At 66.8% G+C, this 52,521-nt stretch carries 57 protein-coding genes, 1 tRNA gene and 1 pseudogene; 21 read left to right on the forward strand and 38 right to left on the reverse strand.

Annotated features, from left to right (window positions below; translation table 11 throughout):
- Both ACFQ4E_RS15165 and tldD read right to left on the reverse strand, forming a co-directional pair.
- On the reverse strand, window positions 1-494 hold a 494-nt coding region (locus ACFQ4E_RS15165; protein ID WP_386805007.1), incomplete at its 3' end, for a DNA-processing protein DprA.
- A 128-nt stretch (window positions 495-622) separates the two neighbouring features.
- On the reverse strand, window positions 623-2,047 hold the full coding sequence (tldD, locus tag ACFQ4E_RS15170) for a metalloprotease TldD (protein ID WP_386805009.1): 1,425 nt from the start codon (window positions 2,045-2,047) through the stop codon (window positions 623-625).
- A gap of 193 nt (window positions 2,048-2,240) precedes the next feature.
- Here tldD and coxB point away from each other — a divergent pair, with 193 nt between their 5' ends.
- From coxB to ACFQ4E_RS15195, 5 genes are all read left to right on the forward strand, one after another.
- Entirely contained in the window at window positions 2,241-3,089 is an 849-nt protein-coding gene (coxB, locus tag ACFQ4E_RS15175; protein ID WP_386805011.1) for a cytochrome c oxidase subunit II, read from the forward strand.
- Window positions 3,090-3,182: 93 nt separating this feature from the next.
- Entirely contained in the window at window positions 3,183-4,118 is a 936-nt protein-coding gene (gene cyoE / locus ACFQ4E_RS15180; protein WP_386805013.1) for a heme o synthase, read from the forward strand.
- Window positions 4,115-4,288 carry a hypothetical protein gene (locus ACFQ4E_RS15185; protein WP_386805014.1) on the forward strand — a complete coding sequence of 58 codons (174 nt, stop codon included), beginning with the start codon at window positions 4,115-4,117 and terminating at the stop codon, window positions 4,286-4,288. The genes cyoE and ACFQ4E_RS15185 overlap by 4 nt, the downstream gene beginning before the upstream one ends.
- Entirely contained in the window at window positions 4,288-4,875 is a 588-nt protein-coding gene (locus ACFQ4E_RS15190; protein WP_386805016.1) for a cytochrome c oxidase assembly protein, read from the forward strand. Before ACFQ4E_RS15185 ends, ACFQ4E_RS15190 begins: the two co-directional genes overlap by 1 nt.
- A 28-nt stretch (window positions 4,876-4,903) precedes the next feature.
- Entirely contained in the window at window positions 4,904-5,704 is an 801-nt protein-coding gene (locus ACFQ4E_RS15195) for a cytochrome c oxidase subunit 3 (RefSeq protein WP_386805018.1), read from the forward strand.
- Between the two features lie 79 nt (window positions 5,705-5,783).
- On the opposite strand, the gene ACFQ4E_RS15200 is transcribed toward ACFQ4E_RS15195, so the two are convergent.
- A complete protein-coding gene (locus ACFQ4E_RS15200; protein ID WP_386805020.1) occupies window positions 5,784-6,680 on the reverse strand; it encodes a LysR family transcriptional regulator in 897 nt (298 codons plus the stop codon).
- A 108-nt stretch (window positions 6,681-6,788) separates the two neighbouring features.
- Between ACFQ4E_RS15200 and ACFQ4E_RS15205 the strand changes: the two genes are divergently transcribed.
- From ACFQ4E_RS15205 to ACFQ4E_RS15225, 5 genes are all read left to right on the forward strand, one after another.
- Window positions 6,789-7,286, forward strand: a complete 498-nt coding sequence (locus tag ACFQ4E_RS15205; RefSeq protein WP_386805022.1) for a lactoylglutathione lyase family protein — start codon at window positions 6,789-6,791, stop codon at window positions 7,284-7,286.
- 215 nt (window positions 7,287-7,501) lie between these two features.
- The gene (locus ACFQ4E_RS15210; RefSeq protein WP_386805023.1) at window positions 7,502-8,197 is read left to right on the forward strand and encodes an SURF1 family protein; all 696 of its coding nucleotides are present in this window, start codon (window positions 7,502-7,504) and stop codon (window positions 8,195-8,197) included.
- Window positions 8,194-9,582, forward strand: coding sequence for a threonine synthase (gene thrC, locus ACFQ4E_RS15215; protein WP_386805025.1), 1,389 nt, complete (start codon window positions 8,194-8,196; stop codon window positions 9,580-9,582). The genes ACFQ4E_RS15210 and thrC overlap by 4 nt, the downstream gene beginning before the upstream one ends.
- On the forward strand, window positions 9,579-10,841 hold the full coding sequence (locus ACFQ4E_RS15220) for a M16 family metallopeptidase (RefSeq protein ID WP_386805027.1): 1,263 nt from the start codon (window positions 9,579-9,581) through the stop codon (window positions 10,839-10,841). The genes thrC and ACFQ4E_RS15220 overlap by 4 nt, the downstream gene beginning before the upstream one ends.
- Entirely contained in the window at window positions 10,841-11,425 is a 585-nt protein-coding gene (locus ACFQ4E_RS15225; RefSeq protein ID WP_386805106.1) for a GNAT family N-acetyltransferase, read from the forward strand. Before ACFQ4E_RS15220 ends, ACFQ4E_RS15225 begins: the two co-directional genes overlap by 1 nt.
- 68 nt (window positions 11,426-11,493) lie before the next feature.
- Here ACFQ4E_RS15225 and murD read toward each other — a convergent pair whose 3' ends face one another.
- From murD to ACFQ4E_RS15275, 10 genes are all read right to left on the reverse strand, one after another.
- Window positions 11,494-12,894: a UDP-N-acetylmuramoyl-L-alanine--D-glutamate ligase gene (murD, locus tag ACFQ4E_RS15230; protein WP_386805029.1), complete on the reverse strand. Its 1,401-nt coding sequence runs from the start codon at window positions 12,892-12,894 to the stop codon at window positions 11,494-11,496.
- A gap of 89 nt (window positions 12,895-12,983) precedes the next feature.
- Complete coding sequence (locus ACFQ4E_RS15235) at window positions 12,984-13,568, reverse strand: GNAT family N-acetyltransferase (protein WP_386805031.1); 585 nt, start codon at window positions 13,566-13,568, stop codon at window positions 12,984-12,986.
- A gap of 1 nt (window position 13,569) precedes the next feature.
- Window positions 13,570-14,217, reverse strand: a complete 648-nt coding sequence (locus ACFQ4E_RS15240; RefSeq protein WP_386805033.1) for a hypothetical protein — start codon at window positions 14,215-14,217, stop codon at window positions 13,570-13,572.
- Window positions 14,214-14,609, reverse strand: a complete 396-nt coding sequence (locus tag ACFQ4E_RS15245; RefSeq protein WP_386805035.1) for a ketosteroid isomerase-related protein — start codon at window positions 14,607-14,609, stop codon at window positions 14,214-14,216. The genes ACFQ4E_RS15240 and ACFQ4E_RS15245 overlap by 4 nt, the downstream gene beginning before the upstream one ends.
- A complete protein-coding gene (locus ACFQ4E_RS15250) occupies window positions 14,610-15,056 on the reverse strand; it encodes an arsenate-mycothiol transferase ArsC (protein WP_386805037.1) in 447 nt (148 codons plus the stop codon).
- 2 nt (window positions 15,057-15,058) lie between these two features.
- The gene (locus ACFQ4E_RS15255) at window positions 15,059-15,538 is read right to left on the reverse strand and encodes a UPF0262 family protein (protein ID WP_386805039.1); all 480 of its coding nucleotides are present in this window, start codon (window positions 15,536-15,538) and stop codon (window positions 15,059-15,061) included.
- A gap of 154 nt (window positions 15,539-15,692) precedes the next feature.
- On the reverse strand, window positions 15,693-16,994 hold the full coding sequence (gene hisD / locus ACFQ4E_RS15260; RefSeq protein WP_386805041.1) for a histidinol dehydrogenase: 1,302 nt from the start codon (window positions 16,992-16,994) through the stop codon (window positions 15,693-15,695).
- Window positions 16,995-17,118: 124 nt separating this feature from the next.
- Window positions 17,119-17,583 (reverse strand): DUF2948 family protein, encoded by a 465-nt coding sequence (locus tag ACFQ4E_RS15265; RefSeq protein WP_386805042.1) that lies wholly within the window; start codon window positions 17,581-17,583, stop codon window positions 17,119-17,121.
- Window positions 17,580-18,848 (reverse strand): UDP-N-acetylglucosamine 1-carboxyvinyltransferase, encoded by a 1,269-nt coding sequence (gene murA, locus ACFQ4E_RS15270; RefSeq protein WP_386805044.1) that lies wholly within the window; start codon window positions 18,846-18,848, stop codon window positions 17,580-17,582. Before murA ends, ACFQ4E_RS15265 begins: the two co-directional genes overlap by 4 nt.
- 3 nt (window positions 18,849-18,851) lie before the next feature.
- A complete protein-coding gene (locus ACFQ4E_RS15275) occupies window positions 18,852-19,013 on the reverse strand; it encodes a hypothetical protein (RefSeq protein WP_386805046.1) in 162 nt (53 codons plus the stop codon).
- Between the two features lie 97 nt (window positions 19,014-19,110).
- On the opposite strand from ACFQ4E_RS15275, the gene ACFQ4E_RS15280 reads away from it, so the two are divergent.
- The 8 genes from ACFQ4E_RS15280 (at window position 19,111) to ptsP (ending at window position 26,589) form a co-directional block, all read left to right on the forward strand.
- Window positions 19,111-19,185 (forward strand) — tRNA-Thr (locus tag ACFQ4E_RS15280).
- 177 nt (window positions 19,186-19,362) lie between these two features.
- Entirely contained in the window at window positions 19,363-19,794 is a 432-nt protein-coding gene (locus tag ACFQ4E_RS15285) for a DUF302 domain-containing protein (RefSeq protein WP_386805048.1), read from the forward strand.
- Between the two features lie 82 nt (window positions 19,795-19,876).
- Window positions 19,877-21,076 (forward strand): 3-deoxy-D-manno-octulosonic acid transferase, encoded by a 1,200-nt coding sequence (locus ACFQ4E_RS15290; RefSeq protein ID WP_386805049.1) that lies wholly within the window; start codon window positions 19,877-19,879, stop codon window positions 21,074-21,076.
- Between the two features lie 78 nt (window positions 21,077-21,154).
- Window positions 21,155-21,580, forward strand: a complete 426-nt coding sequence (locus ACFQ4E_RS15295) for a DUF1178 family protein (protein ID WP_386805051.1) — start codon at window positions 21,155-21,157, stop codon at window positions 21,578-21,580.
- 59 nt (window positions 21,581-21,639) lie between these two features.
- Window positions 21,640-22,284, forward strand: coding sequence for an SDR family oxidoreductase (locus tag ACFQ4E_RS15300; RefSeq protein WP_386805052.1), 645 nt, complete (start codon window positions 21,640-21,642; stop codon window positions 22,282-22,284).
- Window positions 22,285-22,287: 3 nt separating this feature from the next.
- Complete coding sequence (locus ACFQ4E_RS15305; RefSeq protein WP_386805054.1) at window positions 22,288-22,740, forward strand: SgcJ/EcaC family oxidoreductase; 453 nt, start codon at window positions 22,288-22,290, stop codon at window positions 22,738-22,740.
- A gap of 67 nt (window positions 22,741-22,807) precedes the next feature.
- Window positions 22,808-24,064, forward strand: coding sequence for an aspartate kinase (locus tag ACFQ4E_RS15310; protein ID WP_386805056.1), 1,257 nt, complete (start codon window positions 22,808-22,810; stop codon window positions 24,062-24,064).
- Window positions 24,065-24,351: 287 nt separating this feature from the next.
- Window positions 24,352-26,589 (forward strand): phosphoenolpyruvate--protein phosphotransferase, encoded by a 2,238-nt coding sequence (ptsP, locus tag ACFQ4E_RS15315; protein WP_386805058.1) that lies wholly within the window; start codon window positions 24,352-24,354, stop codon window positions 26,587-26,589.
- Between the two features lie 153 nt (window positions 26,590-26,742).
- On the opposite strand, the gene ACFQ4E_RS15320 is transcribed toward ptsP, so the two are convergent.
- On the reverse strand, window positions 26,743-28,203 hold the full coding sequence (locus tag ACFQ4E_RS15320; RefSeq protein ID WP_386805060.1) for a GntP family permease: 1,461 nt from the start codon (window positions 28,201-28,203) through the stop codon (window positions 26,743-26,745).
- A 55-nt stretch (window positions 28,204-28,258) separates the two neighbouring features.
- Between ACFQ4E_RS15320 and ACFQ4E_RS15325 the strand changes: the two genes are divergently transcribed.
- From ACFQ4E_RS15325 to ACFQ4E_RS15335, 3 genes are all read left to right on the forward strand, one after another.
- Window positions 28,259-30,043 (forward strand): glycosyltransferase family 2 protein, encoded by a 1,785-nt coding sequence (locus ACFQ4E_RS15325; protein ID WP_386805061.1) that lies wholly within the window; start codon window positions 28,259-28,261, stop codon window positions 30,041-30,043.
- The gene (locus ACFQ4E_RS15330; RefSeq protein ID WP_386805063.1) at window positions 30,040-30,993 is read left to right on the forward strand and encodes a glycosyltransferase family 2 protein; all 954 of its coding nucleotides are present in this window, start codon (window positions 30,040-30,042) and stop codon (window positions 30,991-30,993) included. Before ACFQ4E_RS15325 ends, ACFQ4E_RS15330 begins: the two co-directional genes overlap by 4 nt.
- Before the next feature lie 141 nt (window positions 30,994-31,134).
- Window positions 31,135-32,574 (forward strand): DEAD/DEAH box helicase, encoded by a 1,440-nt coding sequence (locus ACFQ4E_RS15335; RefSeq protein WP_386805064.1) that lies wholly within the window; start codon window positions 31,135-31,137, stop codon window positions 32,572-32,574.
- 97 nt (window positions 32,575-32,671) lie between these two features.
- On the opposite strand, the gene ACFQ4E_RS15340 is transcribed toward ACFQ4E_RS15335, so the two are convergent.
- The 24 genes and pseudogenes from ACFQ4E_RS15340 to ACFQ4E_RS15455 all read right to left on the reverse strand — a co-directional run.
- Window positions 32,672-34,339, reverse strand: coding sequence for a ribonuclease J (locus tag ACFQ4E_RS15340; protein ID WP_386805066.1), 1,668 nt, complete (start codon window positions 34,337-34,339; stop codon window positions 32,672-32,674).
- Window positions 34,329-35,120, reverse strand: coding sequence for a type III pantothenate kinase (locus ACFQ4E_RS15345; protein WP_386805067.1), 792 nt, complete (start codon window positions 35,118-35,120; stop codon window positions 34,329-34,331). The genes ACFQ4E_RS15340 and ACFQ4E_RS15345 overlap by 11 nt, the downstream gene beginning before the upstream one ends.
- Before the next feature lie 16 nt (window positions 35,121-35,136).
- Window positions 35,137-35,871: a biotin--[acetyl-CoA-carboxylase] ligase gene (locus tag ACFQ4E_RS15350; RefSeq protein WP_386805069.1), complete on the reverse strand. Its 735-nt coding sequence runs from the start codon at window positions 35,869-35,871 to the stop codon at window positions 35,137-35,139.
- A 90-nt stretch (window positions 35,872-35,961) separates the two neighbouring features.
- Entirely contained in the window at window positions 35,962-37,401 is a 1,440-nt protein-coding gene (gene nuoN, locus ACFQ4E_RS15355; protein WP_386805071.1) for an NADH-quinone oxidoreductase subunit NuoN, read from the reverse strand.
- 16 nt (window positions 37,402-37,417) lie between these two features.
- Window positions 37,418-38,965, reverse strand: coding sequence for an NADH-quinone oxidoreductase subunit M (locus ACFQ4E_RS15360; RefSeq protein ID WP_386805072.1), 1,548 nt, complete (start codon window positions 38,963-38,965; stop codon window positions 37,418-37,420).
- 5 nt (window positions 38,966-38,970) lie between these two features.
- The gene (gene nuoL / locus ACFQ4E_RS15365) at window positions 38,971-41,157 is read right to left on the reverse strand and encodes an NADH-quinone oxidoreductase subunit L (protein ID WP_386805074.1); all 2,187 of its coding nucleotides are present in this window, start codon (window positions 41,155-41,157) and stop codon (window positions 38,971-38,973) included.
- A gap of 4 nt (window positions 41,158-41,161) precedes the next feature.
- The gene (nuoK, locus tag ACFQ4E_RS15370; protein WP_386805076.1) at window positions 41,162-41,467 is read right to left on the reverse strand and encodes an NADH-quinone oxidoreductase subunit NuoK; all 306 of its coding nucleotides are present in this window, start codon (window positions 41,465-41,467) and stop codon (window positions 41,162-41,164) included.
- Window positions 41,468-41,549: 82 nt separating this feature from the next.
- Complete coding sequence (locus ACFQ4E_RS15375; protein ID WP_386805077.1) at window positions 41,550-41,732, reverse strand: hypothetical protein; 183 nt, start codon at window positions 41,730-41,732, stop codon at window positions 41,550-41,552.
- A 4-nt stretch (window positions 41,733-41,736) separates the two neighbouring features.
- On the reverse strand, window positions 41,737-42,339 hold the full coding sequence (locus tag ACFQ4E_RS15380; protein WP_386805079.1) for an NADH-quinone oxidoreductase subunit J: 603 nt from the start codon (window positions 42,337-42,339) through the stop codon (window positions 41,737-41,739).
- Window positions 42,336-42,743 carry a carboxymuconolactone decarboxylase family protein gene (locus ACFQ4E_RS15385; protein WP_386805081.1) on the reverse strand — a complete coding sequence of 136 codons (408 nt, stop codon included), beginning with the start codon at window positions 42,741-42,743 and terminating at the stop codon, window positions 42,336-42,338. The genes ACFQ4E_RS15380 and ACFQ4E_RS15385 overlap by 4 nt, the downstream gene beginning before the upstream one ends.
- Window positions 42,740-43,156 (reverse strand): hypothetical protein, encoded by a 417-nt coding sequence (locus ACFQ4E_RS15390; RefSeq protein WP_386805083.1) that lies wholly within the window; start codon window positions 43,154-43,156, stop codon window positions 42,740-42,742. The genes ACFQ4E_RS15385 and ACFQ4E_RS15390 overlap by 4 nt, the downstream gene beginning before the upstream one ends.
- A gap of 26 nt (window positions 43,157-43,182) precedes the next feature.
- Complete coding sequence (gene nuoI, locus ACFQ4E_RS15395; RefSeq protein WP_386805084.1) at window positions 43,183-43,677, reverse strand: NADH-quinone oxidoreductase subunit NuoI; 495 nt, start codon at window positions 43,675-43,677, stop codon at window positions 43,183-43,185.
- Window positions 43,677-44,000, reverse strand: coding sequence for a hypothetical protein (locus tag ACFQ4E_RS15400; protein WP_386805086.1), 324 nt, complete (start codon window positions 43,998-44,000; stop codon window positions 43,677-43,679). The genes nuoI and ACFQ4E_RS15400 overlap by 1 nt, the downstream gene beginning before the upstream one ends.
- Entirely contained in the window at window positions 43,993-45,030 is a 1,038-nt protein-coding gene (nuoH, locus tag ACFQ4E_RS15405; protein ID WP_386805088.1) for an NADH-quinone oxidoreductase subunit NuoH, read from the reverse strand. The genes ACFQ4E_RS15400 and nuoH overlap by 8 nt, the downstream gene beginning before the upstream one ends.
- A 7-nt stretch (window positions 45,031-45,037) precedes the next feature.
- Complete coding sequence (locus ACFQ4E_RS15410) at window positions 45,038-45,433, reverse strand: hypothetical protein (RefSeq protein ID WP_386805090.1); 396 nt, start codon at window positions 45,431-45,433, stop codon at window positions 45,038-45,040.
- Between the two features lie 5 nt (window positions 45,434-45,438).
- Window positions 45,439-47,463, reverse strand: coding sequence for an NADH-quinone oxidoreductase subunit NuoG (gene nuoG, locus ACFQ4E_RS15415; RefSeq protein ID WP_386805092.1), 2,025 nt, complete (start codon window positions 47,461-47,463; stop codon window positions 45,439-45,441).
- Window positions 47,464-47,473: 10 nt separating this feature from the next.
- Window positions 47,474-47,869: a DUF5333 domain-containing protein gene (locus ACFQ4E_RS15420; protein ID WP_386805094.1), complete on the reverse strand. Its 396-nt coding sequence runs from the start codon at window positions 47,867-47,869 to the stop codon at window positions 47,474-47,476.
- A gap of 126 nt (window positions 47,870-47,995) precedes the next feature.
- Entirely contained in the window at window positions 47,996-48,316 is a 321-nt protein-coding gene (locus ACFQ4E_RS15425) for a hypothetical protein (protein WP_386805095.1), read from the reverse strand.
- Complete coding sequence (locus ACFQ4E_RS15430) at window positions 48,313-49,023, reverse strand: class I SAM-dependent methyltransferase (RefSeq protein WP_386805097.1); 711 nt, start codon at window positions 49,021-49,023, stop codon at window positions 48,313-48,315. Before ACFQ4E_RS15430 ends, ACFQ4E_RS15425 begins: the two co-directional genes overlap by 4 nt.
- The gene (locus ACFQ4E_RS15435) at window positions 49,020-49,472 is read right to left on the reverse strand and encodes a DUF3291 domain-containing protein (protein WP_386805099.1); all 453 of its coding nucleotides are present in this window, start codon (window positions 49,470-49,472) and stop codon (window positions 49,020-49,022) included. Before ACFQ4E_RS15435 ends, ACFQ4E_RS15430 begins: the two co-directional genes overlap by 4 nt.
- Window positions 49,469-50,182 (reverse strand): class I SAM-dependent methyltransferase, encoded by a 714-nt coding sequence (locus ACFQ4E_RS15440; protein ID WP_386805101.1) that lies wholly within the window; start codon window positions 50,180-50,182, stop codon window positions 49,469-49,471. The genes ACFQ4E_RS15435 and ACFQ4E_RS15440 overlap by 4 nt, the downstream gene beginning before the upstream one ends.
- Before the next feature lie 261 nt (window positions 50,183-50,443).
- Window positions 50,444-51,730 (reverse strand): NADH-quinone oxidoreductase subunit NuoF, encoded by a 1,287-nt coding sequence (gene nuoF / locus ACFQ4E_RS15445; protein WP_386805103.1) that lies wholly within the window; start codon window positions 51,728-51,730, stop codon window positions 50,444-50,446.
- Window positions 51,731-51,737: 7 nt separating this feature from the next.
- Entirely contained in the window at window positions 51,738-51,956 is a 219-nt protein-coding gene (locus ACFQ4E_RS15450; RefSeq protein ID WP_386805104.1) for a DUF5337 domain-containing protein, read from the reverse strand.
- 18 nt (window positions 51,957-51,974) lie between these two features.
- Window positions 51,975-52,521, reverse strand: a pseudogene (locus ACFQ4E_RS15455) (fused NADH-quinone oxidoreductase subunit E/endonuclease); the annotation flags it as partial.

Here is a 52,521-nt window from a genome sequence, read left to right on the forward strand (position 1 = left end):
GCGTCGATGCCGCGCGCGAGCCCCGAGACCACGACGACGCCCGCCTCACCAAGGCCGCGCGCGATGGCGCGCGCCATCCTGAGGCCCAGGGACGAGGCGTTTCGTGCGCCGACAAGCGCGACCGCGGGCCGCGACAGAAGCGCGGGCGCGCCGATCATCCAGAGCATGGGCGGGGCGTCCGCCAGATCGTCGAGCCGAGCGGGATAGTCGGGATCGCCGCGACAGATGAGCCGCGCCCGTGCGGCACGGCCCGCGGCCAGTTCGGCCCGGACCACGCCTTCGGGACAGGTGGTGTAATCCTCGATCCCGGCGGCCCTGGCGAGCGCGGGAAGCGCCGCCAGCGCGGGTTCGGCCGCACCATGTTCGGCCATCAGCCGGTAGAAGGTGGAGATCCCCACCCGGCGCGAGCGCAAGAGACGGAGCCAGGCGATGCGGGACTCTTCCGAGGTGGGTGGGAGTAGGGGGTGAGTGGAAGAAAATGCGTCCCCGGTCATGCTGCCCTGCGGCCCCGTCTGCTTGCAGAACAAGGTTTACGGTAGACGAGGTTAAGGCCCGGTAAATCGGTGCAAAAAACTGTCCGACGACGCGAAACGCCCGTGAAAAGGCCCGAAGGCGCGCCCGGTCACCCGGTCTGCGCGCCCCCCACCGTCAACCCGCCGATCAGAACGGTCGGCTGGCCGACGCCGACCGGCACCCATTGCCCCTGCTTGCCGCAATTGCCCATGCCGGGATCAAGCGCCATGTCCGAGGCCAGACCGCGAATCTGCTGAAGCGCGGTCGCCCCGTCGCCAATCAGGGTCGCGCCCTTGACCGGCGCACCGATGCGGCCGTTCTTCACGCGATAGGCCTCGGTGCAGGAGAAGACGAACTTGCCGTTGGTGATGTCGACCTGCCCGCCTCCGAAGCCCACGGCGTAAAGCCCGTCCTTCAACTCGCCCACAAGCTCCACGCGGGTGGCGGTGCCGCCCAGCATGTAGGTGTTGGTCATGCGCGGCATCGGCGCGTGCTGGAAGCTCTCTCGGCGGCCGTTGCCGGTGGGCGTCACGCCCATCAGCCGGGCGTTCTGGCGGTCCTGCATGTAGCCCACGAGAATGCCGTCCTCGATCAGCACGTTCTTGCCCGAGGGCGTGCCCTCGTCATCGACGGTGATCGAGCCGCGGCGATCCGGGATGGTGCCGTCGTCGAGAACCGTGACCCCGGGCGACGCCACCCGCTGGCCCATCAAGCCCGCGAAGGCCGAAGTTCCCTTGCGGTTGAAGTCGCCCTCGAGCCCGTGGCCCACCGCTTCGTGGAGAAGGATGCCGGGCCAGCCGGGCCCGAGGACGATGTCCATGACGCCCGCCGGGGCAGCCTCGGCCCGCAGGTTCACGAGCGCGATCCGGAGCGCCTCGCGCGCCTTGTCCTCCCAGGCGTCGCGCTCGAGGAGCCCGTCGAGCGCGTAGCGCCCCCCGCCCCCGGCAGAGCCGCTTTCGCGGCGGCCGTCCTCTTCGACGATAACGCTGACATTGACGCGGGTCATCGGCCGGATGTCGGTGACAAGCTCGCCATCGGCGCGCAGGATCGCGACCTCCTGCAGGCTCGCCGCGATCGAGGCGGTGACCTGAACCACCCGCGAATCGAGCTCGCGCAGGAACGAATCGATCTCGCGCAGGGTCTCGACCTTGACCCCGAACGGGGTGCCCGCGATCGGATCGGCATCAGTGTAGAGCGTGCGGTTGGTCCGCCCCGGCGCGGGCGCCATCGTGCCGCCGCCATCGCCGACGGCGAGGCGCGCGGTCTCGACCGCGCGCTTGAGCGCGGCTTCCGAGATCTCGGTGGCATGCGCGTAGCCCGTGACCTCGCCGCGCACGGCGCGCAGGCCGAATCCCTCGGCAGCGTCATAACTGGCGGTTTTCACGCGGCCATCGTCGAAGAGCAGCCCTTCGGAGCGTTTTCGCTCGAAGAAGAGCTCGCCATCCTCGGCTCCGGCGAGCGCGGTGCGCAGAAGGCCGGTGGCCTGATCGCGGTCGAGATGGGTCTCGAATGGGCGGAAGGGCGCGTCTGTCATGGGGTCTCCTTGGCCTTTGGCCTTTTGTCGGTCTTCCGCAAAGCGTCTCTTTGCCGCAAGTATCCAGCTTTATCTGGCTGCGAGAATATGGTTTTAAGCAGCCGCAACAACACCGGCGGGGTCTGAAAGCTTGCGTTCCCCCGCCCCCGCACGCGACAACAGTGACACGTTCAAGAACCGATCAGGGTGAGACATGCGACTTAAAACGATGCTGATGGCGCTCTCCGCCGCCTTCTTTGCCGCTCCGGCCTTCGCGCAGGACGCGCTTGAGGTGATCGGCCAGCCCAAAGACGGTGCCTTCGGCTTCCAACCGGCAGCCACCAGCCTCGCCGAGGATATTCACTGGCTCGACGGCATGGTGACGATCATCATCACGGTGATCACGCTCTTCGTCATGGCCCTGCTGGCGATCTGCATCTTCCGCTACAACCAGAAATCCAACCCGACCCCGGCGAAGTTTACCCACAACACCCCGGTCGAGATCGCGTGGACCATCGTCCCGGTCATCATCCTGGTGTTCATCGGTGCCTTCTCGCTGCCGGTCCTGTTCAACCAGCAGGAAATCCCCGAGGGCGACATCCACATCAAGGCGACGGGTTACCAGTGGTACTGGGGCTACGAATACAGCGACGACGAGTTCGCCTATGACAGCTACATGATCGGCTCGCCCGCGACCGGCGGCGACAACTCCTACAACGAGGATGTCGAAGCGCAGCTGATCGAGGCCGGCTACGAGCCCGAGCACTTCCTTCTGGCCACCGACACCCCCGTCGTGGTGCCCGTCGGCAAGACCGTGGTCCTGACCGTGACCGGCGGCGACGTGATCCACTCCTGGACCATCCCGGCCTTCGGTGTGAAGCAGGACGGCGTTCCCGGACGCCTCGCGCATCTGTGGTTCACGCCCGAGCGCGAAGGCATCTATTTCGGCCAGTGCTCCGAGCTCTGCGGCATCGCGCATGCCTACATGCCGATCACCGTGAAGGTCGTCTCGGAAGAGGAATACGCGACCTGGATCGCACAGATGAAGGAAGAGTGGGGCTGATCCCGCGCCTTCTCTGACCTATCTCGTCAGGGGCGCGACCGTCGCGCCCCTGACCGTTCCGACAAGTTTTGAAAGCGGCATCTGCGAGCGACGATGAGCGACACGAGCGTCAATACCGGGCCCTATGAGAGCGAAGCGCAATTCGGCGACTTCTTCGCGCTTCTGAAGCCGCGCGTGATGACGCTGGTGGTGTTCACCGCCTTCGTCGGCCTCCTGGCCGCTCCGGTCTCGCTGCACCCCTTCGTGGGCTTCTGCGCGATCCTCTTCATCGCCGTGGGCGGCGGTGCTTCGGGCGCGCTCAACATGTGGTGGGACCGCGACATCGACGCGGTGATGCGCCGCACCCAGAAGCGCCCGATCCCCTCGGGCCGAGTGACCTCGGACGAGGCGCTGGCCATCGGGCTCTTTCTGTCGGTGCTGTCGGTGGTCTTCCTCGGGCTGGCCACGAACTGGGTGGCCGCGGGGCTTCTGGCCTTCACGATCTTCTTCTACGTCGTGGTCTACACGATGTGGCTCAAGCGCTGGACACCGCAGAACATCGTTATCGGCGGCGCGGCGGGCGCTTTCCCTCCGATGATCGGCTGGGCTGCGGCCACGGGCGGCATCTCGGTCGAATCCGTGCTGATGTTCTGCCTGACCTTCATGTGGACGCCGCCGCATTTTTGGGCGCTCGCGCTCTTCATGCGCAAGGATTACGACAACGCGGGCGTGCCGATGCTCACGGTCACCCATGGCCGCCCGGCGACCCGTCGTCACATCCTGATCTACACCGTTCTTCTGGCGGTTCTCGCCATCGCCACCGGCTTCACCACTCTGGGCGGTCCGGTCTACATGGCCACCGCGCTCGTGCTGAACGCGCTCTTCCTCAAGGGGGCCGTCGACATCTGGCGCCGTGACGAGGACATGGCCGAGGCGGACAACTACGCCGTCGAGAAGAGCTTCTTCAAACTCTCGCTGCTCTACCTCTTCGCCCATTTCGGCGCGATCCTGGTCGATGCCGCCCTCGTCCGGCTGGGGGTCTGGGCATGAGCCTGTCCAAGCAGCACGAGATCCACACGCGCCGCTTCGGGCGCAATCTGGGCGTCGGCCTGGTTCTCGCCGGGTTCATCGCCGTCATCTTCGGCCTGACCGTGGTCAAGGTGTCGCGCGGCGATTACGAGCCGGCCCGCGCCACCACTGTCGGAACGGAGACGAACTGATGGCACTCTCGGCAAATTCCCGCGTCGTGACCCGGCTCGTTGGCGTCGTGCTCTTCATGGGCGCGATGGCCTGGGCGTCGGTGCCGCTCTATTCCTGGTTCTGCGCGGTCACGGGCTATGGCGGCGCGACCAGCACCGCCAAGGCGTCCTCGGACACGGTGCTCGAGCGCGAGATCACGGTGCGCTTCGACGCCAATACCGAGCGCGGCATGCCGTGGGAGTTCAAGCCGGTGGAGAAATCCATGCGGCTCAAGATCGGCGAGCAGGGTCTGGCCTTCTACGAGGCCTACAACCCGACCGACCGCCCCGTCGCCGGTCAGGCAAGCTACAACGTCGCCCCGTTCATCGCGGGCAGCTATTTCGACAAGATCGAGTGCTTCTGCTTCACCGAACAGGTGCTGCAGCCCGGCGAGCGGGTGCAGATGCCGGTGAGCTTCTTCGTCGATCCGGCGCTCGTCGAGGATGGCGACGCGAAATACGTGAAAGAGATCACGCTTTCCTATACCTTCTACGAGATCGATCTGCCTGAAGACGCGCAGGCCGCTCTCGATACCGGTGCCGAGACACCGGACACGACAGTCAACTAACGGCTTCCAACGCGGGACAGAGGACCACATGGCGCACGCGAAGAACCACGATTACCACATCCTGAACCCCTCCATCTGGCCCTTCGTGGGCGCGGTTTCGGGCTTCATCATGCTGTTCGGAGCCGTGCTGTGGTTCCATGACCACGGCCCCTGGGCCTTCATCATCGGCCTCATCGGCGTGCTCTACGTCATGTATGCCTGGTGGGGCGAGGTTGTCACCGAGAGCATCGTCGGCGATCACACCCCGGTGGTGCGGATCGGCCTGAAATACGGCTTCATCCTCTTCATCATGTCCGAGGTGATGTTCTTCTTCGCCTGGTTCTGGTCGTTCTTCAAACACGCCATGTACCCGATGGGCCCGCAGAGCCCCGCGGTCGACGGCGTCTGGCCGCCGGCCGGGATCGAGACCTTCGACCCCTGGCACCTGCCGCTGATCAACACGCTGATCCTGCTCTGCTCCGGTGCGGCCGCGACCTGGGCTCACCACGCCCTGGTGCACGAGAACAACCGCAAGGACATGAAATGGGGCCTGATCATCGCGATCGCGCTCGGCGTGCTCTTCACGGTCTTCCAGATCTATGAATACAGCCACGCCGCCTTCGGCTTCTCCGGCAACATCTACGGCGCCAACTTCTTCATGGCGACGGGCTTCCACGGCGCGCATGTGGTCATCGGCACGATCTTCCTGTTCATCTGCCTCCTGCGGCTGATGCGCGGGCATTTCACCCAGGAGAAGCATGTCGGCTTCGAGGCCGCCGCCTGGTACTGGCACTTCGTGGACGTGGTCTGGCTCTTCCTCTTTGCCGCCGTCTACATCTGGGGCGGCTGAGCCACCCCTCGTCCCGAGATGACCTAACGCGCCCGCCCCTCCCGGCGGGCGCGTTTTCGTTTGGGGACCGGTACTCGCCTCAGCTCGCGTCCACGCGCTTCGCGGTGTCGCGGATCAGACCCGCGAGCTTTTCGAGCCGCGCGCTCAAGGGCCGCCCACGCCGCCAGACGAGCCAGAGCTCGCGGTAGCAACGCTCGGCCAGCGCCGGACAGGCGAGCCTTCCGGCATCGGACGCCGCTTCGACGCCGCTGCGTGGCAGGACGGTGTAGCCGATACCGCGCGCCACAGGTGCCGTGATCTGGCCGATCTGGTTGACCGATCCGCGGAGCCGCAACCGGTCGACCCCACGATAGGCCGCGCCGAAATTCGCGCCGAAGAGCGCATCGGCGTAGCCCTCGGCATCGGGATGCCCGATCAGCCCGCGCGCATCGAGCGCTGCTAGCGTGATCTCGTCGGGAACATCGCCTTGCGGCAGGACGAGACAGGTCTCTTCGCGGCCCAGAAGCTCGGTATCGAGCCGCGGCCCCTCCGGCGCGCCCTCGACGATGCCGAAATCCGAGGTGCCCTCGCCCACGCGGGTCATAACGCTCGAGCGCGGCGCCGCGACCAGATGCACAACGAGCCCCGGCCGCGAGGCCATGAGGTCGAGGATCTGCGGATAGAGCAGCGTCGCGAAGGAGCCCGAGCAGGCGATCGACGCCTCGCCGCTATCGGGATCGTCCGTGCCGATCCGGTCCCTCAGGGCGCGCTCCTCCTCGCGACGGGCGCGGCCCAGCGCCAGGACCTCTTCGCCCGCAGCGGTCAGAACGAAGCCCTTGCCGTCGCGCGCGATGAGGGCGGTGCCGAGCTGAGCCTCGAGTTTGCGCAGATGCTGCGAGACGCCCGGCTGCGTCATTCCGAGCTTCGCGGCGGTCCGGGTGAAATGACCGGTCTCGCAAAGCTCGGTGAAGGTCTCAAGCCAGAGGGCGTTCAGCATGATCATAGCGTAGCGTTATCGAAATCATCTCAAATGATAATTTCAACGACGCGCGGTGACAGCCTACCTTCTGTCTCAACACAGCAACGCCAATCCAGGAGGGCCCCCATGACCACCCCGCCCCGCAGTTTCTCCCATATCGGCCTCTCGGTGCCGGATCTCGATGCCGCCCTGAGCTTCTACTCGGAGGTGATGGGCTTCTACGTTCTCATGCAGCCCTCGGAAGTGGTCGAGGATGACAGCGCCATCGGCCAGATGTGCACCGATGTCTTCGGCCCCGGCTGGGGGAAGCTCCGCATCGCGCATCTGTCGACCGCCGAGGGAATCGGCTTCGAGCTTTTCGAGTTCGAAGGCAATTCCGAGCCCGAGGAGAACTTCGACTATCGCCGCCACGGGACCTTCCACTTCGCGGTGCAGGATCCCGATCTCGAAGGGCTACTGGAGAAGATCGTCGCCGCCGGCGGCAAGCAGCGGATGCCGGTGCGGGAATATTTCCCAGACGAAAAGCCTTACCGCATGGTCTATGTCGAGGACCCGTTCGGGATCGTCTTCGAGCTCTACAGCCACAGCTACGAGCTGACCTATTCCGCAGGCGCCTATTCGTGACCATCCTGACGCGCGCGGGCCTGTCCGAGCCCGCGCGCCTCTCGGACAAGTGCTCCGCGGCATCCACCGGCGCCGGAAAACGAGACGTTTTCCGTGCGGATTTCGCCTTCGAAATCCGCGCCGCGGCACCCGGTCCCGCGCGCGGGTCGTTGAACACGGGCGGCGCAGGCGCTAGAGGACGGAAACCTTTCGTTCCGGACCCGTCGAGCGCCCCAGTGCAACGTCTCGCCTTCCCTCTCCTGATCGGCCTTCTCGGCACGGCGATCCTGCTGTGGCTCGGGACCTGGCAACTGCAGCGCCTGGAATGGAAGCGCGGCGTCCTGAACGAGATCACCTCGACCATCGACGGCCCGGCCGAGCCGCTCCCGACGATGATCGCGCCGACCGAGCAGCGCTACCAGCCGGTCGCGCTCACGGGCGAGGTCCTGCCCGGCGAGGTTCATGTCCTCGTCTCGGTCAAGCGGCAGGGCGCGGGCTACCGCATCATCGCGCCATTCCGGACCGACGCGGGCCGCCTGATCCTCCTCGACCGCGGGTTCGTGCCGACGCAGGACAAGGACGCCGAGCGCCGCGTCGGACCGGCGGAGGTGACCGGTAACCTGCACTGGCCCGACGACCGCAACTCCGCGACACCGGCGAACGAGACCGAGCGCAATATCTGGTTCGCCCGCGACATCGGCCCGCTGGCCGAGACGCTCGGGACCGAACCGCTTCTCGTGATCGCCAAGACCGAGACGCCCCCTGCCCCGGGCATCGACCCGCTGCCGGTCTCGATCGAGGGCATTCCGAACGATCATCTGCAATACGCAATCACATGGTTCTCGCTGGCCGCCGTTTGGATCGCGATGACGGGTATTTATATCCGGCGCGGCGGCTTCGGCGCGGTGGACCCAGAGAAAGGCACCCGATGAGATACGTCTCGACCCGCGGCGCGGCCCCGGACCTGAGCTTTGAAGAGGCGATGCTGTCGGGCCTCGCCCGCGATGGCGGCCTCTACGTGCCCGCGGAGGTCCCGCAGGTCTCGGCGGGCGATTTCCGGGCGATGCGCGGGCTCTCCTACGAGGAGGTCGCGTTCCGGGTCATGCGGCCCTTCGTCGACGAAAGCTTCTCGGACGAGGTGTTCGGCGACCTGATCGGCAAGGCCTATGCAAGCTTCGGCCACGCCGCACGCGCGCCCTTGGTGCAGCTCGCCCCCGGGCATTTCCTCTGCGAGCTTTTCCACGGGCCGACGCTGGCGTTCAAGGATTTCGCCATGCAGCTCATCGGTCAGCTCTTCGAAGAGGCGCTGACCCGCCGCGGCGAGCGCGTGACAATCGTCGGCGCCACCAGCGGCGACACCGGCTCTGCGGCGATCGAGGCCTTCCGCGGTCTCGACGCGGTCGACGTGTTCATCCTCTACCCGCATGGCCGCGTCTCGGACGTGCAGCGGCGCCAGATGACGACGCCGTCCGAGGCCAATGTGCACGCCATCGCGCTCGACGGGCATTTCGACGATTGCCAGGCGCGCCTCAAGGACATGTTCAACCATTTCGAGTTCCGCGACCGGGTGCGGCTTGCGGGCGTCAACTCGATCAACTGGGCGCGGGTCTTGGCGCAGGTCGTCTATTACGTGACCTCCGCCCTCGAGCTCGGCGCGCCCGAACGCGCGGTCAGCTTCACCGTGCCCACCGGAAATTTCGGCGACATCTTCGCGGGCTACATCGCCAAGCGCATGGGCCTGCCCATCGACCGGCTGGTGGTCGCGACGAACCAGAACGACATCCTGCATCGCTGCCTGTCGAGCGGCGCCTACGAGACCGACACGGTGACGCCGTCGATCTCGCCCTCGATGGACATCCAGGTCAGCTCGAATTTCGAGCGCGCGCTCTTCGACGCCTATGGCCGAGACGGCGCCGCGGTGGCGCAGCTGATGGACGAGCTGAAATCGGGCGGGTTCCGGGTGAGCCAGGGCGCGCTCGAGACGCTGCGCGAGCAGTTCTCCTCTGGGCGCGCCTCGGAAGAGGAGACGCTTGAGACAATCGCCCGGCTGCATCGGACCACGGGCGAGCTTCTCTGCCCGCATTCGGCGGTCGGCGTGCATGTCGCCGAAGCCCAGCGCGATCCCGCCGTGCCGATGATCACGCTGGCCACCGCGCATCCGGCGAAATTCCCCGACGCGGTCGAGACAGCGACCGGCATCCGGCCCGGCCTGCCGCCGCGCATGGCCGATCTCTTCGAGCGGCCCGAGCGGATCACCCGCGCCGAAAACGATCTCGCCGCGCTCGAGACCCTGATCGAGGAGCGCATCGGCTCGTGACCCTTCGCACAACCACCTTGCCCAACGGCTTTCGCATCGTGACCGAGCACATGCCTGGCCTCCGCTCCGCCTCGCTCGGCATCTGGGTCAGCGCCGGCGGCCGCCACGAGCGGCCCGAACAGAACGGCATCGCGCATTTCCTCGAACACATGGCGTTCAAGGGGACAGCGACGCGCACGGCGCTGAAGATCGCCGAGGAGATCGAGGATGTCGGCGGCTACATCAACGCCTACACGAGCCGCGAGGTCACCGCCTTCTACGCCAGGGTGCTCGAGCCCGACACCGCGCTGGCGCTCGACGTGATCGCCGACATCCTCCTGAATCCGCTCTTTGATTCGCGCGAGATCGAGACCGAGCGGCATGTGATCCTGCAGGAGATCGGACAGGCGCTCGACACGCCCGACGATGTGATCTTCGACTGGCTCCAGGAACAGGCCTATCCCGATCAGCCCTTGGGGCGCACGATCCTCGGCCCCTCGGAGCGGGTGTCGACCTTCGGGCGCGACGACCTCGCCCGTTTCGTCGACGAGCATTACGGCCCCGAGCAGATGATCCTGTCGGCGGCGGGTGCGGTCGATCATGACCGGATCGTCGAGCAGGCCAAAGCGCTGTTCGGGCATCTCGGCTCCCGCCCGCAGGCCGAGGCGCCGACAGCGCGCTTCACCGGCGGCGAGACGCGCCACGACAAGCCCCTGGAGCAGGCGCATATCGCGCTGGCCTTCGAGAGCCCCGGCTACCGCGATCCGCAGTTCTACACCGCCCAGATCTACGCGACCGCTTTGGGCGGCGGCATGTCCTCGCGGCTCTTCCAGGAGCTCCGCGAGAAACACGGGCTCTGCTACACGATCTTCGCGCAGACCGGCGCCTATGCCGATACGGGCATGACGACGATCTATGCCGGAACCTCGGCCGAGGATCTGGGCCGCCTGACCGAGATCACCGTGGACGAGCTGAAGCGCGCGGCCTCGGACATGACCGAGGAAGAGATCGCACGGGCGCGGGCGCAGATGAAAGCCGGGCTTCTGATGGGTCTCGAGAGCCCCTCGGCGCGGGCCGAACGGCATGCGCGAATGATCCAGATCTGGGGTGCGGTGCCGAGCCTCGAGGAGACGATCGCCCGGATCGATGCGGTGACCCGCGAAGAGGTGCGCGATTTCGCCGAGCTCACTGCGACGCGCGCCCCTGCCGCGCTGGCGCTCTACGGACCGGTCTCCGGTGCGCCCGACCTGGCCGCGATCCAGGAGCGTCGGGTGGCGTGATGCTCGGTCTCCGGCGCAAGTTCCGGCTTGAGACCGAGCGGCTGACGCTGCGCGCGCCGGTCCATTCCGATTACAACGCCTGGACGTCGCTGCGCCGCGACAGCCGCGCCTTCCTGCAGCCCTGGGAGCCTGCCTGGGCCGACGATCACCTCTCGCGCCGCGCCTTCACCAACCGCGTCTACTGGGCCAATCGGTCGATTGCGCAGGGCACCGCGGTGCCTCTCTTCCTGATCCGGCGCGGAGATCAGCAGCTCGTGGGCGCGCTGTCGCTCGACAATATCCGCCGGGGTCCGGCGCAATCGGCGACGCTCGGCTACTGGACCGGCCAGCCCTTCGCACGGCAGGGCTTCATGCGCGAGGCGATTGCGGCGATGGTGCACCACGCGTTCCAACGGATGGACCTGAGCCGGATCGAGGCCGCGTGCCTGCCCGAGAACGTGGCCTCGCGGGGGCTTCTGGAGCGGTCGGGCTTCAAATACGAAGGCGTGGCGCAGAGCTACCTGCAGATCGGCGGCCGCTGGCGCACCCACGTGCTCTACGCCCAGCTCCGGGGCGACCGGCGCGGACGCACCCAGATCGGCTGATCTTGCCGCGCCGGTGGCGAAATCCGATCCGGATTTCGCGCGAATTCCGGTTCGGAATTCGGCCTCGCTCAGGCCAGAGCGGCGCGTACGCGGGTGGTGAAGTCGTTGCCGCGCTGCTCGAAATTGTCGTATTGGTCGAAACTGGCAGCCCCGGGCGCCAGGAGCACCGTCTCTCCCGGCTCCGCCTCGGCGACGGCGCGCGTTACGGCGGCCTCCATCGTGCCGCAGATCTCGGCCTCCACGCCCGGCAGGCCAAGAGCGAAGCCTTCGGCCTCGCGACCGATGACATAGGCCTTGCGCACATGGTCGAGCCCGGGCGCGAGACCGGCAAGGCCTCCCTCCTTCATCAATCCGCCGCAGATCCAGCGGATGCGGTCGAAGGCCAGAAGCGCCTTCAACGCGGCATCGACATTGGTCGCCTTGCTGTCGTTGACGTAGCGGACGCCGCCCGCCTCGGCGACGATCTGGCTGCGGTGGGGCAGCCCGGCGAAGCTCGCGAGACCGGCCTCGATCAGCTTCGGTCCGAGTCCCAGCGCCCGGCAGGCGGCATAGGCCGCGCAGGCGTTCTGGTGGTTGTGCGCGCCGGGCAGCCCCGGCACGCCCCGCAGGTCGATGGCCGCGACCTGCCGCCCCTTGCGCCACTCCGACAGAAACCCCTTCTTCGCGAAGACCGACCAGCCGGGACCGGACAGCTTCGTGCCCGAGGACACGCGGATCACCCGGTCGTCGCCCGGCGCGGCACCGATCTGGTTGGCGAGGAAGCGCCCCTCGACCTCGTCGACCCCGATTACGCAGCGGTCCGGCCCGCCCTCGGCGAAGAGCCTGCGCTTGGCCGCGAAATAGCCGCCGAGCCCGCAATGCCGGTCGAGGTGATCGGGCGAGAGATTGGTGAAGACCGCCACATCGGGGGTCAGCGCGCGGGCCAAGTCCGTCTGGTAGCTCGACAGCTCCAGCACGATCACCGCGCCCTCGCCGGGCGGGTCGAGATCGAGCACCCCGCGCCCGATATTTCCTGCAAGCTCAGCGGGTTTTCCGGCGCTCTTCAGGAGATGATGGATCAGCGCCGAGGTGGTCGACTTGCCGTTCGAGCCGGTCACCGCGATGACCTTGGGCGGGGTGTCGAGCGCATCCCAGGCACCGGAGCCGAGCGAGCGGAAGAAGAGGCCGATATCGTTGTCGACCGGGACCCCCACGGCCAGCGCGGCGGCGATGGCGGGGTGCGGCGCGGGATAGAGATGCGGGATGCCGGGGCTGACGATCAGCGTGGCCAGCGTCTCGGCCACATCCACGCGTGTCAGATCGGCTGTCTCGAACCCTTCGTCCTCGGCACGGGACCTGGGCCCCTGGTTGTCGTCCCAGAGAACAGGCGTCGCGCCACCTGCGGCAAGCGCCCGGGCGGCCGTCAGGCCGGAGCGGCCAAGACCCAGCACGCCGACGCGCGCGCCCTCGAAGCCAGAGACCGGAATCATGCATGCCCCCTCTATGCGTGCCGCACCAGCGCTAACCGATCACCGGGGCGTTGGAAAGCAGACGTCCCGACGGGGCCGCCTGCCTGGGATCACAGCTCGCGCATCCAGAACTGCAGCTCGTGATCGGTCTCGTCGGGCTGGTCGATATCCTTCCAGCGAAACTGCGCGACCACCCCCGGCAGCGGCTCGTAGCCGCGCTTGCGCCAGAAGCCGTTCAGCGGGCGGTAGTCCTCGGGCTTCAGCGGATGATCCGCCGGTCTGACGACCGAACAGAACGCCGCGTGGCTCCGCCCGAGGCTGCGGGCGTGGCGCTCGCGGAGATCGAAGAACTGGTGCCCGATCCCGTGGCCGCGATATTCGGGCAGAAGCACCGATTCGGCGCAGTAGAACAGCGTCTCAAGCTCGAGACCCGTGCGGGCGAAGGGAGCGGCGAAATCGCCGGCGTGATCCTCCATCGGCGTGCCGGTCGAGGCACCGACCAGACGCGCGCCGTCGAACGCCGCCACGAGAATCGCGTTCGGGCTGTTGCGGTAGGTCTGGAGATAGTCGCGCTCATAGGCGACATCTCCGTCGTAGAGATACGGGAATGCGCGAAACACCTCGATCCGGAGCTTGGCCACGCCGTCCAGCGCCTCTTCCAGCTCGGATCCGGTCAATACCCGGCAGTCGATCATGTCACTCTCCTTTTGCGGCCCGGTCGAGCCGCTGCAATTCCCTCAAGAGCACCGCACGGTCATATCCGCGATAGGGCAGGATGCCGTCGCGCCGCCGCTCCAGCTCCGGCAGGTCCTCGAATTCGGCAAGCTTCCCGGCATAGCGACCATCGCGGTCCAGAACGAAGACATAAGGTATCCAGCCCGCGAGGGTCTCGGCAGCGCCGGTGGCGGCGAGAACGGCGTCTCCGTCCGGCGCATATTGCCCTTCGACATGCAGGATGACAAAGGATCGGGCGGCGAACTCGGACAGCGCCGCACTGGCCTCGGCGGCGCCGGGCTCCGGCGTCTCGACCATGCCGACGCGCTCGCCCTCGACCAGGTATCCGAAGATCCCGCGTTCACCCGCCAGATGGGCGTCGAGCACATTACACCAGATGCACCACTCGGCGCCGTAGATCGCGAGCACATGCTTGTCCTCCGCCTCGGCCCGGGCAAGGGCGGTGGCGAGATGATCAAGCTGCGATCCGCATTCGTCGTAGGATTGCGCGCGTCCGGCCCGGCAGTCCGGCTCGACCCTGCCCGGCACCACCGAGAGCTCCCCGGCCCAGACCGGACCGGCGAGCGCTGCCGCGCAGAGCGTCGTGGCAAGCCGCGCCCCGCGCGTCACGAGACCTGCCGGATCCAGTCGGCGAGGTTGTAATAGGTCACGACGCGCGCGATCTTGCCGTCCCGGAACGAGAAAAACGACCCCGCGGGCAGCCGGTAGGTCTGCCCCGAGGCGGGCGGCAGCCCGTCATCGCTCTCGAGATAGGTGCCGTTCACCATGAACTCCGCCGCGCCCCGGGCGCCGTCCTCGGCGTCGAACAGGACCATCTCGGTCAGCTTCTCGTCGTAGCAGCGGGACATGTGATCGCAGAAGGCGCGGAACGCCTCCTTGCCCTCGCGGATCGCGCCCTCGTTGACGTAATGGGCAACGTCATCGGTCAGGCAATCGAGCATCGCCTCGGTGTCTTTGCGGTTGAAGGCGTCGAAATAGCGTTCGAGCACGGCTTTGGACATTCACTGGCCCCATTTTCTGATGAGATGGTCGCGGATCTGGTCCCGCGTTTGACGGTAGGCGTTGAGCTTGGCCTCGCGGCTTTCGCCGAGGCCGGTCGGGTCGAGAACCGGCCAGTATTCGACCGTGAGGTGGAAGAGCCGCGTCAGGTCGAGCGCCTGGCGCTGCGAGGCGGGCGACATGGCGACGATCAGGTCGAAGCCCGACAGCGCCTCGCCCATCTGCTCGAGCTCTTCGAAATTGCGCGCGCGGTGGCGGGAGAGTTCGACGCCGATCTCCTGGCAGGCGGCGATGGCGAAGCCGTCGATATCGAGATCGCTGAGCACGCCCACGGATTGCACGTAGGTGTCGAACCCGTAGAGCTTTTTCATGATGCCCTCGGCCATCGGAGACCGGACGGCATTGTGATCGCAGCAGAAAAGCACCGACTGGGGCAAGCGGTCCGGCACCCTCAGCCCCCGTAATGCAGGACGCAGATCAGCGTGAAGAGCCGCCTGGCGGTGTCCTCGTCGATCTCGGCCTTGCCGTCGAGCCGCTCGACCAGGATTCGCGCACCCTCGTCATGGATGCCGCGTCGCGCCATGTCGATGGTCTCGATCTGGCTCGGCGGCAGCGATTTGACCGCGTCGAAATAGCTTTTGCAGATCTGGAAGTAGTCCTTGACCACCTGCCGGAAGGGCGAGAGCGAGAGGTGGAACTCGGACGGCGCGCCGCCGGTTTCGGGCGTGACCGAAAAGACCAGTCGGCGGTCCCGGATCGAGAGGGCAACATTGTAGGGCCCCGGCGGGATCGGGCGGTCATCCCGCGCGGCCAGCGCGAAGCTGTTCTTCTCCATCAGGTCGAAGATCGCGACCTTGCGCTCCTGCTCGATCTCGGGGGTCGGAGGCGGCAGGTTGGCGTCGTCGAGCTCGATATGGACGATGCTGGACATGAGAACGGGTCCAAGAAGGAGGGTCGGGTCAGAACCTAGCCTGCAGAGCGGTGGCGAGCAATGCAACCTTTCGGCCAGAACGCAGATGTCGCCTTTCGTCGCATGCGCGCTTGAACTTGAGCAGTTTCAGATGCTTGACGGGATGCGTCGATGATCACTCGTTGAGCATCCGCAGGCGTGCGGTCACCGAAAGCCCATGCGCCTCGAGGCTCTCCGACGCGGCGAGCGCCTCGGCCGCGGGCCCGATGGCGCGCAGCGCTTCGGGCGTCATCCGCGCGAGCGTGGTGCGCTTGAGGAAATCCATCACCGAAAGGCCGGACGAGAACCGCGCCGAGCGGGCGGTAGGAAGGACGTGGTTCGGGCCGCCGACATAGTCGCCGATCGCCTCGGGCGTCCAGTGACTGAGGAAGATCGCCCCGGCATGGGTGATCTTCTCGCTGAGCGCTTCGGGATCGGCGACGCAGAGCTCCAGGTGCTCCGGGGCGACCCGGTTCGAGAGCTGCGCTGCCTCGTCCAGGTCGCGGCAGGTGATGATCGCGCCGAAATCGCGCCAAGAGGCGCCCGCGATGGCACGGCGTTCGAGCGTCTCGAGACGCGCATCCACCGCAGAGGCCACGGCGCGGCCATAGGCGGCATCGGGAGTGATCAGGATCGATTGGGCGCTCTCGTCATGCTCGGCCTGGCTCATCAGGTCGAGCGCGATCCAGTCGGGATCGGCCTCGCCATCGGCGATGACGAGGATTTCCGAAGGACCCGCGATCATGTCGATCCCGACCTTGCCGAAGACCCGCCGCTTGGCAGCGGCGACATAGGCATTGCCCGGTCCGGTGATCTTGTCGACGGGCGCGATGGTCTCGGTGCCATAGGCCAGCGCCGCGATCGCCTGCGCGCCGCCGATCCGGTAGATCTCGTCGACGCCCGAGAGGCGCGCGGCCAGGAGAACGAGCGGGTTCAGGACACCGTCCGGGGCCGGCACGCAAATGGCGAGCCGCCCGACGCCCGCGACCTTGGCCGGGATCGCGTTCATGAGGACCGAGGAGGGATAGGAGGCGAGGCCGCCCGGCACATAGAGCCCGGCCGCCGAAACCGGCCCCCAGCGCCAGCCCAGCTCGGCGCCGGTCTCGTCGGTCCAGCGGGCGTCTTCGGGCATCTGGCGCGCGTGGTAAGTGCGGATGCGGCCGGCGGCGAGTTCGAGCGCGGCCCGGTCTTCGGACGAGACGCGCGCGATCTCGGCATCGACCTCGTCGCGCGAGATCGCGAGGGTCTCGGGCGTCAGGCTCAGACGGTCGAACCGGGCGGTGTAGTCGATGAGCGCCGCATCGCCCCGGGCGCGCACCTCGGAGATGATCGCCGCGACGGTGTCGTCCACATCGGGGCTGTCTTCCCGCTTGGCCGAAAGGAGCGCGGCGAACCCGGTCTCGAAATTCGGGTCGGTCGTGTCGAGAAAGACGGGCATCGCGCGGTCCTTGTCACGGGGCAGAGGGCTGCGCCCGGCTTATAGACGACCCGCTGCCAGCCTCAAGCGCGGGCCGAATTCCGATCCGGAATTCGCGCGAAATCCGGATCGGATTTCGGCTCCGTCAGTCGGGATGCGTGGGGCGTTTGCCGGAGGGGGCAAGATAGGGGCGCGTGACGTCCTTGAGGACCAGCTCGAGCGCCTCCACTTCCGCGCGGAGATCGCCGTCCCCGGCAAAGGCCAGCTCGACATGGCCTGCGCCATCCTCTCCCGGCGCGAATGTCACCGACAGGAGCGACAGGACCATATCGCGGTCGCTCCGGTCCACGCCCTGGCTTGCCACGCCCAGCACATTCTCGACCACCAAAACCGTCTGTACGCGCTCGACCCCGCCGCGGCCGGGCTGTTCGTGCCGGAGCCGGTTCAGGAGAAGCGCCAGCCTGCGCTCCTTCGGGCGCCAGCTGATCTCGGAGACCGGCACCACCGCGTCCTGCACGAGAGCCGACAGCACCGCCAGATCGTCGGGATCCATCGCGCCCAGGTGGAGCGGTCGCTCGCCGCCATCCTCGAACCGTGCATCTTCGGTCATTCGCCGTGGATCCTTTCGATCTTCGCGCCCACGCCCGAGAGCTTGCGGACGACATGTTCGTAGCCCCGGTCGAGGTGATAGACGCGGTTGACCACCGTCTCTCCCTCGGCCGCGAGCCCCGCGAGGATCAGCGACACGCTGGCGCGCAGGTCGGTGGCCATCACCGGCGCGCCTTTCAGGCGCTCGACACCGGTGACGGTCGCTGTGCCGCCATGCACGTCGATCTGCGCGCCCATCCGCATCAGCTCGGGGGCATGCATGAACCTGTTCTCGAAAATCTTCTCTTCAAGCACCGAGGTTCCCTCGGCGATACAGAGAAGCGCCATCATCTGCGCCTGCAGGTCGGTCGGAAAGCCGGGGAACGGCTCGGTCGTGACATCGACCGCGTGGACCCGCCCCGCCTTGCGCGCGACCTTGAGACCGGCCTCGGTTTCCTCGACCGTAATGCCCGCGGCGTCGAGCTTCTCGCAGAAGGCCGCGAGCAGATCGATCCGGCCGCCGAGGCAGGTGACCTCGCCGCCGCAGATCGCGGGGGCCAACATGTAGGTGCCAAGCTCGATCCGGTCGGTGACGACCTGATGGGTCGCCCCGCCCAGGCGATCGACGCCCTGGATGGTGATCGTGTCGGTGCCCGCGCCGTCGATCTGCGCGCCCATCTTGATCAGGCACTGGGCCAGGTCGACGATCTCGGGCTCGCGCGCCGCGTTTTTCAGGACCGTCGTGCCCTTCGCAAGGGTCGCGGCCATGAGCGCGTTCTCGGTCGCGCCGACCGAGACGAGCGGGAACTCGACCACACCGCCCTTGAGACCGCCCGGGGCCTTGGCATGCACATAGCCGTCGCGGAGATCGAGTTCGGCGCCCATCGCCTCAAGCGCCCGCAGGTGCAGGTCGACGGGCCGGGCCCCGATGGCGCATCCGCCGGGCAGCGACACCACCGCCGCGTGCTCGCGCGCCAGCATCGGCCCGAGCACCAGGATCGAGGCGCGCATCTTGCGCACGATGTCATACTCGGCCTTCTGGTTGGTGATCGCGTGCGAGGAGAGCGCCAGCACCTTGCCCTCCTGCAGGGCCGAGACCTCGGCGCCCAGCGATTGCAGGAGCGTGGTCATCGTGCGGATGTCCGACAGCCGCGGCGCGTTGGTGAGCGTCAGCGGCTCTTCGCTCAGAAGCGTGGCCGGCATCAGCGTGAGGCAGGCATTCTTTGCACCCGCGATCGGGATCTCTCCCGAGAGCGGGCCATTGCCTGTGACGACGATCGAATCCATGCCTCAGTCCTTTGTTGTGTCCGGGTCCGCGCCGGTCTTGGCGCTGTCCTCGGCCCGCGCGCGGGCCTGCGCCTTGCGCCGTGCCAGGTTGGCCTTGAGCGCAGCCTTCAGCCGCGCTTCGCGGCTCTCGCTCTGGCTGGGTTTGGCGCCGGGTTTCTGCTCCATGCCGCCCCCTTTATCGCAGGGGCGAAAAAGGGTCCAGATTGCGCTTGCGCCCTTGTGGAATTGCCATTAGAGACCCGCGCACACCATAGGTGTCGGCGCTGCTGTAGCTCAGTGGTAGAGCACTCCCTTGGTAAGGGAGAGGTCGACAGTTCAATCCTGTCCAGCAGCACCATCATCCACCCGCGACCCTGAGAGCATGGGGCAAAGCCCCTCCCCGCCGCGGGCCAAGGCGTTCCATGTCTTTCGAATATCCCACCCGCACCGCGACCTCCGCCATTTGATGCAGGTCATGGCCCGGTTCCTCTCCGTCGCCCATGCTTGGCGGGCAATCTCGTGGAGGAGAGCCTGGATGACACGCATAGTCGCAGCCGCCGTGATAGTGGCGCTCGCCGGACCGGTCGCCGCCGACGGCGTCGTCACCTACCCGGTCGAGGGGAGCTTCGAGGATGCCGCCTTCGCGGTCGAGAACGCCATCATCGAGCGCGGCCTGGTGGTCGATTTCGTCAGCCATGTCGGCGCCATGCTCGCGCGCACCGGTGCGGATGTCGGCAGCGAAGTCGCGCTCTTCGAGGCGGCGGATGTCTACCTCTTCTGCGCCGCCGTGACCTCGCGCAACGTGATGGAGGCCGACCGGATGAACATCGCGCATTGTCCCTACGGCATCTTCGTGGCCGATACCGGCGACGAAGTGATGATCGGCTATCGCAGCTTCCCCGAGGGCCCGATGCAGGAGGCTCAGGCCCTTCTCGACGAGATCGCCCGGGACGCCTCGGGCAACTGACGCCGCGCCGCGCGTCACTGGCGCGGCTTTCCCTGCGCGGTGCCGCGCGGTAAGGCACATCCGACCCCATGTCGGAGCCCGGATGTTCGCTTACCGCCTCTTGCTGACCCTCGCCGCGCCGCTCCTCTTGTGGAAAGCGCGCGGTCAATGGCGTGAGCGGCTCGGGCTTGAGACAACGCGGGCCGCGCGGCCGCATCTGTGGCTACACGCGGCCTCGAACGGCGAACTGGCCTCGGCGCGGCCGGTGATCGCGGCACTGCAGGAGGCCCGGCCGGATCTGCCGCTCTTCGTCACCTGCAACAGCGAAACCGGTGTGGCGCTGGCGCGGGAGATGGGGTTCGAGGCGCGGCTGGCTCCCATTGATCTGTCCGGGCCGACGCGCCGGGTGCTGTCGCGCTGGCGCGTGGCGGCGCATCTGACCATGGAGAGCGAACTCTGGCCGAACCGTATCCGCCTGACCCGCGGCCCGGTGATCGCGCTCGGGGCACGGATGACGGAGAAAAGCGCGCGGCTCTGGCGGCGGCTGCCCGGCACGGCGCGGGCAAGCCTCGGGCGGATCGCGCTTCTGTCGGCGCAGGAACCCGCGTCATTGGCGCGATTTCGCGCGCTCGGACTGCCGGAACAGGCAGCGGGACCGGTCACAGATCTCAAGGCGCTTGTCAGCCTGCCGGACCTCGCCCCCGACAGGATGCTGGAAGAGGCCTTCCGCCGCGGCCGCACCTGGCTTGCCGCCTCGACCCATGACGGCGAAGAGCGGATCGTGCTCGACGCCTTCCGGCAGGCGCGGAAATCGGAGCCGGGTCTGCGCCTGATCCTCGCGCCGCGCCATCCGCGCCGGGGCGACGAGATTGCCGATCTCGTGCGGGGCGCCGGGCTGATGCTGGCGCGGCGCAGTACCGGGGATGCGCCGGGACAGGCCGCGGTCTATCTCGCGGATACGATGGGCGAGATGGTGCTCTGGTATCGCCTCGCGGGACGCGTCTTTGTCGGAGGCACGATGGCGGATGTGGGCGGCCACACGCCTTACGAGCCCGCCCGCTTTGCCTGCGCCCTGATCCACGGCCCCGATATCGGCAAGAACGCCGCACCCTTCGCGCGGCTTCACGAGGCGGACGCGGCGATCCGTGTCGAGACCGCCGAGGCGCTGGCGCAGGCGCTGCGCCGGCTCTCGGACCCGGCGCGCCAGACCGAGATGGGAGAGGCCGGGCGCGCCGCTCTCGCCGGCGCCGCCGATCTCGACGCGCTGATGGCGCGGCTCTTACCGCTCCTTCCCGAAACCTGAGCGCGACATGACGCGCCCTTGCCGGATCGCGCGAGGGCCCCCATTTTAGACAAAGACCAAAGGGATGCCGGTCGCCAGATGATCAGCTATTCGCTCAGATGCGCCGAGGGTCACAGCTTCGACAGCTGGTTCGCCTCGTCCGATGCCTATGACAGCCTTGCCGCGGCAGGGCATGTGACCTGTGCGGTCTGCGGCTCGGACAAGGTCGAGAAGGAACTCATGACCCCGCGTGTTGGCAAATCCGATACGGCGGCCACCAAAACCCCACTCAGCGCGCCGAAATCTCCGGCCGAGCAGGCCATCGCGAAACTGCGCGCCGAGGTCGAGAAGACCTCCGACTATGTCGGGACAAATTTCGCCCGAGAAGCGCGCGCCATCCACGAAGGCTCGGCCGAAGAGCGCCCGATCTGGGGCGAGGCGCGCCGCGAGGACGCCAAGAAGCTGATCGAGGACGGCATCCCCGTCGCCCCCCTTCCCTTCCGGCCGACACGCAAGAGCAATTGACCCGCGCCTGAGCGGCTCCACGTAGCTGGGCAACATACTCAATTCATAGGCCCCTTCCCATGCGTGTTCTCATCACCGGCGCCAATCGCGGCATCGGCGCGTCCCTTGCGACGCGCTACACCTCTCGCGGCGACGAAACCCTCGCCACCGCCCGCAGCTTCGACGGTCTCATCGACCTCGACGTGACCGATCCGAACTCGATCGAGAAGCTCGGGCGGCGCATGAAGGACGATGCGCTCGATCTGCTCATCTGCAATGCCGGCGTCTATCTCGACAAGGGCGAGCCGCTCGAAGGTGGGTTTCCGCCCGAGATGTGGGCGCAGAGCTTCGCGGTGAACGTCACCGGCGTGTTCCTGACCGTGCAGGCGCTCTTGCCGTCGCTGGAACGGTCCGAGGCGCCCAAGATCGCGATCATCTCGTCGCAGATGGCCTCGTCGGAGCGCGCGCCGGGCGGCAGCTACATCTACCGCGCGTCCAAATCCGCGGCGCTCAATCTCGGGAGAAACCTTGCGGCGGATCTGAAACCGCGCGGGATCGCGGTCGGCATCTACCATCCCGGCTGGGTGCGCACGGATATGGGAGGAGGCTCGGCGGATCTCTCGGTCGGCGAAGCGGCGGACGGGCTGGTCGAGCGGTTCGATGCGTTGTCGCTCGACACGACGGGCTGTTTCGAGACCTGGGACGGCCGTCCCCACCCCTACTGAGCCATGCCGCTGCCCGCCTCTCCAGACGAGTTCCCGAAGGCCTTCGCGACGGCCTGGGCGACCCGCGACGGGGCCGAGATCGGCGCGCTCTTCGCCGAGGACGCGGAGTTCGTGAACGTCGTCGGTCTCTGGTGGCATGACCGCGCCGCCATCGCGAAGGCGCATGACTACGCGCTCAAGAGCTTCTTCTCCGAGACCACGCTCACCCCCGGCGCCACCCGGGTTCGGCACCTCGGCGAGACCCATGCCCTCGTCCAGTGCCGCTTCCGTCTGACGGGCCAGCGCACGCCCGAGGGCGAGGCCGCGGGAGAGAGGCGCGCGATCCTGACCTTCGTGCTGGAGCGTCTCGAGACCGGGTGGCAGGCGGTCGCGGCGCAGAACACCGATGTCGTGCCCGGAGCGGAGACGCTGATGGCCGGAGAGCACGGGCTCGCTGCGGCGGATTACCGCGACTGACCTGCGGTCTTGCGCCAGCCGCCCACCGGCAGTAAAGGCGGCGCGACAACACGCCCAGGGACGGCCCATGCCCGTATTGGTGATGAAATTCGGCGGCACGTCCGTCGCTACGCTGGATCGCATCCGCCGCGCCGCCAAGCGCGTCGGCGTCGAGGTGGCCAAGGGCTATGACGTGATCGTCATCGTCTCGGCCATGTCGGGCGAGACCAACAAGCTCGTGGGCTTCGTGAACGAGACCTCGCCCTTCTACGACGCGCGCGAATACGATGCCGTCGTGTCCTCGGGCGAGAACGTGACCGCCGGCCTCATGGCGCTGACGCTGCAGGAAATGGACGTGCCCGCGCGGTCCTGGCAGGGCTGGCAGGTGCCGCTCCTGACCACCTCGGCGCACGGCGCTGCGCGGATCGAGGACATCCCGACCGAGAACATCACCCGCAAGTTCGAGGAAGGCATGAAGGTCGCCGTGGTGGCGGGGTTCCAGGGGCTGAGCCCCGAGGCCCGGATCACCACGCTCGGACGCGGCGGGTCGGACACGACCGCGGTGGCCTTCGCCGCCGCCTTCGATGCCGAGCGCTGCGACATCTACACGGATGTGGACGGCGTCTACACCACCGATCCGCGGATCTGCGCCAAGGCCCGCAAGCTCGACCGCATCGCCTTCGAGGAGATGCTCGAGCTCGCCAGCCTCGGCGCCAAGGTGCTGCAGACCCGGTCGGTCGAACTGGCCATGCGCTACAAGGTGAAGCTCAGGGTTCTGTCGAGCTTCGAAGAGGTCTCGGACGAGGCCGGAACGCTCGTCACGGGCGAGGAGGACATCATGGAATCGAAAGTCGTGGCCGGGGTGGCCTATTCCCGCGACGAGGCCAAGGTGACGCTGGTGACGGTCGAGGACCGGCCGGGCATCGCCTCGGCGATCTTCGGCACGCTGGCCGAGGCGGGTGTGAACGTGGACATGATCGTCCAGAACATCTCGGAGAAGAACTACCAGCACCACGAGGGCGGGGTCACCGACATGACCTTCTCCTGCCCGACCGACCAGCTCAAGCGCGCCGAGAAGGCGCTGGAAGAGGCGCGGACGGCCGGGAAACTGGGCTACGAGCGGCTGGAGACCGAGACCGAGGTCGCCAAGGTATCGGTCGTGGGCATCGGCATGCGCAGCCATGCCGGGGTCGCGGCAAAGATGTTCGACACGCTGGCGCGCGAGAACATCAACATCAAGATCATCGCGACCTCCGAGATCAAGATCTCGGTGCTGATCGACCGGCGCTACATGGAGCTGGCGGTGCAGGCGCTGCACGACGCGTTCGAGCTGGAGAAGGCCTGAGCGGTCTTGCCGGAGCGGCGCTCGTTCAGGACGCCGCTCATCGAGGATCGTCGGCGATCAGGGCCGATCAGGGCGGAGCGCTCGGGGCGCAGAGCCCCCCGGTGCATCGCTCGCACCGATGCTACGCTCGGCATCTCCGGCGTAATGTCCATCGCGGGATCGCACAAAACGCCACCGTCACGGGCCTCCGATGCGGGTCTGCAAGCGGCTTCCGTGGCGCGCGCTCTTCCCCTTGCCCCCCGCTCTCCCCTATAGCTTGTCCCCGGGACACCCCAAGGATCGCGTAGATGCCCGACCGCAGCGAAAGCGAAAGCCGGAAACTTCTCGGACGCCTCCGCGACACCATGGCGGAAGAGGCGGCGGGACAGGAGCGTCTCGACAAGATCACCCATCTTACCGCCGACTCGATGGGGACCGAGGTCTGCTCGATCTACCTTTTCCGGGATGACGAGACGCTGGAGCTCTGCGCCACCGAGGGCCTGAAGGCCGAGGCCGTGCACCAGACCCGGATGAAACTCGGCGAAGGTCTCGTCGGCCGCGTGGCGCGCACCGGGCAAACGGTCAATACCGCCGACGCCCCTTCCGCGCGCGGCTTCCGCTACATGCCCGAGACCGGCGAAGAGATTTACTCGAGCTTTCTCGGCGTGCCGATCCAGCGGCTGGGCGAGAAGCTCGGCGTCCTGGTCGTGCAGTCCAAGACCGCGCGCGAGTTCACCGCGGACGAATGCTACGCGCTCGAGGTGGTGGCGATGGTCCTGGCCGAGATGGCCGAGCTTGGCGCCTTCGTGGGTGAAGGCGCGGCGCTCAAGGCGCGCCATACCCAGCCGGTTCTCCTGCGCGGCACGCAGGGCCAGGAGGGCACGGCCGAGGGCCATGTCTGGCTGCACGAGCCCCGCGTCGTCGTCACCAACCTCGTCGCGGACGATCCCGACAAGGAACTGGCGCGGCTGCACGCCGCGGTCGACGAGCTCAGGATCTCGGTCGACGACCTGCTCGCCGGGGCCGAGGATCCCGAGCAGGTCGCGGTGCTCGAAGCCTACCGGATGTTCGCTAACTCCAAGGGCTGGCTCCGGCGCATGGACGAGGACATCGCCCGCGGTCTTTCCGCGGAATCCGCGGTCGAGAAGGAGCAGTCCAAGGCCCGCGCCCGTCTCGGCGAAGCGACGGATCCCTATTTGCGCGAACGGCTCCAGGATCTCGACGATCTCTCCAACCGGCTGTTGCGAATCCTGACCGGACAGGGGTCGGAGACCGGCGCCGAGATGCCGCCCGATCCGGTGCTGATCGCGCGCAATATCGGGCCGGGCGAGCTTCTGGATTACGGTCGGTCGCTCAAGGGCATCGTGCTCGAGGAAGGCTCGGTCGGAAGCCACGCCGCCATCGTCGCCCGCGCGCTGGCGATCCCGCTGGTGATTCATGCCGGGCGGATCACGACCGAGGCGCTCAACGGCGATCACATCATGGTCGACGGCGATCAGGGCATCGTGCATCTGCGCCCCGACGACACGGTCGTCAGCGCCTTCCGCGACAAGATGGCGATGCAGGCCAAGGCGCTGGAGCGCTACGCCTCGATCCGCGACACCACCTGCGTCACCGCCTGCGGCACCCGCGTGGTCCTGACGATGAATGCTGGTCTGATGGCCGACCTGCCCTCGCTCGACAGTTCCGGCGCCGAGGGTGTGGGCCTCTTCCGCACCGAGTTGCAGTTCCTCGTGCGCAACCAGATGCCGCGCCGGAACGAGCTGGCGGCGATCTATGCGCGCGTGCTCGATGCGGCGCATGGCAAGCGCGTTGTGTTCCGGACGCTCGATATCGGCTCGGACAAGGTGCTGCCTTACATGAAGCCCAATGACGAGCCGAACCCCGCGCTCGGCTGGCGGGCGATCCGGGTCGGTCTCGACAAGCCGGGCGTGCTGAGGATGCAGCTCCAGGCGCTTCTGCGCGCCGCCAACGGGCGGCCCCTGTCGATCATGTTCCCCTTCATCGCCCAGCTCGAGGAATACCGCGCGGCGCGCGCGGAGATGGACAAGGCGGTCAGCCGCGAAGCGCGGCTCGGCCACGCCCTGCCGGAAACGGTCGAGATCGGCGCGATGCTCGAGACGCCGAGCCTCGCCTATGCGCCCAAGCGCTTCTTCCAAGAGGTCGATTTCGTCTCGATCGGCGGCAACGACCTGAAACAGTTCTTCTTCGCCGCCGACCGCGAGAACGAGCGGGTGCGGCGGCGCTACGACACGCTCAACACCTCGTTCCTGAGCTTCGTGGAGCGGGTGGTCGAGCGCTGCCAGGAAACCGATACGCCGCTCTCCTTCTGCGGCGAGGATGCGGGCCGCCCGATCGAGGCGCTCTGTTTCGCCGCCATCGGGCTCAGGGCGCTCTCGATGCGTCCGGCGTCGATCGGGCCGGTCAAGCATCTCCTGATGCGGACCCGGCTCGACGAGGTGCGCAAGGTGATCTGCGACGCGCGGCATCGCGGCGAGCAATCCGTGCGCGCGGCGGTGATGGAGTATCTGCGCAGCGTCGAGTGACGGCCTGGGCCTCGAGCGGTCGGGCTTGGCGGCGCGTTCGGGAGCGAGGGGCCCGCCCCTCGCGCTCCCCGGGAATATTTATAGACAGATGAGGCCCTCTTGCGGCGCGCCCCTGCCAGAGGTGGGACGCGCCGATGGCGGGCTTGGCGGGTCTCAGAGCACGATGACGGAGCCGAGCGCGATCACCGCGACCGTGGCCAGGAGCGGGATCGCGACGGCGACGACGAAGATGTCGGAATAGCTCTGCTTGTGGGTCAGCCCGGTGATCGCGAGGAGCGTGATGACCGCGCCATTGTGCGGGAGCGCGTCGAGACCACCCGAGGCCAGCGCCGTCACCCGGTGCATGAGCTCGAGGCTGATATCGGACTGTTCCGCCATCTCCCGGAAGCGCTCGCCCAGGGTTTCGAGCGCGATGGACATGCCGCCCGAGGCCGAGCCGGTGATGCCTGCAAGCACGTTGGTGGCGACCGCGACCGAGACCAGCGGATTGGAGGAGACGCCGAGCACCGCGTCGCGCACCACCGCGAAGGCAGGGAGCGATGCGATGACCGCGCCGTAGCCGACCTCGGAGGCAGTGTTGAAGACCGGCAGGAGCGAGCCCATCGTGCCCTTGTTCACGCTCTCCATCAGATGTTCGAGGCGTTTGAGGTTGAGCGCGATACAGAGGACGATCGCCGCCACCATGGCGACGATGATCGACCAGATGCCGCGCACGTCGTCGATGGTCGTGTCGCCGTATTCGTCGGTCCCGAGATAGGAATAGTCGAAGGCCGGGAACACCACATAGGTGCAGAGCGCGTTGATCGAGATCACCGCGACGACCGGCAGGACCGCGACGGCCATCCCCGGCAACCCCGAGGCGGGCGGCTCGGCATCGGCATCGGTCCGCTCGTGATCGCCGTAGCCCTCGCCCCGCGCCTCGGCCCGGGCGCGGCGCATGTTGAGCCAGAGAATGCCGCCGACCATCATGATCAGACCGGCGATGGTGCCGAGCACCGGCGCGGCGAAGGGCGTCGTGCCGAAATAGGGCGCGGGGATCGCGTTCTGGATCGCGGGCGTGCCCGGGAAGGCGGTCATGGTGAAGGTGAAGGAGCCGAGCGCCAGGGCCGCCGGGATCAACCGCTTCGGCGTCGAGGAGCGGTGAAAGAGCGCGTTCGCAATGGGATAGACGGCAAAGGCCACGACGAAGAGCGACACGCCGCCATAGGTCAGCACCCCGCAGGAAAGCACCACCGCCGCGATCGCCTGGCTGCCGCCGATCTTGTCGGTGAACCACTCGGCGATGGTGCGCGCCGAGCCGCTATCGGCCATGAGCTTGCCGAAGATCGCGCCCAGGAGGAACAGCGGGAAGAAGGTCAGGAGGTAGTTGCCCAAAGCGGGCATGAACACCTCGGTATAGGTCGCCAGAAGGCGGCCCTGCCCGGCGAAGAGCGTTGCCAGAAGCGCCAGGAGCGGCGCGAGGACGAGCACCGTGATCCCGCGATAGGCGAGATACATCAGAAGCCCGAGCGAAAGCAGTATTCCCAGAAGGCCCAAACCTGTCCCTTTCTCGTTGAGGTGTTTCGAGCCGAACACACGCGACGCGGGATCGTTCCGCGCGGAGGCTCTTGCCACCGAAACTCCTCGCGCGTGCCTTGTCCGCGCCCGGAGCCTCGGTCAGACTTCGCGCATGAGCGAGACGCGTCCGACCTATCCCGGGGGAATCTCTGCCGTGCTGGCCCAGATGGAGGGGCGGCGCGATCCGATCACCTATGGCCCGGGCGAGGCACTGGCGCCCCTGGATACCGATCTCGCCGCACTCAGGGGCTGCATCGTGTCCGAGCCCGCCGACGATCCCGATGAGGCGCCGCCCTTCCGCTCGGCCTATCACCGGAAGCGGTTCGAGCTCAGGCGCGAATTTACCGGCGGGGCGGAGCTGGGCTTCCTGCACGGACTGGTGGTGGCGCATCTGAGAAAACGCAGCTTTCCGGACCACGCCCCTGCCCTCTTCCAGAGGCTCTGGGCAGAAGAGGCCGACACGCTGCTCGAGGGGCTCGATTCGCGCTGGCTCGTCTCGGCGATCACCACCTTCGGCGATCACGGGATGACGCCGGTGCAGCGCTCTGTCGGGCTGGCGCTCTCGACGCTCTTCGGGACGATGAAGCTTTACGAGACCGAGCGGCTGTTCTCGGGCCGTCCGCCCGAAAAGGTCTTTCCGCTCGACAACAAGACCCGCGGCCAGCTGGCGCTGGAGATGGACCCCTATTCGCTGGTCGGCGGCGGTCTCGACGTGAACATGCTGGGCCGTCTCTGGCAGGAGGCCGAGGGCGATTCCGTTGTCGCGCCCCTCGCCCACCGGCTGCTCGACCTTCTGATCCACGATCCGCGAACGGTGTTCCGCCGCCTCGCGGTGATGAAGACCCGCCGCGAACGCCGTGCCAAGCAGGAGATCGAGGCGACCGGCACAAGCACCGAAAAGCCTCCCAAGCGCGAGATGATCGTGCCGGTCCCCGCCGCGCGGGTTCCGGCCTCGGCGCGGGTGCTGCGCTGGGGTCTCGTGTCCATGCTGCGCGGGCCCGCACCGGCCATCGCGCGCTTCGCCGCGCATCATCTGGAACTGGGCGCGGCGGTTCTGGATCTGCATCTCGACGAGCCGAACCCCGAGGCTGAGGCGATGCTGGCGCGCGATCCGCGGGTGCGGGTGACGGTCACCGATACCGGCTGGTGGCAGGCGCAGGGCAAGGAGCGGATGGAGGAGCACCAGCTGCGGCAAGCCTGGCTCGCGACCCGCAGTCTCGCCGCGCAGGAAAGCACGGTGGATTTCCTCGGCCATATCGATCTCGACGAGTTCCTGCTGCCCGACCGTCCCGTCGCCGATGTGCTGATGGCGCTGCCGCCGACGCTTGCCTGGGGCCGGGTGATGCCCGTCGAACTGCTCGCGCCCGCGCCGGGCCATCCGATGCGTCATTTCAAGACGACGCATCGCGAGGCCGGACAGCGCAAGAGCGTGGTGCAGGAGATCTACCCGACCTTCGGGCTGCATCTCTACGGCGGCTATCTCAGCCATACCTCGGGAAAGATCTTCGCGCGCACCGGTCTCGGTCCGGTCCGCCTCGGCATCCATGCGTTGAAATCCGGGCCCGAGGTCGTGACCAACGGCACCAAGCTCGACGGGCTGAAGCTTGCCCATCTGCACGCCCCGTCATGGGAGACGTTCCGCGATCACTTCGCCTTCCGCCGCGCCCGCGGCTCCTATCGGAAGCGCGACAGCGATCCCGAGAAGATGGGCCTCGCCGATCTTCTGGCCTTCCTCGACGAGGAAGAGGGCGAGGACGGTCTGCGGCTCTTCTTCGACGAGGTCTGCAGCGACACGGCCGAGCTGCGCGAGCGGCTTGCGAGTTTCGGCATGCTGATCGAGCGTCCGCTCGATCTCGACGGCGCGGTGGCGCGGGTCTTCGGCGGGCTCGCCGCATGACGCGCTGGGGCGTCGTCTCGACCATCAAGGCCCCGCTTCCCGAGATCGCCCGCTTCGCCGCCTGGCATCTCGAGGCCGGGGCCTCGGCCCTGCATCTCTATCTCGACGAGGACGATCCCGAGGCGCTCGACGGGCTGAACGCCCATCCCGCGATCACCGCGCGCCACACCGACGCGGCCTGGTGGGAGAAGCGCAAGGGACGCCCCGAAATGCACCAGAACCGGCAGGCGGCGAATGCGCGGCACGCCAACAACACGGTGCGCGGGCTCGACTGGCTGGCGCATATCGACGTCGACGAGTTCCTGATCGCCGAGACGCCGGTGGCCGGGCAACTGGCCGCGCTGCCCGACACTGCGCTCTGCGCGCGCGTCCGGCCCATCGAGGCGCTGGCGCCCGGCGCGGGCGACCGGCCCGGCACGCGCAGCTTCAAGGCGTTTCACCTGGCCCAGACCGCCCGGCGGGAGGCCGCGACCCGGGTCTTCGGACCTTGGGCGCAGCACCTCTCGGGCGGGTTTCTGAGCCATGTGGCGGGCAAACTCTTCTTCCGCCCCGGCACCAAGGGCCAGCAGGTGAAGATCCACAACGTCATCCTCGACGGCCAGCAGAACCCGGGCGAAGTGGCACTGCCAGAGACCACGCTGGCGCATTTCCATGCTGCCGACCCGGAGCATTTCCTCGCCGCCTTCCGCTACCGGATGAGTAAGGGCTCCTACCGGTCTGAGCTCAAGCCGCAGGTCCGGCAAGAGGGCGCGCTGTCGCTCTTCGATCTCTTCCGCGCGATCGAGGCCGAGGGCGGCGAGGACGCGCTCCGAACCTTCTTCGACGAGGTCGCCACCGCGACCCCGGACCTGACCCGGGCGCTCGAGCGCGAGGGGCTTTTGCGCCGCCTGCCCTTCGATCCGGACCCGTTTGTCGCGGCGCATTTGCCGCATCTTGCACAAAGCCTCTGAAAAGAAGGGCAGATTGACCGCGGGCGCGGTTTTCGCTACAACGCAGCACGCGCGCGAGGCTGCTCTCGCCGTTGACGCGGATTTACCCGCATTCAGACGCAGACGTACGGGCCATGATGTGTCCGTAATCAACGGATACACATGACCAAATTTGCTGACCTGAATCTCAGCCCGAAAGTGCTGAAAGCTATCGACGAAGCCGGCTACGAGACGCCGACCCCAATCCAGGCGGGCGCGATCCCGCATGCGCTCGAAGGGCGCGACGTTCTGGGCATCGCCCAGACGGGTACGGGCAAGACCGCCAGCTTCACCCTTCCGATGATCACCATGCTCGCCCGCGGACGGGCCCGGGCGCGGATGCCGCGGAGCCTCGTGCTCTGCCCGACGCGGGAACTGGCAGCTCAGGTGGCCGAGAACTTCGACACCTATGCCAAGCATGTGAAGCTGACCAAGGCGCTCCTGATCGGCGGCGTCAGCTTCAAGGAGCAGGAAGCCCTGATCGACAAGGGCGTCGATGTCCTGATCGCGACCCCTGGCCGCCTTCTCGACCATTTCGAGCGCGGCAAGCTGATCCTGTCGGACGTCAAGGTCATGGTCGTGGACGAGGCCGACCGGATGCTCGACATGGGCTTCATCCCCGATATCGAACGCATCTTCGGGCTGACGCCCTTCACCCGCCAGACGCTGTTCTTCTCGGCCACCATGGCGGCCGAGATCGAGCGGATCACCAACACCTTCCTCTCCAACCCGGCCCGGATCGAGGTGGCGCGCCAGGCGACCGCGTCGGAAACGATCGAGCAGTCGGTGGTGATGATCAAGGCCACCCGCCGCGACCGCGCCGACAGCGAAAAACGCGCCGTGCTGCGCGCCGTGATCGACGGCGAGGGTGAGCGGCTGACCAACGCGATCATCTTCTGCAACCGCAAGGTGGACGTGGATATCGTCGCGAAATCGCTCAAGAAATACGGCTATGACGCCGCACCGATCCATGGCGATCTGGACCAGTCGCAGCGCACGCGGACGCTCGATGGTTTCCGCAATGGCGAGTTGAAGATCCTCGTGGCCTCCGACGTGGCCGCCCGCGGTCTCGACGTGCCGTCGGTCAGCCATGTCATCAATTTCGACGTCCCCGGCCATGCCGAGGATTACGTCCACCGGATCGGTCGGACCGGGCGCGCGGGCCGCGAAGGCAAGGCGGTGACGCTCTGCAACACCCGCGACGAGAAGAACCTCGAGGATGTCGAGCACCTGATCCAGAAGGAAATTCCGCTCGCGGAGAACCCGATCCAGCAGGAAGCCGCGCCCGAGGCGGAGACGCAGGAAGAGGCGCCGAAGAAATCCTCGCGCTCGCGGTCGCGCTCGAAAAAGCCCGACCAGCCCCAGAAGCAGGAGAACAAGGCGCCCGAGGCTCCGAAGCCCGCCGCCGAGCCAGTCAAATCCGAGGAACCGTCCAAGCCGCGCGACAAGTCCCGCGACTCCCGCGACCGCGATCGCGGCGGCAAGCGCGACAATGTTGTCGGCATGGGCGACCATATGCCGAGCTTCATCGCCATGAGCTTCGAGGATCGCCGCGCCGGGTGACCTGCCGGTCTCGACCGGGCCTTACAGCCTCACATCAAAAAAGGTCGGCGCCCAGGCGCCGACCTTTTTCATTTGGGGAACGGGACCAGACGCGTCCTCAGCTCAGGCGCGAGATCACCACGGTGACTTCCGGCTTCTTGCCGATCTCGTTCTGCGCGGCATTCCGCGTCGCGCGGCGGAGCGCTTCTTCGAGGGCCGCGTCGTCGCGCATGGTCTTCTTGCCCGCGCGCCCGATGACCTCGGCCAGCTCCTCTTCCAGAACTTCGACCAGGGACTGGCGCGAACGTCCGGTTTCGGGCAGGCCCATTGTCTCGCACCAGGGATCGCCGAGGGCCTCGTTCTCCTCGTCGACGATCAGCGTCACCAGAACGTGGCCGTTGAGCGCCATGCGGATGCGGTCGCGCACGACGCCGTCCAGCGCGCCGATCTGCACCGAGCCGTCGAGATAGGTGCGCCCGGTCTCGACATAGTCGACCACCTCGGGCTTGTTCCCGGAGAGCGACACCATGGTGCCGTTCACCGCCAGAACCGCCTGCCGTCCGCGGCCCTTGGCGAGCGCCACATGTTCGCGGAGGTGGCGGTGCTCGCCATGCATCGGAATCACGATCTGCGGGCCGACGAGATCGTGCATCGCCTCGAGATCGGGACGGTTGGCATGGCCCGAGACGTGATACCGACCCGAGCTGTCATCCACCACGTCGACGCCCAGTTCCGAGAGCTGGTTGATGATGCGGATCACGCCGCGCTCGTTGCCGGGGATGGTCTTGGACGAGAAGAGGAACAGATCGCCTTCGCCCAGTTCGATGCCGAAATGCTTGCCGCGGGCGAGCTGCGCCGAAGCGGCGCGCCGTTCGCCCTGGCTGCCGGTCACGATCAGCATCAGGTTTTCGCGCGGGATGTTCGAGGCCTCCTCGACCGGGACGGTCTTGGGGAAGTCGGTCAGGACGCCGGTCTCGACCGCCGCCTCGACCATCCGCCGCATCGCGCGCCCAAGAAGCACCACCGAGCGCCCGGCCCGGTTGCCAGCCTCCGCGAGCGTCTTCAGGCGCGCCACGTTCGAGGCGAAGGTGGTCGCGCAGACGATGCCCTTCTGGGCCGCGACCAGCTTCTCGATCTCCGGGCCGACCGTGGCCTCCGAGCGTCCCTCGTGGACCGAGAAGACGTTGGTCGAATCGCAGACCAGTGCCTTGACGCCCTCTTTCGCGACGCTGTCCCAGAGATCGCGGTCGAAGGGCTCGCCGACGACCGGATCGTGGTCGAGCTTGAAATCGCCCGAATGGACCAGCCGCCCCTCGGGCGTGTCGATGACGAGCGCCGAGCTTTCGGGAATGGAGTGCGAGATCGGCAGGAAGCCGACCTTGAAGGGGCCCGCCGATACGGTTTCGGGCCAGGCCGAGGCCGTGGTCACGGCGTTTTCGGGATGGCCGAATTCCTCCATCTTGCGCCGCGCGATATTGGCGGTGAAGGCGCGGGCGTGAACCGGCGCGCCGAGCGCCTCGTAGTAATGCGCGACGGCGCCGATATGGTCCTCGTGGGCATGGGTGATGAAGATGCCCTCGATCCTTTCGCGCCGCTCCTTGAGCCAGGCGATGTCGGGGAAGATCAGATCGACGCCGGGCGATCCGTCCATGTCGGGGAAGGTCACGCCGAGATCGACGACGATCAGCCGCTCCTCGCCCGGCTTGCCGTACCCGTAGACATAGCAATTCATACCAATTTCACCGGCCCCGCCGAGGGGCAGGTAGATGATGCGTTCACCGCTCATTCAATGTCCTGTCGTCAGTTTGATTGTGCCGATGGATCACGGTCAGCCCGTGCATCGTCAGCTCGTCCTTGAATGCGTCAAATAGATCGTCGGCCTGCTGGAACAACGGCGCAAGCCCGCCGGTGGCGACCACTTTCATGGGGCGGTCGCGCTCGGCGCGGATGCGCGCGCAGATCTCGCGGACCACGCCGACATAGCCCCAGAAGATGCCCGACTGCATGCAGGCGACAGTGTTGGTGCCGACGACGCTCTGCGGGCGGGAGATGTCGACATGCGGCAAGGCCGCCGCAGCCTCGTGCAGCGCCTGCAGGCTGAGGTTCACGCCGGGCGCGATCACGCCGCCCTCGTAGGCGCCATCCGGTGCGACCACGTCGAAGGTGGTGGCGGTGCCGAAATCGACGACGATCAGGTCGCCGCCGAAGAGGTCATAGCCCGCGACGGTGTTCACCAGCCGGTCCGGGCCGACCTGCGTCCCGGCGTCGACGCGCACGTCGATGGGCAGCGCGCAATCGGGTTTGCCGACCACCAGCGGCCGCGTGTTGAAGTAGCGATCCGCGAGGACGCGCAGGTTGAAGACCACGCGCGGCACGGTCGATGAGACGATCATGTCGGTGATCTGCGCCTCGATCCCCTGCAGGTTCATCAGCGTCGAGAGCCAGACATAATACTGGTCGGCGGTGCGCAGGTGATCGGTCGCGGTGCGCCAGGTGGCGAGGAACTCGGTGCCGTCCCAGATCGAGAAGACCGTGTTGGTGTTGCCGCAATCAATGGCGAGCAGCATCTCCGCCCTCCCCCGATCAGAAATGAACGTCAGCCGCCGGGATCGCGACCCGACCGGCAGAGGTCTTTAGAACAAGTTGGCCCTGCGCGTCCACCGTCTCGAAGGTGCCGGTGGTCTCGGAGCGCCCGGTGCGGGCGTTGACGGGCTGGCCGAGACGGGCGGCGCGGGCCAGCCAGGCCTCTCGCGTCGGGCCGAAGCCGTAGGCCGCAAAGCTCGCTTCTCGCGCCGCATAGGCGTCGGCCAGCGCGTCGAGGCATTGCTCGGGCGTGACGGCGGCTCCGGTCTCGGAGAGGAGCGACACCGGCGGCACCGCCCCCGGCTCCACGCTGTCGCGATCCGGCGCGGCGATCAGGTTCACGCCGATGCCGATGGCCACGACCCCGTCGCCTCCGCCCTCTAGCAGGATGCCCGCCACCTTGCCGCCGTTCAGAAGGACGTCGTTGGGCCATTTCAGCGCGAAGGGCTCGGGGCGTCCTGTCAGGGCGACGAAGGCGTCGTACAGCGCCAGAGCGGCGACGAAGGAGCGCAGGGCCGCCTGTGCCGGGCCGCCCTCGGGGCGCAGAACGAGCGTGGCCGAGAAATTGCCCTCGGGATGCGCCCAAGCCCGGCCCCTGCGACCGCGCGCGGCGGTCTGACGTTCGGCGAAGACCCAGAAGGGCGCGGCGCGGTGGGCCGACTGGCGGCGCGCCTCGTCCATCGTGCTGTCGGTCTCGGCGAGCATCACCCGCCCATATGCCGCGGGCCAGCTCATGCCGAGCGGCCTTGGACCGCCTCGAAAGGGCTGCCCAGAAATGGCGACGCGGGCCTGAGGCCCGCGTCTCGATCCGGATGTGCGACCGGTTTACTGGACAAGCGTCGCCGCCGCTGCCGCCGCGGCGCCCTCGATGCCGAAGAGGTTCACCACCCCCGCCACCATCAGGATCGCCGGCACCACGAGGAACGCCCAGAGCACCGCCGAGCCACCCTTGTCGAGGCCGCGGTCGGTCTCTTCGCCGAAATACATGTAGTAGACGATGCGCAGGTAGTAGAAGGCGCCGATGACGCTCGCCACCACGCCCGCGACCGCAAGCCAGGCGAGCCCGGCCTCGTAGGCGGCGCGCAGCACGTAGAGCTTGCCGAAGAAGCCGACGAGCGGCGGCACGCCCGCAAGGCTGAAGAGCAAGACCAGCATCGCCAGCGCCCTGCCTGGCTCGACCTTGGAATACATGTTGAGCGAGGCGATATCCGTGACCGGCTGGCCGTCATGCTGCATCGACAGGATGAAGGCGAAGGTGCCGACGTTCATGGTCACGTAGATCGCCATGTAGATCAGCATCGCCTGCACGCCGAGCTCGGTTCCGGCCGCGAGGCCCATGAGTGCATAGCCCATATGGGCGATCGAGGAATAGGCCATCAGGCGCTTGATATTGGTCTGACCGATCGCGGCGACGGCGCCGAGGAACATCGACAGGACCGAGAGGAACGCGAGGATCTGCTGCCAATCCGCGGTGACCGACCCGAACGCGCCGACCATGACGCGGGCGAAGAGGCCCATCGCCGCCACCTTGGGCGCGGTCGCGAAGAACGCGGTGATCGGCGTCGGCGCGCCTTCGTAGACGTCGGGCGTCCACATGTGGAAGGGCACCGCCGAGACCTTGAAGGCGAGACCCGCCGACAGGAAGACAAGGCCGAAGAGCAGACCGAGCGAGGGATCCTGCGACGCCGCCTCGATCACGCCGGTGAAGAGCGTGGTGCCCGCGAAGCCGTAGACCAGCGACGCGCCGTAAAGAAGCAGGCCCGACGACAGCGCGCCGAGGACGAAGTATTTCAGGCCCGCCTCGGTCGACTTCACGCTGTCGCGCCGCAGCGAGGCCACGACGTAAAGCGCCAGCGACTGCAGCTCGAGCCCCATGTAGAGCGCCATCAGATCGCCCGCGGACACCATCATCATCATGCCGACGACCGAAAGCGTCACCAGAAGCGGATATTCGAAGCGCAGGAGGTCGCGGCGGGCCATGTAGCCCTCGGACATCAGGAGCACCGCGGCGGCGGAGAGCAGGATCGTTACCTTGGAGAAGCGCGCGAAGGCGTCGTCGACGAACATGCCGCCGAAGGCCTCGCGAGTGCCGGTTCCGGTCGTGCCGATCCAGAGACCGAGCGCAACGAAGAGACCGGCGGTCAGCCACACGAGCGCCGGGGCGAGCCGGTCCTTCTGGGTGTAGACCGCGCCGACAAGCGCGCCCATCGCAAAGAGCGACAGCACGATTTCGGGCAGGATGACGGAGAGGTCGGTCTGGATCATGTCGCGTCCTCGGTCCTCAATGGCTTTCGGCGGCGACCGCGTTCTCGGCGGGCGCGCGGGCAATGGCGGTATCGACCTGTTCGACCAGCGCCTCGACCGAGGGGCCGATGCGGTCGAGGATCGGCGCGGGGTAGACGCCCATCCAGATGGTCATGATGACGAGCGGGGCGAAGATCGCCTTCTCGCGGCGGCTCATGTCGGTGATGGAGCGCAGGCTCTCCTTGATCAGGTCGCCCATGACGACCCGGCGGTAGAGCCAGAGCGCGTAGGCCGCCGACAGGATCACGCCCGAGGTCGCGACCAGCGCCACCCAGGTGTTGACCTGGAACACGCCCATGAGCGTCAGGAACTCGCCGATGAACCCGCTGGTGCCGGGCAGGCCGACATTGGCCATGGTGAAGAGCATGAAGATCATCGCGTAGGCCGGCATGCGGTTCACGAGACCGCCATAGGCGTCGATCTCGCGAGTGTGCATCCGGTCATAGATCACGCCGACGCAGAGGAAGAGCGCGCCGGAGATGAAGCCGTGGCTCAGCATCTGGAAGATCGCGCCGTCGATGCCCTGCTGGTTGGCGGCGAAGATGCCCATGGTCACGTAGCCCATATGGGCGACCGACGAATAGGCGATGAGCTTCTTCATGTCCTCCTGCACCAGCGCCACGAGGCTCGTGTAGACGATGGCGATGGCCGACATCCAGAGGACCAGCGGCGCCAGGACATCGGCGCCGATGGGGAACATCGGCAGCGAGAAGCGCAGGAAGCCGTAGCCGCCCATCTTCAGAAGGATCGAGGCCAGCACGACCGAGCCCGCGGTCGGGGCCTGAACGTGGGCGTCCGGCAGCCAGGTGTGGACCGGCCACATCGGCATCTTCACCGCGAAGCTCGCGAAGAAGGCGAGGAACAGCATGGTCTGGAGACCGCCGACCACGTGGATGCCGAGAAGGTTGAAGCTGCCTGCCGAGAACTCGTGGTTCAGGAGCGTCGGGATATCCGTCGTGCCCGCATCGGCATACATCGCCACCATCGCGACCAGCATCAGGACCGAGCCGAGGAAGGTGTAGAGGAAGAACTTGAACGACGCATAGATGCGGTTCGCCCCGCCCCAGATGCCGATGATCAGGAACATCGGGATCAGGCCGCCTTCGAAGAACAGGTAGAAGAGCACCAGGTCCAGCGCCATGAACACGCCGAGCATCAGCGTCTCCAGGAGCAGGAAGGCGATCATGTATTCCTTGACGCGGGTCTTCACCTCCCAGGACGCGGCGATGACCAGGGGCATGATGAAGGTCGTGAGCATCACGAAGAGAACCGAGATGCCGTCGACGCCCATCTTGTAGGTCAGGCCGAGAAGCCAAGCGCCCTCTTCGACCATCTGGAAGCCGGTATCGGCCGGGTCGAACTGCGCCAGGATGAAGAGCGAGATCACGAAGGTCGCCGAGGTGGCGATCAGCGCCAGCCACTTGGCGTTGCGATCCGCCGCGGCGTCGCCGCCGCGCAGGAACACGCCGAGGATCAGGGCCGCGAGAGCGGGCAGGAAGGTGACGATGGAGAGGAGATTGTCCATGGGTCTTACTGCGCTCCGCCGCTGAGCGTCATCCAGGTGATCAGGAGCGCGAGCCCGATCACCATCGTGAAGGCATAGGTAAAGATGTAGCCGGACTGCGCGCGGCCCGCGAGCCGCGTGAGGAAGGGCACCGCGCCCATCGCCACGCCGTTGATCGAGCCGTCGATGACGTTGCCGTCGCCGCGCTTCCAGAGGAACCGCCCCAGCGCCTTGGCGGGCCGCACGAAGACGAAATTGTAGATCTCGTCAAAATACCACTTGTTCAGGAGGAACAGGTAGAGGGGCCGCTGGTTCTCGGCGAGCTTCTTCGGCAGCGCCGGGTTCACGATGTAGAAGAGATACGCCACCGCAAAGCCGATCAGCATGGCGATGAAGGGCGAGATCTTGACCCAGACCGGCGCGTGGTGCGCGTCGTCCATCACGTGGTTGTCGGGTGCCATGTAGATCGCGCCGTCGCCGGGAGCGTAGGCATGGGCCTCGCCCTCGGAGCCGTGCTCCGCGCCGTCGGTCGCGGCGTGGTCCTCGCCCGCCTCAGCCGGTGCAGCCTCGCTCGCCACCGCATGGCTGTCGCCCTCGGCTGCAGGCTCGTCATGCGACGCGGCCTCGCCATGCGCTTCTGCCTCGCCATGCTCTTCGGCGGCAGCGACGGCATGTCCGCCATTGGCGCCGATGCCGAAGAAGCGGTTCACCGTGTCGTGGCTGCCGAAGAAGCTGCTGTACCAGATCATGCCCGCCAGCACCGAGCCGACCGCCAGCACGCCGAGCGGGATCAGCATAACCATCGGGCTTTCATGCGCATGATCGTGGGTGTGCTTGTCGCCGCGAGGCTTGCCGAAGAAGGTCAGGAAAATCAGCCGCCAGGAATAGAAGCTGGTGAAGAGCGCGGCGATGACCAGAGCCCAGAAGGCGAAGCCGCCATTGGTCCCGGCCCAGGCGCTCTCGATCACCGCGTCTTTCGACAGGAAGCCCGCGAAGCCGATATGGGTGAGCGGGATGCCGACACCGGTGATGGCCAGCGTGCCGATCATCATCGCCCAGAAGGTATAGGGGATCTTCGAGCGCAGACCGCCGTAGTTCCGCATGTCCTGCTCGTGATGCATCGCATGGATGACCGAGCCCGCGCCGAGGAACAGCATCGCCTTGAAGAAGGCGTGCGTGAAGAGGTGGAACATCGCCGCCGAGTAGACGCCGACACCCGCCGCAACGAACATGTAGCCGAGCTGCGAACAGGTCGAATAGGCGATCACCCGCTTGATGTCGGTCTGCACGAGGCCGACGGTCGCGGCGAAGAACGCGGTCATGGCGCCGAGGAAGGTGATGAAGCCGGTCGCCTGCGGCGCGAACTCCATCAGCGGCGACATGCGGCAGACGAGGAACACGCCCGCGGTCACCATGGTCGCGGCGTGGATCAGCGCCGACACCGGGGTCGGGCCCTCCATCGCGTCCGGCAGCCAGGTGTGCAGCAGAAGCTGCGCCGATTTGCCCATCGCCCCGATGAAGAGGAGGAAGGCCACCAGCTCGGCCGCGTTGGCGTTCTCCCAGAGGAACCAGATCTGCGTCTCGGCCAGGCGCGGTGCCTCGGAGAAGATCACGTCGAAGCTGATCGAGTCGGTCAGGAAGAACAGCGCGAAGATGCCGAGAGCGAAGCCGAAATCGGCAACCCGGTTCACCACGAAAGCCTTGATCGCGGCCGCGTTGGCCGAGGGCTTGCGGTAGTAGAACCCGATCAGGAGGTAGGAGGCGACGCCCACGCCCTCCCAGCCGAAAAACATCTGCACGAGGTTGTCCGAGGTCACCAGCATCAGCATCGCGAAGGTGAAGAAGGACAGGTAGGCGAAGAAGCGCGGGCGGTAGACCTCGCCTTCGCGGAAATTCTCGTCATGGGCCATGTAGCCGAACGAGTAGAGATGCACGAGCGCCGAGACGGTCGTCACGACGATCAGCATGATCGCGGTCAGCCGGTCGAGGCGGATCGCCCAGTCGGTCGAGAGCGAGCCGCTCTCGATCCAGCGGGCGATGGTGATCTGCTCGGTCACGCCGTCGAAGCTCAGGAAGACGATCCACGAGAAGAAACAGGCGACGAAGAGAAGGCCGGTGGAGATCCACATCGCGCCGCGCTCGCCGATGAGCTTCCAGCCGAAACCCGCGATGAGCGCACCCGCGAGCGGGCTGAAGAGGATGAGCGACTCCATGAATTCAGCCTTTCATCACGTTGACGTCTTCCACGGCGATGGTGCCGCGGTTGCGGAAGAAACAGACCAGGATCGCAAGGCCGATGGCCGCCTCGGCTGCGGCGACGGTCAGCACGAAGAGGGTGAAGACCTGGCCCACGAGATCGTTGAGATGCGCCGAGAAGGCGACGAAATTGATGTTCACCGCCAGGAGCATGAGCTCGATCGACATCAGCAGGATGATGACGTTCTTGCGGTTCAGGAAGAGCCCGAAAATCCCGATGACGAACAGCGTCGCCGCCACCGTCAGATAGTGTTCGATCCCGATCATCTCGTCCCTCCGGCGGTCGCCCGCTCTGGTTCTTTGTCGTCTCCGGCGCGTGCCCCAGGCCCGCGCCGCCGTCACTGGCGGCTCAGCAGCCGCCGAAGGCGCAGCCGATCGCGCGCCCGAAACTCTTGGTGCCCTCGACGATGCCGCCACCGCCCGAGCCGCCGCCATCGCCACCGAGACTGCTGATGCTCGCGCCGGACCAGACCATCCAGAGGATGTAGATGCCGATCACGAAGCAGATGCCGATGAAGATGTTGCCCAGCATCGCCTCAGAGCCCCTGCCCCGGTTTCACGTCGCGCAGCTCCATCGCGGTCTTGGGATCGCGATACATCTGCGCCAGCACGTTCTGCCGCTTGACGTCGGCGCGATGGCGCAGCGTCAGGACGATCGCGCCGATCATCGCGACCAGCAGGATCAGGCCCGCCAGTTGGAAGAGCAGGAAATACTGGTCGTAGAGGATGAGCCCCAGCGCCTTGGTGTTGTGCACCCCCTCGGGCGTCGCCTGCGCGACCAGACCCTCGGCCGCCTCCGAGCTCTGCCAGGCGCCGAAGGCCATGGCGAACTGCATCAGGATGACCACGGCGATCAGAAGCGCCAGCGGCATGTAGCGCGCCATCTCGGCCTTGAGCTCGGCGAAATCGACGTCGAGCATCATCACCACGAAGAGGAAGAGCACCGCGACCGCGCCGACATAGACGATGACCAGAAGCATCGCCACGAACTCGGCGCCCAGAAGGACGAAGAGCCCCGCCGAGCTCAGGAAGGTCAGGATCAGCCAGAGCACCGAATGCACCGGGTTGCGGCTGATCACCGTGAACAGCCCGCCCGCGATGGTCGAGAGCGCGAAGAGATAGAAGGCGAAAACGCTCATTCCTCGGGTTCCTTTCCGTCTTCCATGACTTCCCGTGCCAGTTCCATGGCCCGCGTCATGGCAGGTATACCGGCAAACATCGACATCTGCGCGATGGTCTCGGCGATCTCGTCGCGGGTGGCCCCCGCTTCGAGCGCGTGGCGCACCGTCATCCGCACCTGCGTGTCCGCCTGCGCCCCTTGCATCGTCAGACCGGCCAAGGTCAAGAGCAGCCGCGTCTTCGCGTCGAGCCCGTCCTTGGAAAGACCCTTGCCGAAGGTCATTTCCATGAAATCCTTGGGCATGGTGGGCCACATCTTCTCGAAGCCCTTGGGATTGAAGCTTTCGAGCGCCGGATTGAAGGCGCGGGCCATTTCCTGCGCCTGTTCCATGAACAGCTCGAAGGGGGTCTTGGTGCTGCTCATCGTGCGGTCTCTCCAACCTGCGCCTCGAGTCGGCTCGCCTTCGCGCGGTAGGCGGCGATGAACGCTTCCGACGCGCCAAGCTCCGCCAGTGTCGGCCCTGCCGCGTAGGCGACGATTCCCTCGGCGAGGGCTTGCATCTCGTCGCCATTGGCCTTGGCCGCGATCTGTTCCGAGAGCGGCGCTCCGAAGCCGAACATCGCACGCGTCTCCAGCGTGTCCTGCACGGACGGGCCGTAATCGATGCCCTGGGCCGCGGCGAAAAGAACGGTTACCGCCGCGCAGATATCGACCGTGACCTCGTCATAGCCGGCCGCGAGCTCGGACAGGCACTCGGACACGGTGGCGGCAAACGTGCCGTAGCCGCCATCCGCCACGTCGAGCAGGATGTCCTGCGCGGTGTCGTTATCCGTCAATCCAGCTGCCCAGGTTCCCATTTGCGTTACCGATACGGAGCGTCCAGTTCGAGGTTGCGGGCAATCTCGGCTTCCCAGCGCTCGCCGTTCTCGAGAAGCTTCTGCTTGTCGTAGTAGAGCTCTTCGCGGGTCTCGGTGGTGAACTCGAAATTCGGGCCTTCGACGATCGCATCGACCGGGCAGGCTTCCTGGCAGAAGCCGCAATAGATGCACTTGGTCATGTCGATGTCGTAGCGCGTGGTGCGGCGGCTGCCGTCCTCGCGCGGCTCGGCGTCGATGGTGATCGCCTGCGCCGGGCAGATCGCCTCGCAGAGCTTGCAGGCGATGCAGCGCTCTTCCCCGTTGGGATAGCGGCGCAGCGCGTGTTCGCCACGGAACCGGGGCGACAGGGGCCCCTTCTCGTGCGGGTAGTTCACGGTGGCCTTGGGGCCGAAGAAATACTTCAGTCCCAGCTTCATGCCGACCCAGAAATCCTGCAGCAGGAAATACTTGGCAGCGCGGCCGTAGTCGATATTCGCCATCAGGAGTCGCCCTCCGTCGTCACTTCGCGCAGACGCGCCTCGCGCGCCTCCGCCTCTGCGGCGTCCATGATCGGATCGCCGTGTTCGTCATATTCGCCCTCGCGCGGGTCTGCCTTGAGCACCGTCGCGGCGCGTCGCGCGGGTTCCGCGCCCGCCGCCCAGCGGAACACCGCCGCGGCGAGCTCGGTCTGTTGCGGCAGCATCCGCCCGCTCTCGTCGCTCTCGGGAAGGCCGAGGTCGCGGACGATGAAATCCGCAAGCTCGATCATGTCCACGTATTTGGCGTCGAGTATGGCGCTGCGCAGGTCGGACATCTCAGCCACCGGTGCTCCAGCGCGCGAAGATGCCCCAGAACCAGCCGAACTTTGCGGCGAAGGCCACGAAGACCACCCAGACGAGGCTGAAGGGCAGGAACACCTTCCAGCCGATCCGCATGAGCTGGTCGTAGCGGTAGCGCGGGGTGATCGCCTTGACCATCGCGAAGAGGAAGAAGAAGAACGCCATCTTCGCGACCATCCACAGCGCCCCGTCCGGCAGGAACGGGATCGGCGACAGCCAGCCGCCGAAGAACAGCAGCGAGGTCAGCGCGCACATCAGGAAGATCGCGATATACTCGCCCGCCATGAACAGAAGGAACGGGGTCGAGCTGTATTCCACCTGGTAGCCCGCCACGAGCTCCGATTCCGCTTCCGGCAGGTCGAAGGGCGGGCGGTTGGTCTCGGCCAGGGCCGAGATGAAGAACAGGAAGACCATCGGGAAATGCGGCAGCCAGTACCAGCCGAAGAAGTGGAAGCTGGTGTCCTGCGCCCGCACGATATCGCCGAAATTCATCGAGCCCGTAGAGATGATGATGCCGATGATGATCAGACCCAGCGAGACCTCGTAGGAGATCATCTGCGCCGCCGAGCGGAGGCTTCCGAGGAAGGGATATTTCGAGTTCGACGCCCAGCCGCCCATGATCACGCCGTAGACCTCGAGCGAGGAGACGGCGAAGACGAAGAGGATGGCGACGTTGATGTCCGACAGGACCCAGGTGTCGTTGAAGGGGATCACCGCCCAGGCCAGCATCGCGAGCACGAAGCTCGTCATCGGCGCGAGCATGAAGACCGTGCGGTCGGCGCCGGCCGGGATCACCACTTCCTTCAGGACGTATTTCAGCGCGTCGGCCACGGTCTGCAGAAGCCCGAAGACGCCGACGACGTTCGGGCCACGGCGCATCTGCACGGCCGCCCAGATCTTGCGGTCCCCGTAGACGAGGAACAGCAGGCTGATCATCACGAAGCCGACGACGCTCAGGACTTGGGCCAGAAGGATCAGGGCGATCCCGCCGGGGGTGGAAAAGAAATCGGCCATCAGCTCCTCACACCATCGGTATTCCGTTCTGCGCGCAATTCGCGGCCACCACCTGCGCGTCTAGGGTCCGCAGGCCGCGGGGCAGGTCCGGCGAGATGGTGTAAACCGCATCTGCGCGCCAGAGGCCACCCTCTTCGGTGACATTTGTGCGCAAATGCCTCGCAAACCTGTAGCCGCGAATGAGCGCGTACTGCGCTGCAGCACATTCTGCATAGCGTTCGACATCGAGAGAGTCACGCGCACCGTCCATGGCGACCCCGAACTGGACGAGATCGCCGTCCAGAAGGCGGGTCTCGATGCCGCGATAGGTCGGCTCGAAGGGCAGCGTTTCGCGATCCACCGGCTCCGGCGGCGCGCAAGCCGCCAGGGCGAGGGTCGCGGCAAGGGCGGAGCGATGGCCCACCGGGCTCACTCCGCGGCGATCTTGGTCTCTCTGCGCGCCTTGGCGTTGGCGCTGAGCTCCGCCATGAGCTGGCTGGCCCGCGCGACCGGGTTGGTGAGGTAGAAATCCTGGAGCGCGGTGCCGAAGGCCCCCTGCCCCATCTCACCCGCGTCGCTGACAGGCGTCCACTCGTTTTCCGGCACGGTGTCGATCTCGGCCAGATGCGGCACGTCCTTGACCAGCGCGCGGCGCAGCTCGGCCAGGCTGTCGAAGGGCAACGTCTGCCCGCATTCCGCCGACAATGCCCGGAGGATGGCCCAGTTTTCCTTGGCCTCGCCCGGGGCGAACCCGGCGCGCAGCGCCAGCTGCGGACGGCCTTCGGTGTTCACGAAAAGCCCCTGCTCCTCGGTATAGGCGGCACCCGGCAGGATCACGTCGGCGCGATGCGCGCCACGGTCGCCATGGCTGCCCTGGTAGATCACGAAGGCGCCCTTGGCGATCTCGATCTCGTCGGCGCCAAGGTTGTAGACGACGTCCGCGCCGTCCAGAGCGGCGTCGAGACCGCCATCGGTGACCGCGCCCGCATCAAGCGCGCCCACCCGGCTGGCCGCCGTGTGAAGGACCATCAGAGACGAGCCGGTCGACGAGGCCAACGCCATGACGGCGGCCAGAACAGCCGCACCGTCCTCGCGGGTCAGCGCCGCCTGGCCGACGATGATCATCGACGGCTTTTCGCGGACCGAGGAATGGTCGCGCTTCAGAAGCTCGGTCAGAGTCTCGGGGCCGGTGCCGATATGGTCGTATTCAAAGGTCAGGTCCGCCGCTTCGCCGATCACGCCGACGCGGGCGCCGCGCGCCCAGGCCTTGCGGATGCGGGCGTTGAGCACAGGCGCCTCGATGGCGGGGTTGGCGCCCACGAGCATGATCGCCTCTGCGGTGTCGATCTCTTCGACCGAAGCGGTGCCGACATAGGCCGAGCGGTTGCCCGCGGGCAGATGCGCGCCATCGGTGCGGCATTCCACGCTGCCGCCAAGGCTCTCGACCAGCGACTTGAGCGCGAAGGTCGCCTCGACCGAGGCCAGATCGCCGATCAGGCCCGCGATCTTCTTGGCATTCTTCATCTTCTCCGCCGCGACCGACAGCGCCTCGGGCCAGGTCGCGGGCCGCAGCTTGCCGTTCTCGCGCACATAGGGCTTGTCGAGACGCTGGCGCTTCAGCCCGTCCCAGACGAACCGGGTCTTGTCGGAGATCCACTCTTCGTTCACGCCGTCATGGTTGCGCGGCAGGATGCGCATGACTTCGCGCCCCTTGGTGTCCACGCGGATCGAGGAGCCGAGCGCGTCCATCACGTCGATCGTCTCGGTCTTGGTCAGCTCCCAGGGCCGCGCGGTGAAGGCGTAGGGCTTCGAGACCAGCGCGCCCACCGGGCAGAGGTCGATGATGTTGCCCTGCATGTTCGAGTCGAGCGTCTGGTTCAGATAGGAGGTGATCTCCGCATCCTCGCCGCGACCGGTCTGGCCCATCTGCGTGATGCCCGCGACCTCGGTGGTGAAGCGCACGCAGCGCGTGCAGGAGATGCAGCGCGTCATATGCGTGCCCACGAGCGGGCCGAGATCGAGATCCTCGACCGCGCGCTTGGGTTCGCGATAGCGCGAGAAATCGACGCCATAGGCCATCGCCTGGTCCTGCAGGTCGCACTCGCCGCCCTGATCGCAGATCGGGCAGTCGAGCGGATGGTTGATGAGCAGGAACTCCATCACCCCCTCGCGGGCCTTCTTGACCATCGGCGAGTTGGTCTTGACGACCGGCGGCTGCCCCTCGGGTCCGGGGCGCAGGTCGCGCACCTGCATGGCGCAGGAGGCGGCGGGCTTCGGCGGACCGCCGACGACCTCGACAAGACACATCCGGCAGTTCCCGGCGATCGAGAGGCGCTCGTGATAGCAGAAGCGCGGAATTTCGACCCCCGCTTCCTCACAGGCCTGGATGAGGGTCATGGCCCCATCCACCTCGATCTCGTTACCGTCGATGATGATCTTGCGGAGGTCTGACATCAGTCTCGTCTCACCTTGCTCTGAGCAGGACGCCGATCTGGCTTCCCTTCGCTATTTCCTCTTCGCCGAAGGTGCAATAGCTGGAGGCGTCCTTCAGATCGACGCCGTTCTTCTGGAGATAGGCTTCTCCGAGCGCCCGCATCCGCTTTTTCTCTGCGTCCGAGGTCACATAGGCCTCGATCTCGTCGTCGGAATAGCCCTTGGCGCGGGCCTGAGCCTTGAGATCGTTGAGGAAAGAATAGGCGCGGATCAGGCGCGGCTCGATGCTGTCGCATTTCTTGCGAACCTCGTCGGCGATCCCGACGGCAAGCAGGCCGCGATTGATGTCGGCCTCGTCGGAGAGCGAGGCAGCAGCGGCGGACGCGCCGGTCAGCGCGAGCGAAAGGGCGAAGGTCAGCGCACGCATGGCGAAACTCCTTGGCAAGGTCATGGCCCCCGCCGAAACGGCGGGGCTTTGCAGCGGGACATGGGGTCAGATCACCCGGATATCCAATATCGCCCGGTGACTCCGGCGAAGTTTCGCGGATACGCGTTATTCGAGACAGCGGCCGGTCAGGACGAAATCCTCGCTGCCGGGCTGCGCGACCGCGGGCGCCACGGTCCAGGCGATGTCGGAACTGCCAAAGGTGCGGATGCAGTAATTGATCCCCGCCTGCGCCGCCGCGGCCCGGAGCGTATCGAGGGCCGCGCCGCGCTGGCGCACGGTGACCGCGAAGTCGTGGCGGTCGTCCCCGTTCGCGACCGCGCGCGCCGAGAAGCGCTGGCCCTCGACGGTGGCACGGTCGCCCCGGCCACATCCGGCAGCCAGGACACAGAGCGCGAGAAGCGCGGCGGAGCGGAGGGGACGGGTCATCTGCCTACCTTCGATTGCGTGGGCCGCTGGCGCGGCGCCTTTTCCAGGACCACGACCGAATCGTGAATGTGGATCCCCGAGATCTCGCCCGCGAGCGGTTTCGAATGCAACCGTCCGCTGTGATACCAGCCATGCATGTCGTCGACCAGATTGCGGACCGCGTTGAAGAAATTCATCTTGTTGTCCAGCCCGCCGCCGAAGCCCGGGAAATAGGCCGTGTGCATGTCCTCGATCATGTAGACGCCGCCCATCGTCAGATGCGGGTAGAGCGCCGCCAGCGATTTGCGGACATGGCGCATCTTGTGCGAGCCGTCATCGAGCACGACGTCGATGCCGCCCATCTCATGCGCGACCCCCTCGAGGAAGACCTCGTCGGTCTGCGACCCGATCCGCACCTGCCCGGCCTGACCGTCATACTGCGCGCAGTCCGGATCGATATCGATCCCGAAGATCTGCGCCTCCTCGCCGAGATAGCGCCGCCACATCTGCAGCGAGCCGCCCTTCTTGACGCCGATCTCGAGAAACCGGACCGGCGTGCCGCGGAACCGTCCGAAATACCGGTCGTAGATCGGCAGGTAATGGTGCCATTTCTGGACCGTCGTGCCGGTGTTCGACGCGTAGATGTCGACCAGATCGCCCTCGAATCCGTAGCGGTCGCGAATATCGGCGGCGATGTCGCCGTCGGCGGGAAAATTGAAGCGCTTCATGCCGTGCCCTCCGTCACGCGGCCCCATCCGAAAGCCGCCTCGCTGTCGCCGTCCCGGCGAAAGAGCTCGAGCCGCTCGAGCCCCTCCCCCAGCGTCGGGCGATGGCCGGGCTCGATCCACCACATGACGAAATGCGCCTGATCCATCACCTCGAACCACGCCTCGCGCCGTTCGAAGAAGCGGGCATGGAGGGTGCCGTAGACGAAGCGGCGCAGGCTTTCGACATCCTCCCAGACCGTCAGGTTCGAGACGAAGCGCGGATCGCCGTCGATCTTGGTCTCGGTGTTGCCGGTGCCCGGCTCGCCCGAGCCTTCCATCATCCAGACGAAGCCCGGCATCCGCTTGCCGAGCCCGTTCACCCGGTCGAGATTGGCCATGAACTCCGCCACAATCGGATCGCCGGGCTCGGCCAGGAGGCGGCCGATATTGAGCTGCGCCAGGTGTTTCACTTGTCCCCCCGCCGGTAGCTGCGCTTGCGCGTCACCTTGAGATCGAAGCCGAGCGTCGGCGATTTCGGCAGGAGCGCCTTGGACATCGAGCCGAAAAGCGGCCGGTCGACCTCGGCGGCGAACTCGCAGACCGCGCGGCTGACCCCGGGCCAGGAGCCGTAATCATCGGCGATGAGAATGCCGTCATCGGCAAGGAGCGGCCAGTAATTGCGCAGATCGGCAAGGCAGGAGGCATATTCGTGGCTGGCGTCGATATGGATCACGCCCGCCTTTACCCCGAGCTTGTTCAGCGCATAGGCCGCCGAATTGCCGTCCATGGGCAAGGGCACGATCACGTCCTGGTGCCCCGCATCGACGACATTGGCGAGAAAGGTGCGATAGACCGACGGGTAGCCGTCGACCGGGTGCAATTCCTCGCGCCGCCCCGGTTTGGCCAGGTGGTTCGAGGAGCCGAGCCAGGTGTCGACGGCCAGGATTTCCGCCCCGAGGCCGCGCGCCTTGACGATCTCGGCCATGTGGATCGAGGACATGCCCTTCCAGACCCCGAGCTCGATGATCAGCCTGGGCGCGGCCGCCTCGATGGCCACCTCGAAGAACCCGTGCCTGGAATTCCAGCCCTGCCGGTCGATCCGGCTCGGATCGTGGACATAGGTGTCGAACGGGTTTTCGAGCCCGAGCCGCGCCCGGATCCCCTCGCTGATGTCCTTCATGGAACTGCCCTGCCTGCCTGCTCGGCATCATGATGCGCCAAAGCCTCGCAGGCAACCACCCCTCCCGGATGGGGCCGGGCCCGCTTACGGCCCCTCTGCCACAACCGCGTCGCCCTGCCCTGCAGACCTCGCCGCCGGGCACGACCCGGGGCGCGGCTCGCACCACGCCCCTGTCTTCATCTGTCTGAAAATATCCCGGAGAGCGCGAGAGGCGGCGCCTCTCGCATGCGGGGCCGCACGGCCCCGCATCCCTCAAGCGCCTCACTCGGCCGCGATGGGCCCACGCTTGTGCTTGATCCGGTCCTCGATCTCGTCGCGGAAATTGCGGATGAGGCCCTGGATCGGCCAGGCCGCCGCGTCGCCGAGCGCGCAGATCGTGTGGCCCTCGACCTGCTTGGTGACGTCGAAGAGCATGCCGATCTCCTCGACCTCCGCCTCGCCGGTGACCAGCCGGTCCATCACCCGCATCATCCAGCCGGTGCCTTCGCGGCAGGGCGTGCACTGGCCGCAGCTTTCGTGCTTGTAGAATTTCGACAGACGCCAGATCGCCTTGATGATGTCGGTGGACTGATCCATCACGATCACCGCCGCGGTGCCGAGGCCCGAGCCCAGCTCGCCGCGCAGGTAGTCGAAATCCATCGTCGCATCGCGCATCTTCTCGCCGCGCACGCAGGGCACGGAAGAGCCGCCCGGGATCACTGCCTTGAGGTTGTCCCAGCCGCCGCGGATGCCGCCGCAATGGGTCTCGATCAGCTCTTCGAAGCTGATCGACATCGCCTCTTCGACGACGCAGGGCTTGTTCACATGGCCCGAGATCGCGAAAAGCTTGGTGCCTGCGTTGTTCTGGCGACCGAAGCCCGCGAACCAGTCGCCGCCGCGGCGCAGGATGGTCGGCACGACCGCGATGCTCTCGACATTGTTCACCGTGGTCGGGCAGCCATAGAGCCCCGCGCCCGCCGGGAAGGGCGGCTTCATCCGCGGCATGCCCTTCTTGCCTTCGAGGCTCTCGAGAAGCGCGGTTTCCTCGCCGCAGATATAGGCGCCCGCGCCGTGGGTCAGGTAGAGATCGAAATCCCAGCCCGATCCGGCGGCGTTCTTGCCGAGAAGGCCCGCGTCATAGGCCTCGTCGATGGCCGCCTGCAGCGCCTCTTTCTCGCGGATGTATTCGCCGCGGATGTAGATGTAGCAGGCATGGGCGTTCATCGCGAAGCTCGCGATCAGGCAGCCTTCGACCAGCGTATGCGGGTCGTGGCGCATGATCTCGCGGTCCTTGCAGGTGCCCGGCTCGGATTCGTCGGCATTGACCACCAGATAGGCCGGACGCCCATCGCTTTCTTTCGGCATGAAGGACCATTTGAGGCCGGTCGGGAAGCCCGCGCCACCGCGGCCGCGCAGGCCGGATTTCTTCATCTCGTCGATGATCCAGTCGCGGCCCTTCTTGATGATGCCGGCGGTGCCGTCCCAATGCCCCCGCGCCTGCGCGCCCTTCAGAGAGCGGTCGCGCATGCCGTAGATATTGGTGAAGATGCGGTCCTTGTCCTCGAGCATAGGTGTCTCAGTCCTTTCCCGTCCGGCGCGCGCGCCAGAGCTGATAAATCATCCAGATCGCCACCCCGAACCCGGCGAGCGCCGCCAGGTCGAAGAAGGCACGGGTGCGCTGGCTCCAGTCCAGCGCGGTCCCGAGCGCGGTGGCGGCGATCCAGGCGAGACCGGTGCCGGCGATGACGAGCGCGATGATGCGCCCCTGCCGTGCCTGCTCCGCCTCGCTGGCCATGCCGTCGTCCACGCTCCCTTAGTACACGTCGCCCTTGTCGACCTTCTGCGAGAAGTCGGTCTCGCCTCCCTCGGCCAGAAGCTTGGCCTGCGCAACCCATTCGTCGCGGGTGACGCGGCCCTTGAAGCCTTCGAGATTCTGGTCGACCCAGGCCACCTCTTGCGGTGTCCAGGACGCGATCTGGTCGAAATGGTAGAAGCCCAGATCGTTGCAGAGCGTTTCGAGCTTGGGCCCGATGCCCTTGATGCGTTTCAGATCGTCCGCCCCACCCTCGCGCGGGCCGTCGAGCGTGGCGGGCTTTTCGCCCGGACCCTCGACCTCAGCTGCCGCCGCTTCGGTGGTCCCGGCTGTCGCCGCCGCCGCTGCCGCGGACGGTGTGCGGTTGTCGCCACCGGCATAGCGCCATTCGCCCTTGCGGGTGGAAAGCTCCTGCTGACCGGGAAGCGAGGTGGTGGGTTTCACCGTCGCGCCCGCTTCGGCGTCGGCAGTTGCCGAGGCGCTGCTCGTCGGCGCCGTGTCCGCCGCAGGGGCCGCCGCCGGAGCCGGTGCCTCGGCAGTCGCTGCC

The sequence above is a fragment of the Litorisediminicola beolgyonensis genome, assembly GCF_042679605.1.
GTDB classification, from domain to species: domain Bacteria; phylum Pseudomonadota; class Alphaproteobacteria; order Rhodobacterales; family Rhodobacteraceae; genus Litorisediminicola; species Litorisediminicola beolgyonensis.

What these genes read in the sequence shown, in the direction of transcription:
- ptsP (WP_386805058.1), top strand. Translation starts at nt 24,352, where the DNA reads ATGCCCGACCGCAGCGAAAGCGAAAGCCGGAAACTTCTCGGACGCCTC.
- ACFQ4E_RS15275 (WP_386805046.1), bottom strand. Translation starts at nt 19,013, where the DNA reads ATGGAGCAGAAACCCGGCGCCAAACCCAGCCAGAGCGAGAGCCGCGAA.
- ACFQ4E_RS15225 (WP_386805106.1), top strand. Translation starts at nt 10,841, where the DNA reads ATGCTCGGTCTCCGGCGCAAGTTCCGGCTTGAGACCGAGCGGCTGACG.
- nuoI (WP_386805084.1), bottom strand. Translation starts at nt 43,677, where the DNA reads ATGGCGAATATCGACTACGGCCGCGCTGCCAAGTATTTCCTGCTGCAG.
- ACFQ4E_RS15330 (WP_386805063.1), top strand. Translation starts at nt 30,040, where the DNA reads ATGACGCGCTGGGGCGTCGTCTCGACCATCAAGGCCCCGCTTCCCGAG.
- ACFQ4E_RS15300 (WP_386805052.1), top strand. Translation starts at nt 21,640, where the DNA reads ATGCGTGTTCTCATCACCGGCGCCAATCGCGGCATCGGCGCGTCCCTT.
- ACFQ4E_RS15345 (WP_386805067.1), bottom strand. Translation starts at nt 35,120, where the DNA reads ATGCTGCTCGCCATTGATTGCGGCAACACCAACACGGTCTTCTCGATC.
- ACFQ4E_RS15360 (WP_386805072.1), bottom strand. Translation starts at nt 38,965, where the DNA reads ATGGACAATCTCCTCTCCATCGTCACCTTCCTGCCCGCTCTCGCGGCC.
- ACFQ4E_RS15265 (WP_386805042.1), bottom strand. Translation starts at nt 17,583, where the DNA reads ATGACCGAAGATGCACGGTTCGAGGATGGCGGCGAGCGACCGCTCCAC.
- ACFQ4E_RS15385 (WP_386805081.1), bottom strand. Translation starts at nt 42,743, where the DNA reads ATGAGCAGCACCAAGACCCCCTTCGAGCTGTTCATGGAACAGGCGCAG.
- ACFQ4E_RS15245 (WP_386805035.1), bottom strand. Translation starts at nt 14,609, where the DNA reads ATGTCCAAAGCCGTGCTCGAACGCTATTTCGACGCCTTCAACCGCAAA.
- ACFQ4E_RS15195 (WP_386805018.1), top strand. Translation starts at nt 4,904, where the DNA reads ATGGCGCACGCGAAGAACCACGATTACCACATCCTGAACCCCTCCATC.
- ACFQ4E_RS15450 (WP_386805104.1), bottom strand. Translation starts at nt 51,956, where the DNA reads ATGGCCAGCGAGGCGGAGCAGGCACGGCAGGGGCGCATCATCGCGCTC.
- nuoK (WP_386805076.1), bottom strand. Translation starts at nt 41,467, where the DNA reads ATGATCGGGATCGAACACTATCTGACGGTGGCGGCGACGCTGTTCGTC.
- ACFQ4E_RS15310 (WP_386805056.1), top strand. Translation starts at nt 22,808, where the DNA reads ATGCCCGTATTGGTGATGAAATTCGGCGGCACGTCCGTCGCTACGCTG.
- nuoL (WP_386805074.1), bottom strand. Translation starts at nt 41,157, where the DNA reads ATGGAGTCGCTCATCCTCTTCAGCCCGCTCGCGGGTGCGCTCATCGCG.
- ACFQ4E_RS15340 (WP_386805066.1), bottom strand. Translation starts at nt 34,339, where the DNA reads ATGAGCGGTGAACGCATCATCTACCTGCCCCTCGGCGGGGCCGGTGAA.
- ACFQ4E_RS15205 (WP_386805022.1), top strand. Translation starts at nt 6,789, where the DNA reads ATGACCACCCCGCCCCGCAGTTTCTCCCATATCGGCCTCTCGGTGCCG.
- ACFQ4E_RS15295 (WP_386805051.1), top strand. Translation starts at nt 21,155, where the DNA reads ATGATCAGCTATTCGCTCAGATGCGCCGAGGGTCACAGCTTCGACAGC.
- ACFQ4E_RS15185 (WP_386805014.1), top strand. Translation starts at nt 4,115, where the DNA reads ATGAGCCTGTCCAAGCAGCACGAGATCCACACGCGCCGCTTCGGGCGC.
- ACFQ4E_RS15380 (WP_386805079.1), bottom strand. Translation starts at nt 42,339, where the DNA reads ATGAGCGTTTTCGCCTTCTATCTCTTCGCGCTCTCGACCATCGCGGGC.
- ACFQ4E_RS15305 (WP_386805054.1), top strand. Translation starts at nt 22,288, where the DNA reads ATGCCGCTGCCCGCCTCTCCAGACGAGTTCCCGAAGGCCTTCGCGACG.
- ACFQ4E_RS15375 (WP_386805077.1), bottom strand. Translation starts at nt 41,732, where the DNA reads ATGCTGGGCAACATCTTCATCGGCATCTGCTTCGTGATCGGCATCTAC.
- ACFQ4E_RS15235 (WP_386805031.1), bottom strand. Translation starts at nt 13,568, where the DNA reads ATGATCGACTGCCGGGTATTGACCGGATCCGAGCTGGAAGAGGCGCTG.
- ACFQ4E_RS15290 (WP_386805049.1), top strand. Translation starts at nt 19,877, where the DNA reads ATGTTCGCTTACCGCCTCTTGCTGACCCTCGCCGCGCCGCTCCTCTTG.
- ACFQ4E_RS15200 (WP_386805020.1), bottom strand. Translation starts at nt 6,680, where the DNA reads ATGCTGAACGCCCTCTGGCTTGAGACCTTCACCGAGCTTTGCGAGACC.
- murD (WP_386805029.1), bottom strand. Translation starts at nt 12,894, where the DNA reads ATGATTCCGGTCTCTGGCTTCGAGGGCGCGCGCGTCGGCGTGCTGGGT.
- coxB (WP_386805011.1), top strand. Translation starts at nt 2,241, where the DNA reads ATGCGACTTAAAACGATGCTGATGGCGCTCTCCGCCGCCTTCTTTGCC.
- ACFQ4E_RS15255 (WP_386805039.1), bottom strand. Translation starts at nt 15,538, where the DNA reads ATGTCCAGCATCGTCCATATCGAGCTCGACGACGCCAACCTGCCGCCT.
- ACFQ4E_RS15350 (WP_386805069.1), bottom strand. Translation starts at nt 35,871, where the DNA reads ATGAGCTGGCCCGCGGCATATGGGCGGGTGATGCTCGCCGAGACCGAC.
- murA (WP_386805044.1), bottom strand. Translation starts at nt 18,848, where the DNA reads ATGGATTCGATCGTCGTCACAGGCAATGGCCCGCTCTCGGGAGAGATC.
- tldD (WP_386805009.1), bottom strand. Translation starts at nt 2,047, where the DNA reads ATGACAGACGCGCCCTTCCGCCCATTCGAGACCCATCTCGACCGCGAT.
- ACFQ4E_RS15420 (WP_386805094.1), bottom strand. Translation starts at nt 47,869, where the DNA reads ATGCGTGCGCTGACCTTCGCCCTTTCGCTCGCGCTGACCGGCGCGTCC.
- nuoH (WP_386805088.1), bottom strand. Translation starts at nt 45,030, where the DNA reads ATGGCCGATTTCTTTTCCACCCCCGGCGGGATCGCCCTGATCCTTCTG.
- ACFQ4E_RS15440 (WP_386805101.1), bottom strand. Translation starts at nt 50,182, where the DNA reads ATGAAGGACATCAGCGAGGGGATCCGGGCGCGGCTCGGGCTCGAAAAC.
- ACFQ4E_RS15325 (WP_386805061.1), top strand. Translation starts at nt 28,259, where the DNA reads ATGAGCGAGACGCGTCCGACCTATCCCGGGGGAATCTCTGCCGTGCTG.
- ACFQ4E_RS15430 (WP_386805097.1), bottom strand. Translation starts at nt 49,023, where the DNA reads ATGAAGCGCTTCAATTTTCCCGCCGACGGCGACATCGCCGCCGATATT.
- ACFQ4E_RS15190 (WP_386805016.1), top strand. Translation starts at nt 4,288, where the DNA reads ATGGCACTCTCGGCAAATTCCCGCGTCGTGACCCGGCTCGTTGGCGTC.
- nuoF (WP_386805103.1), bottom strand. Translation starts at nt 51,730, where the DNA reads ATGCTCGAGGACAAGGACCGCATCTTCACCAATATCTACGGCATGCGC.
- thrC (WP_386805025.1), top strand. Translation starts at nt 8,194, where the DNA reads ATGAGATACGTCTCGACCCGCGGCGCGGCCCCGGACCTGAGCTTTGAA.
- nuoG (WP_386805092.1), bottom strand. Translation starts at nt 47,463, where the DNA reads ATGTCAGACCTCCGCAAGATCATCATCGACGGTAACGAGATCGAGGTG.
- hisD (WP_386805041.1), bottom strand. Translation starts at nt 16,994, where the DNA reads ATGCCCGTCTTTCTCGACACGACCGACCCGAATTTCGAGACCGGGTTC.
- ACFQ4E_RS15425 (WP_386805095.1), bottom strand. Translation starts at nt 48,316, where the DNA reads ATGACCCGTCCCCTCCGCTCCGCCGCGCTTCTCGCGCTCTGTGTCCTG.
- nuoN (WP_386805071.1), bottom strand. Translation starts at nt 37,401, where the DNA reads ATGATCCAGACCGACCTCTCCGTCATCCTGCCCGAAATCGTGCTGTCG.
- ACFQ4E_RS15335 (WP_386805064.1), top strand. Translation starts at nt 31,135, where the DNA reads ATGACCAAATTTGCTGACCTGAATCTCAGCCCGAAAGTGCTGAAAGCT.
- ACFQ4E_RS15285 (WP_386805048.1), top strand. Translation starts at nt 19,363, where the DNA reads ATGACACGCATAGTCGCAGCCGCCGTGATAGTGGCGCTCGCCGGACCG.
- cyoE (WP_386805013.1), top strand. Translation starts at nt 3,183, where the DNA reads ATGAGCGACACGAGCGTCAATACCGGGCCCTATGAGAGCGAAGCGCAA.